The sequence below is a fragment of the Bradyrhizobium sp. WBOS08 genome, assembly GCF_024585125.1.
In the GTDB taxonomy this organism is placed as follows: domain Bacteria; phylum Pseudomonadota; class Alphaproteobacteria; order Rhizobiales; family Xanthobacteraceae; genus Bradyrhizobium; species Bradyrhizobium japonicum_B.
In genome coordinates, this window is the sequence record NZ_CP028988.1 from 1,137,815 (window position 1) to 1,193,056 (window position 55,242).

At 65.3% G+C, this 55,242-nt stretch carries 59 protein-coding genes (1 of these 59 running past the window's edge); 23 read left to right on the plus strand and 36 right to left on the minus strand.

All coding sequences use genetic code 11. The annotated features are described in order from the left end of the window. Positions 1–87: 87 nt before the first annotated feature. Positions 88–375 (minus strand): usg protein, encoded by a 288-nt coding sequence (locus tag DCM80_RS05515; RefSeq protein ID WP_049820194.1) that lies wholly within the window; start codon positions 373–375, stop codon positions 88–90. A 379-nt stretch (positions 376–754) separates the two neighbouring features. Between DCM80_RS05515 and DCM80_RS05520 the strand changes: the two genes are divergently transcribed. Together DCM80_RS05520 and groL are read left to right on the plus strand one after the other, a co-directional pair. Then, on the plus strand, positions 755–1,069 hold the full coding sequence (locus tag DCM80_RS05520) for a co-chaperone GroES (RefSeq protein ID WP_025037205.1): 315 nt from the start codon (positions 755–757) through the stop codon (positions 1,067–1,069). 45 nt (positions 1,070–1,114) lie between these two features. Beyond that, a complete protein-coding gene (gene groL, locus DCM80_RS05525) occupies positions 1,115–2,755 on the plus strand; it encodes a chaperonin GroEL (RefSeq protein WP_257196077.1) in 1,641 nt (546 codons plus the stop codon). A 342-nt stretch (positions 2,756–3,097) separates the two neighbouring features. On the opposite strand, the gene lepB is transcribed toward groL, so the two are convergent. Further along, positions 3,098–3,844, minus strand: a complete 747-nt coding sequence (gene lepB / locus DCM80_RS05530; RefSeq protein ID WP_257196078.1) for a signal peptidase I — start codon at positions 3,842–3,844, stop codon at positions 3,098–3,100. A 128-nt stretch (positions 3,845–3,972) separates the two neighbouring features. Then, positions 3,973–4,812: a LysR family transcriptional regulator gene (locus tag DCM80_RS05535; RefSeq protein ID WP_257197874.1), complete on the minus strand. Its 840-nt coding sequence runs from the start codon at positions 4,810–4,812 to the stop codon at positions 3,973–3,975. Between the two features lie 130 nt (positions 4,813–4,942). Here DCM80_RS05535 and DCM80_RS05540 point away from each other — a divergent pair, with 130 nt between their 5' ends. The 3 genes from DCM80_RS05540 to DCM80_RS05550 all read left to right on the plus strand — a co-directional run bounded on the left by DCM80_RS05540 (position 4,943) and on the right by DCM80_RS05550 (position 7,650). Continuing rightward, positions 4,943–5,536, plus strand: coding sequence for a cysteine hydrolase family protein (locus tag DCM80_RS05540; protein ID WP_257196079.1), 594 nt, complete (start codon positions 4,943–4,945; stop codon positions 5,534–5,536). Positions 5,537–5,547: 11 nt separating this feature from the next. Beyond that, positions 5,548–6,186 carry a glutathione binding-like protein gene (locus DCM80_RS05545; RefSeq protein ID WP_257196081.1) on the plus strand — a complete coding sequence of 213 codons (639 nt, stop codon included), beginning with the start codon at positions 5,548–5,550 and terminating at the stop codon, positions 6,184–6,186. Between the two features lie 108 nt (positions 6,187–6,294). Continuing rightward, positions 6,295–7,650 (plus strand): caspase family protein, encoded by a 1,356-nt coding sequence (locus tag DCM80_RS05550; RefSeq protein ID WP_257196082.1) that lies wholly within the window; start codon positions 6,295–6,297, stop codon positions 7,648–7,650. A gap of 6 nt (positions 7,651–7,656) precedes the next feature. Here the strand turns inward: DCM80_RS05550 and DCM80_RS05555 are convergent, their stop codons facing one another. The 7 genes from DCM80_RS05555 to DCM80_RS05585 form a co-directional block, all read right to left on the minus strand. Then, positions 7,657–9,093 (minus strand): NAD-dependent succinate-semialdehyde dehydrogenase, encoded by a 1,437-nt coding sequence (locus DCM80_RS05555; RefSeq protein WP_257196083.1) that lies wholly within the window; start codon positions 9,091–9,093, stop codon positions 7,657–7,659. 11 nt (positions 9,094–9,104) lie between these two features. Beyond that, positions 9,105–9,752 (minus strand): ATP-binding cassette domain-containing protein, encoded by a 648-nt coding sequence (locus tag DCM80_RS05560; RefSeq protein WP_257196084.1) that lies wholly within the window; start codon positions 9,750–9,752, stop codon positions 9,105–9,107. Next, positions 9,753–10,454, minus strand: coding sequence for an ABC transporter ATP-binding protein (locus DCM80_RS05565; RefSeq protein ID WP_257196085.1), 702 nt, complete (start codon positions 10,452–10,454; stop codon positions 9,753–9,755). After that, positions 10,451–11,194 (minus strand): ABC transporter ATP-binding protein, encoded by a 744-nt coding sequence (locus DCM80_RS05570; RefSeq protein ID WP_257196086.1) that lies wholly within the window; start codon positions 11,192–11,194, stop codon positions 10,451–10,453. The genes DCM80_RS05565 and DCM80_RS05570 overlap by 4 nt, the downstream gene beginning before the upstream one ends. After that, entirely contained in the window at positions 11,191–12,234 is a 1,044-nt protein-coding gene (locus DCM80_RS05575; protein WP_257196087.1) for a branched-chain amino acid ABC transporter permease, read from the minus strand. The genes DCM80_RS05570 and DCM80_RS05575 overlap by 4 nt, the downstream gene beginning before the upstream one ends. 5 nt (positions 12,235–12,239) lie before the next feature. Then, complete coding sequence (locus DCM80_RS05580; RefSeq protein ID WP_257196088.1) at positions 12,240–13,160, minus strand: branched-chain amino acid ABC transporter permease; 921 nt, start codon at positions 13,158–13,160, stop codon at positions 12,240–12,242. 85 nt (positions 13,161–13,245) lie between these two features. After that, complete coding sequence (locus tag DCM80_RS05585) at positions 13,246–14,490, minus strand: ABC transporter substrate-binding protein (protein ID WP_257196089.1); 1,245 nt, start codon at positions 14,488–14,490, stop codon at positions 13,246–13,248. 184 nt (positions 14,491–14,674) lie between these two features. Here DCM80_RS05585 and DCM80_RS05590 point away from each other — a divergent pair, with 184 nt between their 5' ends. Both DCM80_RS05590 and DCM80_RS05595 read left to right on the plus strand, forming a co-directional pair. Continuing rightward, positions 14,675–15,508, plus strand: a complete 834-nt coding sequence (locus DCM80_RS05590; RefSeq protein ID WP_257196090.1) for a MurR/RpiR family transcriptional regulator — start codon at positions 14,675–14,677, stop codon at positions 15,506–15,508. A gap of 21 nt (positions 15,509–15,529) precedes the next feature. Beyond that, positions 15,530–16,351: an SDR family NAD(P)-dependent oxidoreductase gene (locus DCM80_RS05595; RefSeq protein ID WP_257196091.1), complete on the plus strand. Its 822-nt coding sequence runs from the start codon at positions 15,530–15,532 to the stop codon at positions 16,349–16,351. A gap of 71 nt (positions 16,352–16,422) precedes the next feature. On the opposite strand, the gene DCM80_RS05600 is transcribed toward DCM80_RS05595, so the two are convergent. Beyond that, positions 16,423–17,514 (minus strand): DUF2778 domain-containing protein, encoded by a 1,092-nt coding sequence (locus DCM80_RS05600; RefSeq protein WP_257196092.1) that lies wholly within the window; start codon positions 17,512–17,514, stop codon positions 16,423–16,425. A gap of 677 nt (positions 17,515–18,191) precedes the next feature. Here DCM80_RS05600 and DCM80_RS05605 point away from each other — a divergent pair. Next, on the plus strand, positions 18,192–18,716 hold the full coding sequence (locus DCM80_RS05605; RefSeq protein ID WP_257196093.1) for a FecR domain-containing protein: 525 nt from the start codon (positions 18,192–18,194) through the stop codon (positions 18,714–18,716). 47 nt (positions 18,717–18,763) lie between these two features. Further along, a complete protein-coding gene (locus tag DCM80_RS05610; protein WP_257196094.1) occupies positions 18,764–20,653 on the plus strand; it encodes a CHASE2 domain-containing protein in 1,890 nt (629 codons plus the stop codon). 2 nt (positions 20,654–20,655) lie between these two features. On the opposite strand, the gene DCM80_RS05615 is transcribed toward DCM80_RS05610, so the two are convergent. From DCM80_RS05615 to DCM80_RS05630, 4 genes are all read right to left on the minus strand, one after another. Then, positions 20,656–22,158: a glycosyltransferase family 39 protein gene (locus DCM80_RS05615; RefSeq protein WP_257196096.1), complete on the minus strand. Its 1,503-nt coding sequence runs from the start codon at positions 22,156–22,158 to the stop codon at positions 20,656–20,658. Between the two features lie 6 nt (positions 22,159–22,164). Beyond that, positions 22,165–23,298, minus strand: coding sequence for a glycosyltransferase family 2 protein (locus DCM80_RS05620; protein ID WP_257196097.1), 1,134 nt, complete (start codon positions 23,296–23,298; stop codon positions 22,165–22,167). Positions 23,299–23,539: 241 nt separating this feature from the next. Next, positions 23,540–23,743, minus strand: a complete 204-nt coding sequence (locus DCM80_RS05625; RefSeq protein ID WP_257196098.1) for a hypothetical protein — start codon at positions 23,741–23,743, stop codon at positions 23,540–23,542. Between the two features lie 71 nt (positions 23,744–23,814). Further along, positions 23,815–24,195: a hypothetical protein gene (locus tag DCM80_RS05630; protein ID WP_257196099.1), complete on the minus strand. Its 381-nt coding sequence runs from the start codon at positions 24,193–24,195 to the stop codon at positions 23,815–23,817. A 117-nt stretch (positions 24,196–24,312) separates the two neighbouring features. Here DCM80_RS05630 and DCM80_RS05635 point away from each other — a divergent pair, with 117 nt between their 5' ends. Beyond that, complete coding sequence (locus DCM80_RS05635; RefSeq protein WP_257196100.1) at positions 24,313–25,134, plus strand: DUF72 domain-containing protein; 822 nt, start codon at positions 24,313–24,315, stop codon at positions 25,132–25,134. Positions 25,135–25,141: 7 nt separating this feature from the next. Next, on the plus strand, positions 25,142–25,603 hold the full coding sequence (locus DCM80_RS05640) for a DUF488 family protein (protein WP_257196101.1): 462 nt from the start codon (positions 25,142–25,144) through the stop codon (positions 25,601–25,603). A 52-nt stretch (positions 25,604–25,655) separates the two neighbouring features. Here DCM80_RS05640 and DCM80_RS05645 read toward each other — a convergent pair whose 3' ends face one another. From DCM80_RS05645 to DCM80_RS05670, 6 genes are all read right to left on the minus strand, one after another. After that, entirely contained in the window at positions 25,656–26,570 is a 915-nt protein-coding gene (locus DCM80_RS05645) for a PhzF family phenazine biosynthesis protein (RefSeq protein ID WP_257196102.1), read from the minus strand. A 143-nt stretch (positions 26,571–26,713) separates the two neighbouring features. Beyond that, positions 26,714–28,021 carry an adenylate/guanylate cyclase domain-containing protein gene (locus DCM80_RS05650; RefSeq protein ID WP_257196103.1) on the minus strand — a complete coding sequence of 436 codons (1,308 nt, stop codon included), beginning with the start codon at positions 28,019–28,021 and terminating at the stop codon, positions 26,714–26,716. 129 nt (positions 28,022–28,150) lie between these two features. Beyond that, positions 28,151–29,314 carry an ABC transporter permease gene (locus tag DCM80_RS05655; RefSeq protein WP_257196104.1) on the minus strand — a complete coding sequence of 388 codons (1,164 nt, stop codon included), beginning with the start codon at positions 29,312–29,314 and terminating at the stop codon, positions 28,151–28,153. Further along, positions 29,311–30,243, minus strand: a complete 933-nt coding sequence (locus tag DCM80_RS05660; protein WP_257196105.1) for an ABC transporter ATP-binding protein — start codon at positions 30,241–30,243, stop codon at positions 29,311–29,313. The genes DCM80_RS05655 and DCM80_RS05660 overlap by 4 nt, the downstream gene beginning before the upstream one ends. After that, complete coding sequence (locus DCM80_RS05665; RefSeq protein WP_257196106.1) at positions 30,240–31,028, minus strand: HlyD family secretion protein; 789 nt, start codon at positions 31,026–31,028, stop codon at positions 30,240–30,242. The genes DCM80_RS05660 and DCM80_RS05665 overlap by 4 nt, the downstream gene beginning before the upstream one ends. Beyond that, positions 31,025–31,711, minus strand: coding sequence for a TetR/AcrR family transcriptional regulator (locus DCM80_RS05670; RefSeq protein WP_257196107.1), 687 nt, complete (start codon positions 31,709–31,711; stop codon positions 31,025–31,027). Before DCM80_RS05670 ends, DCM80_RS05665 begins: the two co-directional genes overlap by 4 nt. Positions 31,712–31,817: 106 nt before the next feature. Between DCM80_RS05670 and DCM80_RS05675 the strand changes: the two genes are divergently transcribed. Genes DCM80_RS05675 through DCM80_RS05685 form a run of 3 tightly spaced genes read left to right on the plus strand, consistent with a single transcriptional unit; the run spans position 31,818 to position 33,040 of the window. Next, positions 31,818–32,153, plus strand: coding sequence for a helix-turn-helix transcriptional regulator (locus tag DCM80_RS05675; RefSeq protein WP_257196109.1), 336 nt, complete (start codon positions 31,818–31,820; stop codon positions 32,151–32,153). Then, positions 32,150–32,614 carry an SRPBCC domain-containing protein gene (locus DCM80_RS05680; protein WP_257196110.1) on the plus strand — a complete coding sequence of 155 codons (465 nt, stop codon included), beginning with the start codon at positions 32,150–32,152 and terminating at the stop codon, positions 32,612–32,614. Before DCM80_RS05675 ends, DCM80_RS05680 begins: the two co-directional genes overlap by 4 nt. Positions 32,615–32,626: 12 nt before the next feature. Then, a complete protein-coding gene (locus tag DCM80_RS05685) occupies positions 32,627–33,040 on the plus strand; it encodes a GFA family protein (protein ID WP_257196111.1) in 414 nt (137 codons plus the stop codon). A 29-nt stretch (positions 33,041–33,069) separates the two neighbouring features. Here the strand turns inward: DCM80_RS05685 and DCM80_RS05690 are convergent, their stop codons facing one another. The 12 genes from DCM80_RS05690 to DCM80_RS05745 form a co-directional block, all read right to left on the minus strand. Next, a complete protein-coding gene (locus tag DCM80_RS05690; protein WP_257196112.1) occupies positions 33,070–34,350 on the minus strand; it encodes an alpha-glucosidase/alpha-galactosidase in 1,281 nt (426 codons plus the stop codon). Positions 34,351–34,367: 17 nt separating this feature from the next. Beyond that, positions 34,368–35,393 (minus strand): alcohol dehydrogenase AdhP, encoded by a 1,026-nt coding sequence (gene adhP / locus DCM80_RS05695; protein WP_257196113.1) that lies wholly within the window; start codon positions 35,391–35,393, stop codon positions 34,368–34,370. 139 nt (positions 35,394–35,532) lie between these two features. After that, positions 35,533–35,943: a DUF2000 family protein gene (locus tag DCM80_RS05700; RefSeq protein ID WP_257196114.1), complete on the minus strand. Its 411-nt coding sequence runs from the start codon at positions 35,941–35,943 to the stop codon at positions 35,533–35,535. Between the two features lie 138 nt (positions 35,944–36,081). Beyond that, a complete protein-coding gene (locus tag DCM80_RS05705; protein ID WP_257196115.1) occupies positions 36,082–36,471 on the minus strand; it encodes a DUF4189 domain-containing protein in 390 nt (129 codons plus the stop codon). A 202-nt stretch (positions 36,472–36,673) separates the two neighbouring features. Beyond that, positions 36,674–38,278 carry a molybdopterin-binding/glycosyltransferase family 2 protein gene (locus tag DCM80_RS05710; protein ID WP_257196116.1) on the minus strand — a complete coding sequence of 535 codons (1,605 nt, stop codon included), beginning with the start codon at positions 38,276–38,278 and terminating at the stop codon, positions 36,674–36,676. Beyond that, complete coding sequence (locus DCM80_RS05715) at positions 38,275–38,976, minus strand: XdhC family protein (protein ID WP_257196117.1); 702 nt, start codon at positions 38,974–38,976, stop codon at positions 38,275–38,277. Before DCM80_RS05715 ends, DCM80_RS05710 begins: the two co-directional genes overlap by 4 nt. 2 nt (positions 38,977–38,978) lie before the next feature. Further along, entirely contained in the window at positions 38,979–39,302 is a 324-nt protein-coding gene (locus tag DCM80_RS05720) for an XdhC family protein (protein WP_140480375.1), read from the minus strand. A gap of 10 nt (positions 39,303–39,312) precedes the next feature. Further along, positions 39,313–40,515, minus strand: a complete 1,203-nt coding sequence (locus DCM80_RS05725; RefSeq protein ID WP_257196118.1) for a VWA domain-containing protein — start codon at positions 40,513–40,515, stop codon at positions 39,313–39,315. A gap of 146 nt (positions 40,516–40,661) precedes the next feature. Continuing rightward, positions 40,662–41,600: a MoxR family ATPase gene (locus DCM80_RS05730; RefSeq protein ID WP_257196119.1), complete on the minus strand. Its 939-nt coding sequence runs from the start codon at positions 41,598–41,600 to the stop codon at positions 40,662–40,664. Positions 41,601–41,660: 60 nt separating this feature from the next. Next, complete coding sequence (locus DCM80_RS05735) at positions 41,661–42,467, minus strand: xanthine dehydrogenase family protein subunit M (RefSeq protein ID WP_257196120.1); 807 nt, start codon at positions 42,465–42,467, stop codon at positions 41,661–41,663. A 27-nt stretch (positions 42,468–42,494) separates the two neighbouring features. Then, positions 42,495–42,980 (minus strand): (2Fe-2S)-binding protein, encoded by a 486-nt coding sequence (locus DCM80_RS05740; protein WP_028137319.1) that lies wholly within the window; start codon positions 42,978–42,980, stop codon positions 42,495–42,497. A gap of 165 nt (positions 42,981–43,145) precedes the next feature. After that, positions 43,146–43,592 carry a carbon monoxide dehydrogenase subunit G gene (locus DCM80_RS05745; RefSeq protein ID WP_028137320.1) on the minus strand — a complete coding sequence of 149 codons (447 nt, stop codon included), beginning with the start codon at positions 43,590–43,592 and terminating at the stop codon, positions 43,146–43,148. 172 nt (positions 43,593–43,764) lie between these two features. Between DCM80_RS05745 and DCM80_RS05750 the strand changes: the two genes are divergently transcribed. The 3 genes from DCM80_RS05750 (at position 43,765) to DCM80_RS05760 (ending at position 46,432) form a co-directional block, all read left to right on the plus strand. Beyond that, entirely contained in the window at positions 43,765–45,120 is a 1,356-nt protein-coding gene (locus tag DCM80_RS05750) for a 3-carboxy-cis,cis-muconate cycloisomerase (protein ID WP_257196121.1), read from the plus strand. A gap of 28 nt (positions 45,121–45,148) precedes the next feature. Beyond that, positions 45,149–45,931: a 3-oxoadipate enol-lactonase gene (gene pcaD / locus DCM80_RS05755; RefSeq protein ID WP_257196122.1), complete on the plus strand. Its 783-nt coding sequence runs from the start codon at positions 45,149–45,151 to the stop codon at positions 45,929–45,931. 108 nt (positions 45,932–46,039) lie between these two features. Continuing rightward, positions 46,040–46,432: a carboxymuconolactone decarboxylase family protein gene (locus DCM80_RS05760; protein ID WP_124162311.1), complete on the plus strand. Its 393-nt coding sequence runs from the start codon at positions 46,040–46,042 to the stop codon at positions 46,430–46,432. Here DCM80_RS05760 and DCM80_RS05765 read toward each other — a convergent pair. Continuing rightward, on the minus strand, positions 46,394–46,930 hold the full coding sequence (locus DCM80_RS05765) for a hypothetical protein (RefSeq protein ID WP_257196123.1): 537 nt from the start codon (positions 46,928–46,930) through the stop codon (positions 46,394–46,396). The genes DCM80_RS05760 and DCM80_RS05765 overlap by 39 nt on opposite strands. A 273-nt stretch (positions 46,931–47,203) precedes the next feature. Beyond that, positions 47,204–47,389: a hypothetical protein gene (locus tag DCM80_RS05770; RefSeq protein WP_257196124.1), complete on the minus strand. Its 186-nt coding sequence runs from the start codon at positions 47,387–47,389 to the stop codon at positions 47,204–47,206. A 280-nt stretch (positions 47,390–47,669) separates the two neighbouring features. Between DCM80_RS05770 and DCM80_RS05775 the strand changes: the two genes are divergently transcribed. From DCM80_RS05775 to DCM80_RS05795, 5 genes are all read left to right on the plus strand, one after another. After that, positions 47,670–48,587 (plus strand): branched-chain amino acid ABC transporter permease, encoded by a 918-nt coding sequence (locus DCM80_RS05775; protein ID WP_028137325.1) that lies wholly within the window; start codon positions 47,670–47,672, stop codon positions 48,585–48,587. Between the two features lie 27 nt (positions 48,588–48,614). After that, entirely contained in the window at positions 48,615–49,916 is a 1,302-nt protein-coding gene (gene livM, locus DCM80_RS05780; protein ID WP_257196125.1) for a high-affinity branched-chain amino acid ABC transporter permease LivM, read from the plus strand. Then, positions 49,913–50,746, plus strand: coding sequence for an ABC transporter ATP-binding protein (locus DCM80_RS05785; RefSeq protein WP_257196126.1), 834 nt, complete (start codon positions 49,913–49,915; stop codon positions 50,744–50,746). The genes livM and DCM80_RS05785 overlap by 4 nt, the downstream gene beginning before the upstream one ends. Further along, positions 50,743–51,486 (plus strand): ABC transporter ATP-binding protein, encoded by a 744-nt coding sequence (locus DCM80_RS05790; protein ID WP_257196127.1) that lies wholly within the window; start codon positions 50,743–50,745, stop codon positions 51,484–51,486. The genes DCM80_RS05785 and DCM80_RS05790 overlap by 4 nt, the downstream gene beginning before the upstream one ends. Positions 51,487–51,647: 161 nt before the next feature. After that, entirely contained in the window at positions 51,648–52,766 is a 1,119-nt protein-coding gene (locus tag DCM80_RS05795) for a branched-chain amino acid ABC transporter substrate-binding protein (RefSeq protein WP_028137329.1), read from the plus strand. Positions 52,767–52,848: 82 nt separating this feature from the next. Here the strand turns inward: DCM80_RS05795 and DCM80_RS05800 are convergent, their stop codons facing one another. After that, a complete protein-coding gene (locus tag DCM80_RS05800; RefSeq protein ID WP_257196128.1) occupies positions 52,849–53,235 on the minus strand; it encodes a response regulator in 387 nt (128 codons plus the stop codon). 236 nt (positions 53,236–53,471) lie between these two features. Here DCM80_RS05800 and DCM80_RS05805 point away from each other — a divergent pair, with 236 nt between their 5' ends. Then, a protein-coding gene (locus DCM80_RS05805) for a PAS domain S-box protein (RefSeq protein ID WP_257196129.1) crosses the window boundary here: on the plus strand, positions 53,472–55,242 show its 5' portion. 1,037 nt of this gene lie beyond the right edge of the window; 1,771 of the gene's 2,808 nt are visible here — the first part of the coding sequence; its start codon is at positions 53,472–53,474; the stop codon falls past the right edge of the window.

Genomic DNA, 55,242 nt, shown 5'->3' on the forward strand with positions numbered 1-55,242 from the left:
AGCGAGGCGTACCCACCGTTGAGGATCGCGAGAGATCGCGGGCACGGCGCGCACGCGCCTTTGCCCGCTCTCTGCACCGTCTCCGTCTCAATGCAGCCGGAACACGCCGTCCACGGCGCGCAGTTCGGCCGGCTTGATCAGCTTGGAATGCGCCACGGTGACCGAATGGAGGGGGCCGTCGAGCTTCTCCTGCCAGAACGCCAGGAAATCCTTCAGCGCCGGGAATTTCGGAAACATGTCGTAGTTCTGCCAGACGTAGGTCTGAAGCAGCGAGGGATGATCCGGCATCCGATAGAGGATTTGTGCCGTCGTCAGCCCGTAGCCCAGCATCTGTTTCCGGAAATCCTCGGAAACGGCCCCATTCCGCAGTCCCATGCCAAACCTCCTTTGCAGGAGCGCATTCAAGGGGCGGCCTGGTCGGTGTGCGCCTTACGAGCCACCCGGTACTGATGCGCTCACATGAGAGAAATGTGACGCAAACTGACAATTCATCTCAAGCCCAAAAGTTTAACAAGCTGTTGAAATTCAACGCGTTAGCAGCAGAGAACGCTCCGTGCTAATACGGGCGCGAGGCTCGGTTAACGATGGCGAGAGAAGCTGGCAATCCGTGCTTCCGAGTGCTGATTTTTTTGCTACAAACCCTTGCTCCCGCAAAATTCCTGTCCTATTTCAGCTCCGCGTGTGCTAGCACTCACGGGCACCGACTGCTAACAATCTCAAAACCTCAACCCGAGCAAATGCTTAGGAGGACTGCATGAAATTCCGTCCGCTTCACGACCGCGTCGTGGTCAAGCGCATCGACGCAGAAGAGAAGACCGCTGGCGGCATCATCATTCCCGACACTGCCAAGGAAAAGCCCTCCCAGGGCGAAGTCGTCGCCGTTGGTCCTGGTGGCCGCGACGAAGCCGGCAAGCTGATCCCGATCGACCTGAAGGTCGGCGACCGCGTGCTGTTCGGCAAGTGGTCCGGCACCGAGGTCAAGATCGACGGCCAGGACCTGCTGATCATGAAGGAGAGCGACGTGATGGGCGTTCTCGAAGTCAGCGAGTCCAAGAAGAAGGCGGCTTAAGAGCCCCTCTCCTCCCTCCAGTCAAACATCCAAGGAAAAATCCAGATGGCAGCCAAAGAAGTCAAATTCTCGGTTGATGCGCGCGACAAGATGCTGCGCGGCGTCGACATCCTCGCCAACGCGGTGAAGGTCACGCTCGGCCCGAAGGGCCGCAACGTCGTGCTCGACAAGTCGTTCGGCGCTCCCCGCATCACCAAGGACGGCGTCACCGTCGCCAAGGAGATCGAGCTCGAGGACAAGTTCGAGAACATGGGCGCGCAGATGGTGCGTGAAGTCGCCTCCAAGTCCGCTGACGCGGCCGGCGACGGCACCACCACCGCCACCGTGCTGGCCCAGGCCATCGTGCGCGAAGGCGCCAAGTCGGTCGCCGCCGGCATGAACCCGATGGACCTCAAGCGCGGTATCGACCTCGCGGTCGAGGCCGTGGTTGCGGACCTGCAGAAGAACTCCAAGAAGGTCACCTCGAACGATGAGATCGCCCAGGTCGGCACCATCTCGGCCAACGGCGACCAGGAGATCGGCAAGTTCCTCTCCGACGCCATGAAGAAGGTCGGCAACGAGGGTGTCATCACCGTCGAGGAAGCCAAGTCGCTCGAGACCGAGCTCGACGTCGTCGAGGGCATGCAGTTCGACCGCGGCTACATCTCGCCCTACTTCGTCACCAACGCCGACAAGATGCGCGTTGAGATGGACGACGCCTACATCCTCATCAACGAGAAGAAGCTCTCCTCGCTGAACGAGCTGCTGCCGCTGCTCGAGGCCGTGGTGCAGACCGGCAAGCCGCTGGTCATCGTCGCCGAGGACGTCGAAGGCGAAGCGCTCGCGACCCTGGTCGTGAACCGTCTGCGAGGCGGCCTCAAGGTCGCGGCCGTCAAGGCTCCGGGCTTCGGCGATCGCCGCAAGGCCATGCTGCAGGACATCGCGATCCTGACCGGCGGCCAGGCGATCTCGGAAGATCTCGGCATCAAGCTCGAGAACGTCACCCTCAACATGCTCGGTCGCGCCAAGAAGGTGATGATCGACAAGGAGAACACCACGATCGTCAACGGCGCCGGCAAGAAGGCCGACATCGAGGCGCGTGTGGCGCAGATCAAGGCGCAGATCGAGGAGACCACCTCGGACTACGACCGCGAGAAGCTCCAGGAGCGTCTGGCCAAGCTCGCTGGCGGCGTCGCGGTGATCCGCGTCGGCGGCGCGACCGAGGTCGAGGTGAAGGAGCGCAAGGACCGCGTTGATGACGCGATGCATGCGACCCGCGCGGCTGTCGAGGAAGGCATCGTCCCGGGCGGCGGCGTCGCCCTGCTCCGTGCCTCCGAGCAGCTCAAGGGCCTGCGCACCAAGAACGACGACCAGAAGACCGGCGTCGAGATCGTGCGCAAGGCGCTGTCGGCTCCCGCCCGCCAGATCGCGATCAACGCCGGTGAAGACGGCTCGGTGATCGTCGGCAAGATCCTGGAGAACAAGGCCTACAATTACGGCTTCGACTCCCAGACCGGCGAATATGCCGACCTCGTCAAGAAGGGCATCATCGACCCGACCAAGGTGGTCCGTACCGCGATCCAGAACGCAGCCTCGGTTGCGGCTCTGCTGATCACCACGGAAGCCATGGTTGCCGAGCTGCCCAAGAAGGCCGGCGCCGGCCCGGCAATGCCCCCCGGCGGCGGCATGGGCGGCATGGACTTCTAAGGTCCAACCACCTCAAGAACGACGAAACCCCGGCAGCGATGCCGGGGTTTTGTTTGTGGTCGTCATTCCGGGGCGCGCCCTCTTGGGCGCGAACCCGGAATCCATAACCACGAACCTGGTGGTTGTCCCGGGCTGGAAAGCAGCCCGGTTCGGATCCCTGATCCTCTAGTCCTCCAATCCTACCATCACTGCCCGCCCCCCTTCTTACGGACGACAGGCATAGGAGCCATTCCATCCGCCTGTGGTTATGGATTCCGGGCTCGCGCTTCGCGCGCCCCGGAATGACTGGCGGATAGAGCACAGCGCAATTGTCCGCGCCGCCCCGGAATGACGGAGCAAGCCTCACTCCACCTTGCCCATCCGCTCGAAGCGCGGCTCGTCGTCTTCGTCGAGTGACCAGATGATCCGCGTGACCTTGCCGATCAAATTGTCCATCGGCACGAAACCGAACGTCGACATGCGGCTGTCGGTGGAATTGTCGCGGTTGTCGCCGAGCACGAAGAAGTGGCCCGGCGGCACCGTGAAGACGGCGGTATTGTCCAGGAAACCGTCGTCGTCGCAATCGATGGTGACATAGAACGCTCCGCTCGGCAGCGTCTCGCGCCAGCGCTTGACCTTCGCCTCGTCGTCGCCGCCACAGGCTGAGCCGGCGGGCTTCGCCTCCAGGGCGACGCGCGTCACCGGACGGTCGTTGAGGACGAGGCGGCCCTGCCGCATCTGGATGCGGTCGCCGGGCAGCCCGACCACGCGCTTGACGTAGTCGACCGAATTGTCCTTCGCCGTCCGGAACACGACGATGTCGCCGTATTCCGGGTCGGCGGCAAGAATGCGGCCCGAGATCCAGGATGGCGCGAACGGGAGGGAATAGCGGCCGTAGCCATAGGCATATTTCGCGGCGAAGACGTAGTCGCCGACCAGCAGCGTCGGCGCCATCGAACCCGAGGGGATGCTGAACGGCTGGTACAGGACGAAGCGAAACAGGAGCAGCGGCGACCACAGCACCGGGACCAGCAGGATCAGGATGAGAATCGCCTTCCATTCCCGCGACTGGGCTCGCGAGGGGCGGATGGTTTGCGAAAGACTGGTCATGTGCTTGCCCCGGTCAGGTCTCCTCACGAGATTACGCAACCTTGGCGCGCACGCAATCCCTGCTCCGTGATCTTGGTCGCGCCTCGCCCGCACCGCGTTCAATGCGAAGGCCTTGAACGTCGCCGCCGTCAGAGCTGCGGGACGTCCTTGAAGCAGTGCCTGACCCAGTCGATCGTCACGCGGGTCGCTGCGTCGCGCTTGAGATGGTTCTGCACCAGGAGCCAGACGTCGCGCCGTTTCGACAACAGCGTGGCACGCAGGCCGCGGTCGGCGAGCAGCGCGGTGCAGCTGTGCTCGGGCAGCACGCCGACGGCCTGGTGGGACTGGATCATGGTCCGGATGATCCGGACATTGTCGGTGACGCAGCGGACGTTCGTCAGCCGCTTCGCGCGCAGGAATTGCGCCTCCGGAATGCTGTCGAGCTCGTCCGGATAGACGCAGGCGATCGGCTCGCCGCCGGAGCGGTCGGCGGGCTCGAAGAAATACAGCCTGACATCGCCGAGCTTGGAGATGGTGAAGTCGCCCTTTTCCGGCTTGCGCAGGCGGATGGCGAGGTCGGCCTGCCAGCGCGAGAACTTGACGTTGCCGCTGGAGGTGAGGAATTGCAGGGTCAGGCCGGGATGATCGCGCAGGAAGCTGCTGGCCCGCGGCGCCAGCAGCTCTTCGGCGACTGCGTTGGTCGAGGCGATGCGCAGGCGCCCGACAGGGCCCGGCTGGCTCTCCTTGATGCGATCGATCGCCGCGGCGTGGAGGGCCATCGCCCCGACATGCTCGAGCACCGCCTCGCAATGGCGCGTCGGCCGCCGCAGCCCGTCTACCGCATCGAACAGCGGCACGCCGAGATCGCGCTGGATCCGCGCCAGCCGGCGGCCGACCGTGGTCTCGTCGATCCGCAGCCGCGCGCTGGCGCCGGCATAAGTGCCCTCGTCCCTCACCGCAGCAATGATGCGCAGATCGTCCCAGTTCATTGCGGCGAGCCTAGCAGGCCATGCCATGCCCTGCAAATCTGCAGCCATAAGCTGCAATAGTCCTGCACAATGGCAGGCCGGCGCCGCGCTAATGTCGCGCCATCCGCTGTCCCCTTGAGGCCTGACCCGCATGACCGCTCCCAAGACCCTGCTCGAGCTCGCCGGCGCCGATCTCGATCCGCCGAAGCTCCACGAGGCCTGCCTCGTGCTGATCGACATCCAGAACGAATATTGCGCCGGTCCGCTGGCCCTGCCCGATGCGCAACCCGCGATCGCCGCGGCGGCGCGCCTGCTGGCGCGGGCACGGGAGCGCGGCGCCGCGATCTTCCATGTCGCGCACAAGGGCCGCGCCGGCGGCCTGTTCGACCGCGAGGCCGCGCGCGGCGCGATCGTCGAGCGCCTGACACCGCTTGCGAGCGAGCCGGTGATCGAGAAGGCGCTGCCGAACTCGTTCGCCGGCACCGACCTGCAAGCACGCCTTGCCGCAACCGGGCGCAAGAACATCGTGCTGGCCGGCTTCATGACCCACATGTGCGTCTCCTCGACCGCCCGCGCCGCGCTCGATCTCGGCCTGCGCACGACGATCGCTGCCGATGCCTGCGCCACCCGCGACCTGCCGGACGGCCGCGGCGGCACGCTGGACGCCCGGACCATTCACGAGGTCGCGCTGGCCGAGCTCGCCGACCGCTTCGCGATCATCGCGCAGAGCGATGCGCTGACCTGACGGAGCCGGCCATGCTGCAACTCTATTTCTTTCCGATGGCCTGCTCGCTCTCGAGCCGCATCGCGCTGATGGAGGCCGGCATCGAGGTGCGATATCACCTCGCCCACATCTGGACCAAGCGGGTCGCCGACGACGACAGCGATTTCCGCGACCTGTCGCCGAAGGGCGCGGTGCCGGTTCTGGTGCTGGAGAACGGCGAAAGGCTGACCGAGAGCGCGGCGGTGCTGCAATACATCGCCGACGTGAAACCGGAGGCCGGCCTTGCGCCTGCCAACGGCAATCCCGATCGCTATCGCCTCCAGGAATGGCTGAGCTTCGTCGGCGCCGAAATCCACAAGGCGTTCCTGTTTCCGACCTTCTGGTACAAGGACGACGGCTCGCTTGCCAAGCCGCGCGCAAGGATTACGCAGACCTTGTCGGTGCCATCTGCGCATCTGGCGGAGCGCGAATTCCTCGTCGGCAACAGCTTCACGGTGGCGGATGCGCACCTCACCTGGGCCTTGCTGCTGCTGCGTCCCGCGGGAATCGACATCGCGCAATGGCCGGCCCTGTCGGCCTATCTCGCGCGCATGCAGGCGCGCCCGGCCGTGCGGGAGGCGATTGCGACCGAGATGGCGCTGCGCAAGACCATGGCGGCCGGCGCCGAGTGACAGGATGCCACGTCCGGCCGATCCGATCGCCCCATCGCAAGGGCATTGATGCCGGCGCGGCATGCGCTAATCTGGGAGATATTTTTCGATATTTCCCGGACGGCTTTGATGCGCGCTGCTTCAAATCTTCACCTGCCCGGCTTCGCTCTGGCCCTCCTCGGCTGCTGGCTTGGCCTTGGTCCCGCTTCTGCCGAGACGCGGGTCGCGCTCGTCATCGGCAACGGCGCGTATGCCTCGACGGCGCGACTTCCCAATCCGTCGCACGATGCTGAGGATGTTTCGGCTTCGCTCAGGCGCAGCGGCTTCGAGGTGATCCAAGGCGTCGATCTGCGCCAGGCCGACATGCAGGACCTGACCATCCGCTTCGCGCGCGCAGCGAGCAGGGCCGACGTCGCCCTGTTCTACTACAGCGGCCATGCGATGCAGTACAACGGCGTGAACTATCTGATGCCCGTCGACGCCACGCTGACCGACGAAGCGGACCTCAAGCGCTTCGTCCGGGTCGACGAAATCGTGAATGATCTGCAGCAGGCCAAGAACCTGCGCATCCTGGTGCTCGATTCCTGCCGCGACAATCCACTGGCGGAAACGCTCAAACGCTCCGCCGGCACGACGCGAGCCGCCTCGATCGGGCGCGGCCTGTCGAAGGTCGAGGCGCCGCGCGGCACCATCGTGTCGTTCTCGACGCAATCCGGCCAGGTCGCTGCCGACGGCGTCGGCCGCAACAGCCCCTACACGACGGCGTTCCTGAAACACATCGAGCAGCCGCAGGAGATCGGCGACGTCTTTCGCGACATCAGCAGCGACGTCTACGACGCCAGCGGCAAGACCCAGCTGCCGGAGCTGTCCCTGTCGATCATCGGCAAGTTCTATCTGAACGGCCCGGCCGCGGTCGCAGTCGCCCCCGCGGCGCCGCCGGCCGCGCCGCGGCCCGACCCTTGCGCGGCCGCGGAGGCCCACTGGAAGGCCGCGGAAGGCATCGGCACCGTCAGCGTCTTCGAGGACCATCTGGCGCGATTTTCGAGTTGCAGCTTCGCCGGCCTCGCCAAGGCGCGGATCGACAGCCTGAAGCAGAAGGTGGCGGTCGCACCGAGCGGCAATGCCAGAACCACCGGCAGCAATGATTTCGACGGCAACTGGGACGTGACCCTGAACTGCGCGCCGACCGGCAAAGCGCAGGGTTTCACCAGGCCCCTGGCCGGCACCGTCACCAACGGCGTGTTTCACGCCGAGGCTCAGGGCAAGGACGGCCTCAACCGCCTCGAGATCGACGGCCAGATCCCGGCCGACGGCAAGACGACGTTGAGCGCGCGCGGAACGACCGGAGCGAGCGCGTACGCGCTCAACAACATCCCGCCGGGCTCGCCTTACGCCTTCACGATCGATGCGCAGTTCGATCGCACCCGCGGCAGCGGCAAGCGCAACGAGGCGCGCGCCTGCAATCTCGTCTTCGTCAGGCGATAGCCGCGGTCAGACACCGGTCTGGCTGATGAATTTGGTGTTGAAATAGCCTTCCATGGCTTCGGTGCCGCCTTCCGAGCCGTAGCCGGAATCCTTGATGCCACCGAACGGCACCTCGGGCAGCGCGAGACCGAAGCTGTTGATCGACATCATGCCGGCCTCGACAGCGGCGCCGACCGCGGCCGCTGTCTTGGCCGAGCTGGTGAAGGCGTAGGACGCCAGACCAAACGGCAGGCGGTTGGCTTCCTCGACTGCGTCGTCGAACGACGAGAAGCGCGAGATGAGCGCAAGCGGGCCGAACGGCTCCTCGTTCATGGCGCGCGCATCCTTCGGCACGTCGCTGACTACCGTCGGCTCGAAGAAATACCCCTTGTTGCCGATGCGTTTGCCCCCGGTTTCGAGCCTGGCGCCCTTGCCGACGGCATCCTGCACCATGCCTTCGATGGCGTTGACGCGACGCGGATTGGCGAGCGGACCCATCTTGGATTCGGGATTGAGGCCGTTGCCGACCTTGAACGCCTTCGCGCCGTCCACGAACTTATCGACGAACTCCCTGAACACCTCGTCGTGCACCAGCATGCGGGTCGGCGAGATGCAGACCTGGCCGGCGTTGCGATATTTCGCGGCCGCGAGAATCTTCGCGGCCGACGTGACATCGGCGTCCTTGAACACGATCGCCGGCGCGTGGCCGCCGAGTTCCATGGTTGCGCGCTTCATGTGCAGGCCCGCCAGCGCGTTGAGCTGCTTGCCGACGCTGGTCGAACCCGTGAACGAGATCTTGCGGATCACCGGATGCGGGATGAGATATTCGGAGATCTCGGCCGGTACGCCATAGACGAGGTTGATCACGCCGTCGGGCACGCCAGCGTCGGCAAAGGCACGGATGAGCTGGGCGGGTGAGGCCGGCGTCTCCTCCGGCGCCTTGACGATAATCGAGCAGCCGGCCGCGAGCGCGGCGGAGAGCTTGCGGACCACCTGGTTGATCGGAAAATTCCAGGGCGTGAACGCGGCGACCGGACCGACCGGTTCCTTGATTGCGAGCTGGTAGATGCCAGGCCCGCGCGCAGGGATCAGCCGGCCATAAGCGCGCTTGGCCTCCTCCGCGAACCACTCGATCACGTCGGCCGCGGCCATCGCCTCCATCTTCGCCTCGCCGAGCGTCTTGCCCTGCTCCATCGTCAGCAGCGGCGCAATCTCGTCATTGCGCTCGCGCATGATGGCGGCGGCCTTGCGCATGATGCGGCAGCGCTCGAACGGGGCGACGTTGCGCCAGATCTTGAAGCCCGCAGCGGCGGCAGTCAGCGCCTCGTCGAGGTCGGCCTTGCCGGCATGCGCGACGGTGCCGATCACCTCTTCGGTGGCGGGATTAAGGATTTCAATGACCTTGCCCGATTGAGCCGGGCGCCAGGTGCCGCCAATGAAGAGCTGGGTGGTCGAATAAGCCAAGGGAATCTCCTCTAGATCGATCTGCGGCAGATGGCATCCGCCGCATGCGTCATCTCGGGTCCGAGATAAGCGCGGAAGCGCGGCTCGGCGGCGAGGCCGCGGAAGTCCGCCATCCGCGTCACCCCACCGCCGGCCACGAACAGGAATTCCTCGGCGATCTCGGCGAGGATCTCGAGGTGCCAGCCCGCCGTCGGGTGCATGCAAAGAATGACCAGCCGGCCCTCGTCGCGCAGCTTGCGGAAGAAATCCAGCATGAAGCCGATATAGCCGTCCTGCAGGTTGAACTGCGGCTCGTCGAACAGGTGAACCAAAGGCGTCCGGGTCGGCGACGGCGCGAGGAGGGCCGAGGGTATCCGTTTGCGGAAGCGCCTAACCTGGTAGGATTGGTGATAATGAATCGCGAGACGATCGCGCTCGCGATACTTGACCCCATGAATGTCCGTGCCCGCGACCAGAACGCGTCCCGAGGTCGGCGCATTGGAGCCGGTCATCATCTCGAACAGGGTCGTCTTGCCGGCACCGTTCGGCCCGATGACGCCGACAATGCCGGGCTCATCCAGCGACAGGTTTGCCCGAAGCGTAAACGTCGGACGGCGGACGATGCGGCCCGTCGTATAGACCTTGCTGACTTCATCGAGCACGAGCAGTGGTGCGGCCACCTATTGTACTCCCAGCAAGCGCTGCCGAAGGGAACGATCATCGCGCAACACAGCGGCCTCCCCGGTCCAGACGATCCGGCCGCGATCGATCACGGCGGCATGGTCCGCGACCGAGAGCGCGATCTCGGCGTTCTGCTCCACGACCAGCGAGGCGATGCCCTCGTCCTTCATGCGCAAGATGGTGGCAAGCACGTCGCCGACGATCTTTGGCGCCAGGCCCTGGCTGGGCTCGTCGAACAGCACCAGCCCGGGCGAGCCGATCAGCGCACGCGCGATGGCCACCATCTGCATCTCACCGCCAGAGAGATTCTCACAATCCCGCTCCAGCAAATGTTCGAGCGGCGAGAAGATCGCGCAGGTCTCCTTGACGCTCCATTGACGGAATCGCGTGCGCTTCTGCGCAATCGACAGATTGCGCGCCACCGACAGGGTCGGGCACAGTCGACGGTCGTCCGGCACCCAGCCGATTCCGGCACGCGCGACCTCATGGGTCGGGTTCTGCGTGACGTCGCGCCCGTCAAAGCGCACGGAACCGCGCCGCGGCCGCGTCAGCCCGAGTATCGAGCGGAGCATGGTGGTCTTGCCGGCACCATTGGGCCCAAGCAGCGCAAAGACCTTCGCCTGCTCGATCGCGAGCGAGGCGCCGAACAGCGCCTGGGTTTCGCCGTAGAACGTATCGACACCGTCGACTTCGAGGATCATGCGAACTTCCCGAGATTGGAGCGCCGGACCCAGTCGTTCTGCTGCAATTCGTGCGGCGTGCCGCGGGCCAATACCTGGCCCCAATGAATGACCGAGATGCGGTCGGCGAGCGAGAACAGGAACTCCATGTCGTGTTCGATCGCGACGATGGTGAGCTTGCCCTTGAGGCGCGCGATCAGGCTCGCGAGCCGCTGCACGCCGTCCGAGCCGAGGCCGGAAGTCGGCTCGTCCAGGCACAGCACGCGCGGCGCCTGCGCCAGCGCGACCGCGATCTCCAGCGCGCGGCGGTCGCCATAGGCCAGGTCCCTGGCGCGAACATCGCCCTTGTCCGCAAGCCCGACTGCCGCGAGCGCTTCCAAGGCCTGCTCGCCAAACTTGCGATCGCCGGCCGCAGTGCGGGCGACATCGAGGCCGCGCGCGCGAAACGCGGGTAAACCCATCACGACGTTGTCGCGCGCGGAAAATTCGTCGAACAGCGTCATGATCTGAAACGAGCGAGCGATACCCTTGGCGGCGATGCGGTGCGGGCTCAGGCCCGTGACATCCTCGCCGCCGAGGCGGATTTTACCGCGGCTCGGCTTCACCCTCCCGGTAAGAACGTTGAAGAAAGTGGTCTTGCCGGCACCGTTCGGGCCCATCACGCCATGGAACTCGCCCTCGCCGACCGCGAGATCGACGCTTTCCAGCACGACACGATCGCCGAAGCGGACATGCACACCTGCGGCCTCGATCATGCTCATCGCCCGCTCCCGACCAGCAACCGCATCGCGGACGTTCCGCGCCGTCTCAAGGCGCCGAGAGAATGCTGTTTCACCAGGGCCGAGAGCGCGCCTGCGATGCCTTCTGGACGGAACAGCACGATCGCCATGAAGAGAAGACCGAAATAGAGCATCCAGGCGTTGGTCAGCGCACCGATCACGTCGCGTGCAGTGAGGAAAAGGAGAACACCGATCACCGGACCCCAGAAGCTCACGAGCCCGCCGCCGACCAGCGTCATCATCACGACGTAGCCCGATTGATGCAGGCTCATGACATCAGGAAATGCGGCGAGCTGCGCCATCGCGAACAGGCCGCCGGCAAAGCCCGACAGCGCGGCCGAGAGGGTGAAGACCGAGACCTTGTAGAGCCAAACGTTGTAGCCGAGATGGGCAGCACGGACCTCGCTCTGCCTGATCGCGGCGACGACGCGGCCATACGGCGAATTCACCAGCCGCCAGAGGGCGGCGACGCCAATTGCGAACATTGCGAGCACGAAATAGTAGAACGCTACATTGTCGGTGAGGTCGAACGATACCAGACCGAAATCCGCCGGCAGCCGCCTGATCTTGAGCAGGCCATCCTCGCCGCCGGTGATGCCGTGCGACTTGATCGCAAGCGTCCAGAATATCTGGCCGAACGCGATCGTCATAAAGGCGTAGTAGATGCCGCGCCGGTGCGAGATGAAGAGCGCCACCAGCGCGCCGGCGAGGCCGGCCGCAAGCGTCGCCAGGGCAAGGCAGATCCAGAGATTGGCGGCGATGTCGAACTGGCAGAGTCCGAAGGCATAGGCACCGATGCCGAAATAGGCGCCGTGGCCGAACGACGGCAGGCCGGCGGTGCCCAGCACAAGATTGAAGGCCAGGGCATAGAGCGACCAGATCAGGATCTCGATCCCGAGATAGGGATAGAGCCCGACCCGCGTGATCCAGAGCGGCACTGTCGCAAGCACCAGCCAGAGCATCAGCATGGTCGGCGTGACAAGTCGCGAAGCGTCGGATGAGGTCGTCGAACCCACGATCATATTCCCTAGACCTCGAGCACGCTCTTCTTGCCCCAGAGGCCGCGGGCGCGGAACGTCACCACGGCAACGAGCAGGATGTACATGGACAGCAGGGACCATTCGGACGCGTAGGCACCGGCGAGGCCTACGCAGAGACCGACCAGCAGGCTGGCGACGACCGCGCCCCAGAAGCTTCCGACGCCGCCGAGCACGATCACGAGGAACGCCGGGATGACGGCATCGACGCCCATGTGCGGGCGGATGCCCCAGATCGGCGCGACGATGATGCCGGCGATCGCCGCCAGCATGGTGCCGAACACGAACACCAGCAGCCGCAGCCGCGACAGGTTGATGCCGAGCGCACGGACGATCTCGCTGTCATGGGCGCCGGCCTTCACGGTTGCACCGAACGAGGTCTTTTCGATCAAGAGCCAGACGACGCCGATGATCCCGGCGGCGATGCCGGCTGCGTAGAAGCGATAGCTCGACCAGATCAGGTCGCCGAACAGGAATCCGCCATTGATTGCCGACGGCAGCTGCAGCACGTAGTCGCGCGTGCCCCAGACCAGGCGGATCAACTCCTCGATCACCATCGCCGCGCCGAAGGTCAGCAGCAGGCCGTAGAGCGGATCCTTGCCGTAAGTCCGCCGCATGCAGAATTCGATCAGCATGCCGACCAGGCTCACGATTGCGGGCGCGATGACCAGCGTCGCGGCGTAGCGCCAGCCGAGCGGCAGCACGAGCCACAGCTTGGCAAGATCGGCCGGCAGTGGCGGCCGCGGTCCGGTCAGCTGCATGGCGACATAGGCGCCGAGCGCAAACAGCGAGCCGTGCGCCAGATTGATCTGCTCCATCAGCCCGACGATGAGCATGAAGCCGAGCGCGATCAGCGCGAACAACAGACCGAGCGTCAGGCCATTCACAAGATGAGGAAGGATGTCGAACAAGGGCTAGGTCTCGCAACTGGCATTCCGGAAGCAGGCTGACGGCGCGACGAGCGCGCCGCCGGTACCGCGATGTGACGAACCGTCGTCAGGAGTCGACGGTCGGCACCTGCTCGTAGGGGGCGAGCTTGCACTTGGCCGGAGCGGCATCGTCGGCCGCCGATTTCGGCTCAGTCCAGCTGATGATCTCGAACAGGTCGGTATTGTCCGTCGGCTTGGCGTTGCGGCGCGCCAGATAGATCGTCTGCTGCATCTGATGCGTCATCGGATCCATATGGGCGTCGAAATGCTGCATGCGGTCGGTTGCCGAGACCTTGAGATTCTCGAGCTCCTTGATGATCTTGACGTTGTTGGTCGACCCTGCCCGCTCGATCGCGCGGAGCAATTCACGCGTCGACATGTAGCCGTTGTAGGAGACGTTGCCCGGCACCGGGATCGGGCCATCCTTGTTGGCGGCCTGCCATTTCTTGACGAAGTCGGCGACCCCAGGCAGTTGCAGCTTGTGATACCAGGTCGTGCCGAACACGCCGAACAGACTCTCGGGCGCGCCCCAGACGTCGGGCCAGTCCTGCTGGTTGTTGATCCAGGCGGGCTTGCCGTCCAGCTTGAGCTGCGCCACCTGCTCGCGCAACGCCTTGATGTCGTCACCGCCGATCGCAGTCGCGACCACGTCGGGTTTTGCCTGCTGGATCTTCAGCAGATACGCGGTGAAGTCGCGGGTGTTCTGCGGCACCAGGAGATTGTCGACGATCTTGCCGCCCGCGGCCTCGACCTCCGCCTTGGTCGCGGCGGACGTCGTGTGGCCCCAGACATAGTCGTTGGTCAGCAACATCCAGTTCTTGCCAATGGAATCGACGGCATTCCTGACCGACGCCTTGGAGAAATTGGTGCCGTTACCGTCCCAGACGAATTTTACGCGCGAGCAGTTCTCTCCAGCTTCGCTCGGTGCGGAGGAATTGGTGTTCATGTAGATCACGCCGTATTTGCTGGCGACCTGGGTGATGGCGTTGGCGACACCGGAATGCAGCGCGCCGATCAGGATCGTGCAGTCCTCGCGGGTGATGAAGCGTTCGGCGACGCGGCTGCCCGTGGCCGGCGTCGTTTCGGTATCGGCGGTGATGAAGGTGATCTGGCGTCCAAGCACGCCGCCTTTGGCATTGAACTCCTCGATCGCCATCTTGATGCCGCGGAAATCATCCTGGCCGCTGTTGCCGTATTGGCCGCTGGCATCGCAGGTCAGGCCGAGCTTGATCGGCTTTGCGCCCTGCGCCCACGCGTGATTCTCCTTCCACGGCCCAAAGAAGCTACCGGTGCCGCCGATGACGCTCGCCATCAAGCTGCCCTTCAAAACGCTTCGCCGTGAGATCTGACGCCCTCTCATCGTTTCCTCCCGTTTTCGAAGTCTTTTGCTTTTTTGTGCGATTAGAATATTCATTCCATTTGTTATGTAAAGTAGAATATTTGATCCAAACGGTGAAATGCCGTTAAACAGGCGGCCGATCCGGAGACCCGAGACGATGAACAAGTCACAAGGCGCCATGAGCTACGACGAGCTGCGCGGCGCCATCGCGCAGCGGCACCGCGCGCTGTCGGGCCGGCTGCAGCAGATCGCCGAATTCGTGCTCGATCACCCGACGGATGTCGCACTGGGCACGGTCGCGGAGGTGGCGCAGCGTTCCGGCGTGCCGCCCTCGGCGATCGTTCGCTTCGCTCACGCGCTTGGTTTCGGCGGCTTCACCGAGATGCAACAGGTGTTCCGCTCACGCCTCGTCGCCGGCGTGGCGCCGAGCTACAAGGCGCGGCTCGCTCGTATGAAGAGCGAGGAGAAATCGGTGCTCGGCCGCCAGCCGGCCGCGGTGCTGTCGCGCTTCGTCTCGGAAGCTCAATCGTCGCTGGTCACGCTGAGCCAGTCCGTACATGCGCGTGAGCTCGACGCCGCGACCGCGATCCTTGCGAAAGCGCGCGACATCTATCTGCTCGGCCTCGGCGGCTCGTTTCCGGTCGCGACCCACCTCGCCTACGTGCTGCGCAAGCTCGGACGGCGCGTCGTCCTGCTCGATGGCACGGGTGGCAGCATCCACGAGCAGTCGCATGCTGCAACCGCGGAGGACGCGCTGGTCGCGATCAGCTTCCGGAATTACTATCCGGACACAGCGAGGCTGTTTCCCGAACTCGTCGCGCGCGGCGTCCCCACGATCTCCATCACCGACAGCCTGTTGAGCCCGATCGTCGAGGGCGCACACGTCGTGTTCGAGATCCAGGACATGCCGGAGCCGGCGTTGCGCACGCTGGTCGCACCGATGTGTCTCGTGCAGGCGATGGCGATCGGCCTCGACCTCGCCGCCGACTAGGTTTCAAGACAGGAGAAGATCATGGCGGCACATGACGGGAACATATTGGCAGGCCAAGTGGCGCTCGTGACGGGCGCGGGACGAGGGCTCGGCCGCGCCTTTGCGGAGAAGCTCGCGGCCCTCGGTGCCGACGTCGCCGTGCACGGCATGCGCGAGAACGGCCCGGCGGAATATGGCGAGGGCACCACCCTCACCGCCGTCGCCGCCGAGATCGGCCGGCAATTCGGCGTGCGCACCACGCGCGTGCTCGGCGACCTCACCAAGGGCGAGGACATCGCGCGCGTGATTGCCGAGACGGAAAGCGCGCTCGGCCCGATCGACATTCTCGTGCACAACGCCGGAGGCGATATCGCGGCCGCCGGCGGCAAGCCGGATCCGAATGACGCGGTCCACATCAAGGAGGCCGATGTGCGCGCGGTGCTGGAGCGCAACCTGCTCTCGACCATCCTGACCTGCCAGGCGGTCGCCAAGGGCATGATGGAGCGGCGGCGCGGCCGTATCGTCACGCTCGGCTCAGTCGCTGCGTTCAAGGGACGCACCCAGGGCTCGATCTACGCCGTGGCGAAAGCGGGCGTGACGCATTACACGCGCTGCCTCGCCGACCAGCTCCGCCCCTACGACATCGCCGTCAACTGCATCGCGCCGGGCGACACCCGCACCGGCCGCTTCCTCGGCACACGGGCGGTGGCCCCCGAGAGGATGGTCGAGACCGGCACGCTCGACCGCATCGCCACCGTCGACGAGGTCGCGCGTGTCGTCGCCTTCTTCGCAGGGCCCATGGGCGCGTTCGTCTCAGGCCAGGTGCTGAGGATCGACGGCGGCGGACAGTGCTGGCCGGCTTGAGTGCATCCGGCAAGCCGCAACGAAAAAGGGCCGCTGCGAAGCGGCCCTTTGTTATCCGGACTGAGACGCGCTCACTCGACCCGCGCCAGCACCGCGAGCTTGCGGATGCCCTTGTTGCGGTAGGCGTCGAGGAACGCGTAATAGTCCTTGAACGACACGCAGCCGTTGGAATCGCCGCCCGGCCCGAGCATGAAGGTGTGTGCGAGCAGGCCATCGCGGCCGTAGATCGCGCTCTCGCCGCCGATCGGGGTCAGGCGCAGTGCCGGCACGCCGTGGAACAGGGCCTCGCGCGGCTTCAGCGTGTAGATGTGGGGCGGAGTCACGCCGCGCATGCGCAGGCGACGCGAGCTCGGATCGTCGCGGTTGGCGCCAAGGCCGGAATGCGCCTCGAGCCTGGTGCCGTCGGGCAGATACACCGTCTTGGCCATGATGTCGTAGACCGCGGTGTCGCGCTCATAGGGCGGCGCGCCGCCGAGCATCGGATTCTGCTCCTTCGGCGCGATGGCAGCGGTGATGCTGGCGTCGGCCGAGGCATAGGCGAGCAGCCCGCCGGACGGCTCACGCTTGCCCCAGAGCTTTTCCACCATCGACTGGCGCGGCCCGGTGATCGACATCACCGCAGCCTTGGCGCGGTCCGCGAACGATGTCTTCGCTTCAGGCGCCGGCACGATCTGGGCCGGATCGGCCGAGGCGAGCTGGATCTGGGCATCCGGAGCACGCTTGGCCTTGTCAGTTGTCTTGTCAGTGGCCTTATCAGTGGTTTTGGCCGGAGCCGCCGGCTTCAGCGCTTCGGCGACCTTCGCGATCACGCTCTGCTTCGGCGCGTCCTTGGCCACCGCGACCTGGGTGGACGGCGCGGCGCTCGCTGCATTCGAGGGCACGCCTTGCGTCGCGGCCGCAGCGAACCGCTCGTTGAACATCTCCCGCGAGATCGGGGCGGTGACCTGCAATCGGTCGGGCAGCAGCGCGAAGGCTTCCTTGATGGCATCGCCTGCCTCGCGCAGCACGACCTTGGGGGCGCGCTTGATCACCGGCTCGTCGTAGCCGATGCCGCCCATGGTCGGATAGACGCTCGCGCCGAAGACGTTGCTGTAGATGGTCCAGCCGGCGCCCATCACGAGGCAGCCGATCGCTGCGGCGCCGAGCCAATTGGTCGTGGTCATTTGCCGGGAAGATTTCCGCGAATGGCTTTGCGAGAAATTTTTCGACTTCCGTGCCGCGTTACTCGGCGCAGCGATACTCGTACTCATTCGCCTTGCGTCCAGGACGGTGTCACTCAGTCCCCCTTCAAAGTGCCGCTGGTCACGATCCGGGAACAGCATCTCGCAGAGGGTCGGAGCGTCATTAAGGCGACTTTTAGTTAAATGCGGATTAAGTTCGGGCGGATGTAGGGCGGCTCGTCAACGCTGTCTCATTCTGGGAAAAAGCCCCGCAGAATTACGGACTTAGGCGCGTCTGTTAACCATCATTCTCGGCCGGATCGGCGTATTCTGCGAACCTCTCCGGCCGCCCCCTTAGGCGCATCCAACCAAGTCCTTTTCGTGGTCTTCAATGCCCGGAAGATGACGGGGAAAGCATTTGCGCGAGGCCGGCGAGCATGCGCCTCTTCACGCGCTCTTGCCTGACTCGCTTGGCGTCCGCGTTGGGCCGCCCACGCCATCACGCTTCGTACAGCGCGACGTGGCACCGGTCTTCCCTGACCGAAAGTTGATCGGGCCGGACTGGAAAATGCCGCAGCGGGGAAATAGCTGGCAGAGCGGCACTTTTCAGCAGCCTCTGCGTGGGATACGGTACCGTATCAACGCCTTGAACTGTGCCAAGCACGCAAACGGAGGCTGGCATGAGAGGGTTCGCGCGGGCCGGATTTTTCGCCCTGGCGTGGTCGTTTCTGTTGATTGGTTCTGCAATTGCACAGCCTGCCGCCAATGCGGGCTGCACGGCAACGCCATCCACCGCAGGCACACAAGTCTGGCGCTGCGGCAGCGGCATCACCATCGTCGCAGAAAACGGCGCCCGATTTGAACTAAAGGACGCCAACCGCGACGGACATATAGACTCCGTCGAATTGAGCAGCAAAGCGCTGCTGGTCGAGGTGCCCAGGAAGCCCCGGGGCAATGCCTTCAAGGTGCTGACGCCGCAGGCGATCGCCGCGGTGCGCGGCACCAGATGGGCGGTCGATGTCGCCGAGGCCAAAACCTCCGTCTTCGTCGCTGACGGCCGTGTCGGCGTCAACCGCAGGCCCCGGGGGCGCGGCGTCGTTCTGGGCCCCGGCGAAGGCGTCGACGTGGAAGCGACCGGCCCGTTGACCGTCAAGACCTGGGGCCAGCCGCGCGTCGACGCGCTGATGGCAAGGCTCGGCCAGTAGGACTTATAGGCCGACGGGACCCACAACAAGGAAGATTGCAGTTCACAGTGACTAGACGCGTTCAGATCCTGGTGGCACTCGTCCTCACCGCGCTGTGGGGTGCGGGCATCTATGCCGCGCACGCCTACGGGCATCTGCGTTTTCTCGACCGCCTCGAAGCCACGCTGACCGATTGGCGGACCCAGGTCCGCGGCGTGCAGCGGCCGCCCGATCTCGTCACCATCGTCGCGATCGACGATACCGTGGTGAAACGCGGCGGCAGCTATCCGTTGCCGCGCGCCGACCTCGCCCGCGTCGTCGATACCATCGTGCAGTTCAAGCCGAAGGTGGTCGCGATCGATCTCCTGCTGGTCGATCGCAGCGCCGCGATCGGCGACGCCACACTGGCCAACACGCTTGCCACCGGCCCCATGGTGCTTGCCGCCGCGGCGATCTTCCCCTCCGACAGCGAAACCGTGACGCCCAGCAGTGAGGACGGTCCCCTCGCCGTGCTGCCGCAGGCCGAGCGCTTCCTGCAGCCCCTGCCCGCATTCGCCGATCACGCCGAGGTCGGTGTGGTCAATGTCGCGACAGGACAGTCCGGCTCGCCGCTCTCGGTGCCGATGCTGTTCCGGACACGCGACAAGGTCGAGTTGTCGTTCCCGTTGCGCGTCGCCGCCCGCGCGCTCGACGAGCCGCTGACGGTCGCGCCGGACCATCTGAGGCTGGGTGAGCGCGTGGTGCCGACCGACAGCGACTTCGCGCTGCCGATCACCTATTACGGCCCGCGTCGCACGATCCGCACCGTCAGCGCACAGAGCATCTTCGACGGCACGCTCGACCGCGCCGCGATCGAGAACCGGATCGTCGTGATCGGCGCCTCGGTCGCCGGCGGCGGCGATTTCTTTCCGACGCCGTTCGACTCCCTGATGCCCGGCGTCGAGGTGATCTCGACGGCGATCACGCATCTCGTCGCCGGCGACGGCATCGTGCGCGACCGCAGGGTCCGCATCGCTGAAGCGCTCACTGCGATCCTGCTGCCGATGCTGCTGGTCGGCCTGCTCGCCTGGCGCCGTAGCGCGCTCGGTATCGCGGCGGCCGCCGCTTTGATGATCGCCTGGGCCGGCATCAATGCGTTCGCGTTCACTCATGGCGTCTGGTTGAATGCGGCAACCACACTTGCCGCCGCAGTGCCGCCGGTTGCGATCTTTGCCGGTGTGCAGCTGTGGGCCGGAGGCCGCCGCACGCAATATCTCGCCGCCAAGAGCAGGTCGCTTGCCCGGTTGCAGTCGCCTGCAGTGCAGGAATGGCTGGCGCGCGACCCGAACTTCCTGTCGAAGCCGGTTCGGCAAAACGCAGCCGTGGTCTTCATCGATCTCTCCGGTTTCACGGGTTTGAGCGAGCGGATTGATCCGGACGAAGTCAGGAATCTTCTGAAGGCGTTTCACGCGCTGATCGACAGGATCGCGGTCGATTGCGGCGGCACGATCACGGGCTTTCTCGGCGACGGCGCCATGATCCTGTTCGGACTTCCGGGTGCGATGCCCGATGATTCGGCGCGCGCGCTGAAATGCGCAATCGATCTGCATCGCAGCGTCGAACGCTGGATCGCCTCACTGCCATCGGCCATCGGCAATCGGCTTGGCTTCAAGATCGGCGCGCATTTCGGCGAGATCGTCGCCTCGCGCCTTGGCGAAAGCCACCAGCACATCACCGCGACCGGCGACACCGTCAATGTCGCGAGTCGGCTGATGGAGGTTGCCGCCCGGAACGGAGCGCGGCTCGCGCTGAGCGATACGCTGCTGGATGCGGCCGACTTCCACGGCGCTCCGGACGGCGTTCTGTCGGGCCCCCTGCTCGCGCAGGTCCGCGGCCGTTCAGCCGTCGTGACGGTGTGGTTCTGGCGCGATCAGAGCGGCCCGGGCCAGGCTGCGGCCAGGGCCGAGATGATCGACTGAACTTATCGCGCTTCCGGCGGCGGCGAGCGGTCGAGCACATCGCCCTTCGCGCCCTCCAGCAGGTCGATGCTGTAGGTCTCGACCACGAGCGGCCCGCGCTTGCGCTGCAATTGCGCAACCTGCGTGACCTTCGCGAAGCGGTCGTTGAGGAATGGGTGGCCGCCGGAGCGCAGCTCGTCGACATAGAGCAACTTGGCCGCGAGCAGCTTTGGATCGGGCTCGGCCATGTTGACCCAGCGGATGCGCTGGGTCTGCTGCAGCACGCACGTGCCTCGCGGCAAATAGAAAGCGAGCCAGCCCGTGGTGCCGTAGTCCTGCGCGAGCACGCAGCTCGCGCCATGGCGCGCGCGCACCTCTTCGATTCCCGCGGCGAGCTCGCGCCAGCCGACACCGACGCTGCGCACGGTGGCGTCGCGGCGATAGCCCGACAGCCAGCCGGTATTGGCCTGCACGATCAACGCGGCAAACATCACGATGCCGGTGGGCGCGGCCCAGCGCAGGCAGAAATCCGCCAGACGCCGCGCCCGCGGCTTCCACTGCACGAGGTTGGCGGCCGCCGCGGCGGCGATGACAAAGGGCGGATAGACCGGCGCGAACCAGTTGGCCTCGACACGGGCATGCAGCGAATGCCAAACGAAATAGGCGACGATGGTCCAGAACATCGTCTCGATCAGCACGCGCGAGGCCAGCGCGCCGGCGCGCTGCCAGGTCAGCGCGTGCAGGCCCATCGCGCCGAGGATGAAGACCAGCGGGGTCGCGAACGCGATCTGGGTCGGGATCAGCTCGGCGATGAAGACCGGGCGGAAGTCCTCGATCCTGGCACGGCCGAGCTGCTTCGCGAATGAGACCCATTGATGGTCCGCATTCCAGAGGATCACCGGCGCGAACAACGCCAGCGCAACGAGGCCGCCGAGATAGGGCCAGGGCGAGAGAAACCAGCGCCGCAGCTTCGGCACGAAAGCGAGCCAGATCAGGATGCCAGCGCCAAAGAACATCGCGGTATATTTCGACAGCAGCGCCGCGCCGACGGCCGCGCCGACCGCGAGCCACCAGACGCCGCGGCCGGTCTCCAGCACCTTGGCGAGGAAGAACAGCACGAAGCTGGATGCGACCAGCAGCGGCGCATCCGGCGTCACGATCAGCGTCCCGACGGAGGCCAGCAGCGTCACGTTGAGCAGGATGGCGCTGGTCGCCGCGACGCGCACCCCGCCGAACAGGATCGCCGCGGAGCGGTAGACCGCATAGCTCATCGGCAGCGCCAGCAGGATCGAGACGAGGCGGACGCCGAGCTCGGTATCGCCGGCGATCATGGTGCCGGCCCGGATCACGTAGGCGACCATTGGCGGGTGGTCGTAATAGCCCCCGGCCAGGTTCTTCGACCACATCCAGTAATAGGCTTCGTCGAAGGTGACCGGCGTGAACGCGGCCGCGACGAGCCGTAAGCCGACCAGCGCGAGAATCAGCAGCGCGCCGTTGCGGACGATCCGCGCGTCAGCCCCGCCCATATCGCGCTATTTCTTGCGCCAGACGAACAGTCCGGACATCGCGTAATTCCACACCACGCCCATCAGCGCCCCGGCCATGCCGGCCAGCCACCAGATCGGCTCCTGGTCGTACACCGAGAAGGCGACGCCGACATTGGCGAGCAGACCGACGCTGCAGACGATATAGAAGGCGATCAGGCCGCGCAGCAGCGCAAATCCCTTCAGCCGCTGGTCGCGATAGGTCAGGAAATTGTTGAGGATGAAATTGCTGGTCATGGCGACGACGGCGCCGGCGGCCTGCGCCTCCGCGAATGGCGCGTTGAACAGGCGAAGCGCGATGAACAGCGTGGCGAGATGCACCACGAGGCCGATGCCGCCGACCATCGCGAACAGGATGAAGCGCAGCGAGACGACGTCGTTGGTCAGCTTGGCGAAGACGAGGCCGAGGAAGTCGAGCGCGACCATGGAATCGAGCTTGCTCTCGCCGTGCTGGCGGGCGCCGAAAGTGTAGGGAATCTCGATTGCCCGCAAGCTGCCATGCGCGGTCGCCACGATGTCGAGCAGGATCTTGAAGCCGTGCACGGACAGTTTTGGCGCGAGCTGCTCGAAGCGGTCGCGGCGGATCATGAAGAAGCCGCTCATGGGATCGGCGATCTCGACCCGCAGCATCTTCCTTGCGACCTCGGTCGCCAGCGCGCTGGCGCCGGCGCGCTGCTTGTTGAAGCCTTCGCTCTTGTAGCCCTCGATGTAGCGGCTGCCGACCACGAGGTCGGCCTGGTCGCTCGCGAGCAAGAGCAGCATCTTCGGCAGCTGCGTCTCGTCGTGCTGGAGGTCGGCATCGATCACGGCGACAAAGGGCGCGCTGGAGGCCAGGATGCCCTCGATACAGGCGCCCGACAGACCCCGGCGGCCGATGCGGCGGATACAGCGGACGCGGCTGTCCTGCTGCGCCAGCGCGCGCACGACGTCCCAGGTGCCGTCGGGCGAGTTGTCGTCGACGAACACGACCTCCCAGGCGACGTTGGCGAGCGTCGCCTCCAGGCGCCGGTACAGCACCGTGACGTTGTCACGCTCGTTGAAGGTCGGGACAATGACCGACAGTTCCGGGCCCTCGTGAGCCTTCTGCGGAATGTCGGAGCCCGGTCTGATCGCTTCGTTCATGACGGCAGCGTATATCTGCCGCATCCTGCGCTGCCAAGCCGGGAGGTCTGTGGGAACGGCCCCAAAAAGGGGCCTAAAATGCCAACGACCCCGGAACGGCGGGCCGCGCGTACATCCGGCGCAAGCCCAAGCTATTCCAAGGTCGTCCCAGCGCCGGAGTTTTCGCTCAACGTCGCCGTTAGAAGCAAGATAGGAAGGACAGGCCTGCTCCGCAAGGGGCCGGAAACCGGAATTTCGGGCCTTATTGGTTCGGCACTTCCCGGATGATCGGGCCGCGCGGAGCGGGCGCGGCGGGAGCTGCGGGTGCCGCGATCGGGGCCGGCTCGGCTTTCGCCGGTTTGGGCGGCTTGCCGTACTGGCCGATCGGCCCGAACACGACGGCGACCGCAAGCACGATAGCGGCAACGATCGCGCCCAAAATGCCCCCCAACGATTCAGACGCCATGGACACCCATCCCTGTTCCAGATGCGGCCTGTGATATCACGGATGCGCGCGGAGCCGGAAGGGCCACGGCCCTACTTCGCCGGTGGCCTGTGCTTGACGAAGGCCGTCACGATGTCCTTCTGCGCGGATTCCACCGCCCTGTTCGCGGTCGCGAGATGGGCGCCGGCATCGATGTCAGGATATTGCGTGGTGAGATAATCGAGCAGCGCCACCCGGTAATATTGCCGCTCCGACCGACAGGCGCCCGCGACCGAGCGGCCAAAATCCTGCTCCGTCATGCCCTGATTGCTGTCGCGCGAATATTCCCGCGCCAGGCAATGCCAGTAATCGTCGCGGCCCTGCTGGGCGAGCTTCTGCGCGCCCTTGGCATCGTCGTCATCCGCCATGACCGGGGACATCATGGCGGCAGATGTCATCATGATGAGCGCCGCTCCCAGCATTGGCATCCGCATCTTGTTCTCCTTGTTCGCAGATCGCACTGCCGAGCTTAGACCGGTGGCGAGAACTGGCCAATCACATCTCGTTTGACTAGGATGACGTCTTCCCTCCCCGTCGGTGCGAGATCCTCCGTGGCCAAAGCAAAAACCGCGTCCAAAAAATCCGGCAACATCTTCATCGGCATCGGCGGCTGGACTTTCGAGCCGTGGCGCGGCGTGTTCTATCCGGAGAAGCTGGCGCAGGCGAAGGAGCTGTCTTATGCCGCCTCGAAGCTGACCTCGATCGAGATCAACGGCACCTATTACGGCTCGCAGAAGCCGGAGAGCTTTCGCAAATGGGCGAGCGAGGTGCCCGAGGGTTTCGTGTTCTCGGTGAAGGGTCCGCGCTTTGCCACCAATCGCCGCGTGCTGGCGGAAGCGGGCGATTCCATCAAGCGATTCTACGATTCCGGCGTGCTGGAACTCGGCGACCATCTCGGGCCGGCGCTATGGCAGTTCGCGCCGACCAAGAAATTCGACGGCGCCGATTTCGGCAAGTTCCTGGAGCTGCTGCCGCGCAAGCTCGAGGGGCGCGCACTGCGCCACGTCGTCGAGGTCCGCCACGACAGTTTCTGCACGCCGGATTTCGTGGCGCTGATCCGCGAGTTCGGGACGCCCGTCGTGTTCGCCGAGCACGGCAAATATCCCGCCATCGCCGATGTTGCCGGCGATTTCGTCTATGCCCGGCTTCAGAAAGGCAATGACGAGATCAAGACCTGCTACCCGCCGAAGCAGCTCGATGCCTGGGCCGAACGCTTGCAGGCCTGGGCGTCGGGCGGTGAACCGGACGATTTGCCGAAAGTCGACAAAGCCAAGCCGAAGAAGGAACCGCGCGACGTGTTCGCCTACGTCATCCACGAGGGCAAGGTGCGCGCACCGGCCGGCGCCATGGAATTGATCGCGCGGGTGAGCTGAGGAGCCCATGGCAAAGGCGAAAAAGCTGTTCACCATCGGCTATGAGCAGACGCCGCCCAAGGCGGTGCTGGACGAGCTGGAAGAGGCCGGCGTGAAGCTCGTGGTCGACGTGCGCGCGGTGACGTCGTCGCGCCGTCCGGGCTTTTCCAAGAAGCAGCTTGCGGCAGGGCTGGACGAACGCGGCATCGCCTATGTCCACCTCGCCGCGCTCGGCACGCCCAGGGAAGGCCGCCTCGCCGCGCGCAGCGGACAGTACGACGTGCTCGAGAAGATCTTCTCGAAGCACCTGAAGGCACCCGAAGCCAAGGAAGCCATGGACGAGCTCTCGGCGCTGGTGAAGAAGGCGGGCCCGGTGTGCCTGCTCTGCTACGAGCGCGACCATACCCATTGCCACCGCCAGATGATCGCGGAGATCATCGAGGAACGCGATGGGGTGACGGTAAAGAATCTGGCGGGACGGCAGGTGTAGCCACACCCGTCATTCCGGGGCGCGCGCAGCGCGAGCCCGGACTGACGACGACCTACCCCTCCCCCGCGAGCCTGAACGTTCCTTCCATCATCTGCACGGATTGTCCGCCGACATGCGCGGAGACGATCTTGCCGTCCTGCTTGCGCACGCGCGTCAGCAGCAGGCTCGGCCGGCCCATGTCGAAACCCTGGCCGACGGTGAGCTTGAGCTCGCCGTCGCGCACGGGATCGAGATCGGCGAACAGCGCGGCGGCGGCGACGGTCGCGCTGCCGGTGGCGGGGTCTTCGACGAGGCCGCTGGCGCCGCGCATGAACATCCGCGCCTGACGATCGCAGGGTGCCTCCGCCGCGGGCACGTCGCGCGTATAGAACCAGACCGAGCGGGCGCCATCGCGCGGCAACAGCTTGCCGTAGGCTGCCGCATCGGGCCGCGCGCGCTTCAGCGCCTCGCGCGAATGCAGCTCCATCACCAGAAACGCGTTTCCGACCGTGACGATCTGAGGCTCGTGATTGTCCGTCCTGATGTCGTCCGCGCCGAGCGAGATGCAGCTCGCGGCCTCGGCAGCCGACAGCCGTGAAAGCCGCTCCAGCGGCTGCGGCGCGGTCAGCTCGGTTCTGGTCACCCGCCCCTGCTCTCTCACGACGTCGACGGGCACGAGCCCGGCCTTCTCCTCGAACAACAGGCGCGGCTTCGGCTCCTGCGCCATCGAGGCCAGCACGAAGGCGGTGCCGACATTGGGATGGCCCGCAAAGGCGATCTCCTGCACCGGCGTGAAGATGCGCACCTGCGCATCATTGGCCTTGTCGCGCGGCGGCAGCACGAAGGTGGTCTCGGAATAGTTGAACTCAGTGGCAATCGCCTGCATCTGCGCCGTCGTCAGCCCGCCGGCGTCGAGCACCACGGCGAGCTGGTTGCCGCCGAAGGCGCGGTCGGTGAACACGTCGACGGTGATGTAGCGGCGCTGCATCGTCACTTCCCCATGCAAGTCGCGGCCAATAGCCGGCCGCATCGCCGGCAGTCTACAAGCCGGCGATATCGCTCGTCATGCCCCAAAATTCGGTGCAATCGGAGCAATCGCAATGATGTGTCGGACGTCAGTCAGAAGCAGCGCTAGCCCAGCTGAAACACCGGCACCTTCTGCGCGTAGCCGCGCACCTCGACCTCGCCGAGCGCGACGGCATCGCTGCCGGCATCGCCCACCGCCTCGCGCACGGTCGCGGAGATCAACAGCTGCGAGCCGAACTCCTTGTTGAGCGCCTCCAGCCGCGAGGCGAAGTTCACGGTGTCGCCGATGACTGTATACTCCTTGCGGCGGGGCGAGCCGATATTGCCGGCAACGACCTCGCCGAAATGAATGCCGATGCCGATGCGCAGCGGCCAGCTGGTCTGCGCGTTGATGAGAGCCATCGCCTGCAGCATCTCGCGGCCGGCGGCAACCGCCCGCTGCGCGGCGTCGGAGGCCTCCAGCGGCGCGCCGAACAAAGCGAGGAAGCCGTCGCCCAGGAACTTGTTCACGATGCCGCCGTGACGGTCGAGGATGTCGACCAACACCGCAAAGGCGCCGTCGAGCCGGTCGACCACCTCCTGCGGGCTGCGCGATTGCGCGCCGGCGGTGAAGCCGCGGAAATCGACGAACATCACGGCGACGCGGCGGACGTCGCCGCCGCCGCCGGTGCCCGCCGCCATCAGCCTCTCCACCACCTGCGGAGAGACGTGCTGGCCGAACAGGTTCGTCACCCGGTCGCGCGCGGTCGCCGCCGCAATGCTGGCGGCGAACTGACGGCGCAGCTGGGCGCCGACGGCGCCCGCCAGCACGCCGCAGATCAGGATGACGATGCTGCGCACGGCGTGGAAATAGACCAGCGGTTCGCCGGTCTCGTCGGCCGCGTTGTAGAGCAGCGCGACGGAGAAAAGCCCGGCCGCAGCGACGAAACCCGTGAACGCCGAGAGCCAGAAGTCGAGCCGCAGGGTCGAGAGGATGACGAAGATGAAGTACATCAGCGGCACGGCGAAGCCGATCGCCTGGCTGGCGCCCATGGTCCTGGTCTGCAGGACCAGGATCACCGTGGGCAGCGAAGTCTCGATCAGCGTGCCGATATAGCGCCTGACCACCGGCAGGTCGCGATCGAGCCGGAGGTTCTTCCTGATCTGGGTATGGACCCAGACCTCGAACAGGATGAAGCCGGCCAGCAGACCGTAGACCTCGAAGATGCCTCTCGTTCCACGCCAGACCCGATTCACCACGCCGGGGTCGATCAGATAGATCGCGGTGAGCAGCAGCAGCATGACGCAGCCCGTCGCAATCAGCGCCCGCACCCGCAATAGCTCGGTGCGCAGCACCTCCCGCGTCAGCTCGCGCTCGAAATCCTCCGATAGCACGGCGTGGTGCCGTGTCCTCCTGCTCGCAAACCTGACCATTCCACCCCCTTGTCATTCCGGCGCGCGGCAAAGCCCCGAACCCGGAATCTCGAGATTCTCAGGTGCGCAATTGCGTACCATAGTTCGATGCCAGCGCATCGCCCCGGAATGACGTCGAGACAGTTTGCCTCAATCCAGCGTGCGGCGGAAGCGGGTCACGGCGATGGTCATGGCGAGCAGCATCAAAGCCGCCAGCGCCAGCGTATCGAAGTGCAGATTCTGCATGGTCGCGCCCTTCAGCATGATGGCGCGGACGATGCGCAGATAGTGGGTCAAGGGCAGGCATTCGCCGACATATTGCGCCCAGGCCGGCATGCCCGCGAACGGGAACATGAAGCCGGACAGCAATATGCTCGGCAGAAAGAACATCATCGACATCTGCATGGCCTGGAGCTGGTTCTGCACCACGGTCGAAATGGTGTAGCCGATCGACAGATTGGTGGTGATGAACAGCGTCGAGAGCAGCGCCAGCAGGAACAGATTGCCGAGCACGGGGACGCCGAACAGGCCGACGCCTATACCGATGATGAGGAAGGCCTGAAGGAAGCCGACCAGCACATAGGGCACGATCTTGCCGAACATCACCTCGACCGGCTTGATCGGCATCGACAACAGGCTCTCCATGGTGCCGCGCTCGACCTCACGCGTCACCGACAGCGCGGTGAAGATCAGCATGGTCATCGTGAGGATGGTGCCGACGAGCCCCGGCACGATGTTGAGGCTGGAGGCCGCTGCCGGATTGTAGCGGGCATGCGCGCGGATCTCGAACGGCATCTCCGGGGGATCGCCGATATAGAGATCATGCTTGAGCGCGGTCTGCACGATCATGCCGAGCGAGCCGATCGCCGCGCTCGCCGCCACGGGATCGGTGGCGTCGGCCGCCACCAGCAGCGCCGGCCTGTCGCCGCGCCGCACCGCGCGCTCGAAGCCGCGCGGGATCTCGACGCCGAACAGCACCTTGCCGGATTTGAGGAGATTGTCGAAATCCTCGACGTCGTGCACCTCATAGAGAAAGCGGAAGTAGGCCGTGTTCTCCAGCGCCTTCAGGATCGAGCGGGCGAGATCGGAATCCTCCTGGAGCAGCACTGCGCTCGGCAGATGATGCGGCGTGGTATTAATGGCATAGCCGAACAACATCAGCTGCATCACCGGCAGCATCACGATCATCGCGAACGACACCCGGTCACGCTTGAGCTGGATAAACTCCTTGATCAGCATCGCATAGGAGCGCCGCAGGAAACCGAAGCGCTCGCGGATGTCGTGCCGTGGTGCCGGATGGTCGACGGCGCTCATTGGAAATTGTCCTTGGAGCGTCCCATCAGCTCGATGAACACGTCCTCCAGCGAGGGTGACGACTCTTGCCAGTGCAGGCCGCTCCTTTCGCGCCACGGCCCAATGCTGGCTTCAAGCGCGGCGACGTCGCGCCCCGAAACGTGCAGCGAGGTGCCGAACGGCGCCACCATGTCTATCCCGGACTTGCCGGTGAGCTCGGCCGCAAGCGCGTTGAGGTCCTCGCCCGTTACGGTGTAGGTCGTCAGCGCGGACTTCGCGATCACCTCCTCCACCGTGCCGCGGGCCAGCAGGTGGCCGTAGGCGATGTAGGCGATCTCGTGGCAGCGCTCGGCCTCGTCCATGTAATGGGTCGAGACCAGCACGGTGAGGCCCTCGGCAGCGAGTGCATGGATCTCGTTCCAGAAATCGCGCCGCGCCTTGGGATCGACGCCGGCGGTGGGCTCGTCGAGCAGCAGCAATTGCGGATTGGGCAGCGTGCAGGCTCCGAGCGCCAGCCGCTGTTTCCAGCCGCCGGAGAGCTCGCCGGCGAGTTGCTCCTCGCGTCCGGACAGCCCAAGCCGCTTGATCATGTCGCGCGCCGCGGCTCGCGCATCGGCGAGACCATAGAGCCGCGCCACGAATTCCAGGTTCTCGCGCACCGACAGATCCTGGTACAGGCTGAATCGCTGGGTCATGTAGCCGACCTGGCGCTTGATCTTCTCGGAATCGCGGCGGATATTGTAGCCGAGGCAGGTGCCCTCGCCGCTGTCGGGCGTGAGCAGCCCGCAGAGGATGCGGATGGTCGTGGTCTTGCCCGAGCCGTTCGGCCCGAGGAATCCGTAAATCGAGCCGCGCCTCACCTGCATCGACAGATCGTGCACGACCTCGCGGCCGCCGAACGATTTGCTCAGGCCCTTGACGTCGATCGCGATGCCGTTGCCGCCGTTCATCGCTTGTCCGCCACCGGAGTCCTGGGATTGAGATAGACGTCGATCGGCTGGCCGACCCGCAGCGCGTCGGGGCGCGAGGGCCGCGCCTGGATCAGATAAACCAGCTTGCTGCGCTCATCGAGGCTGTAGATGACAGGCGGGGTGTATTCGGCCGAGGTCGCGATGAAATAGATCTTTGCGGTGAGATCGGCCGCGCAATTGTCGCAGGAGACGCGCACCGTATCGCCGATCGCAAGCTTCGGAAGCGCCGTCTCCGGCACGAAGAAGCGCAGCTTCATGTTGCCGGGCGGCATGATCGACAGCACCGGCCGCTGCGCCGCCACCATCTCCCCCTCGCGGAAATAGATCTGCTGGATGGTGCCGGCAACGGGCGCAAAGCCCTTGCGCCGCGCCATCCGCGTTTCCGACGTCGCCACCCGCGCTTCGGCGACACGCAATGCGGACACGGCGGAGTCGAGATTGGCCTGCGTGCCCGACCCGGTCTTGCTCAGCGAGGCCGCGCGATCATAGGTCTGCTGCGCGTTCGCCAGCGTCGCCTTTTGCTGGTTGAGATCGGCGCGCTGGAGATCGTCATCGACGGAATAGAGGGCGTCGCCGACCTTGACCTCGTCGCCCTCGCGGACATCGAGCTTCGTCACCCGCCCCGCTTCGTCCGGACTGACGAAGATCATGTCGGCCTCGACCCAACCCTGGAAGCCGGGATCGCGCTTCTCGTTGCACCCGGCGAGCGCGGTTGCGAGCACAATAGCCAATGCAATACTGAAAAGTGCGTGCGACGACCTCATGTCGTCCTCCGTTCGCCAAAGATCAAATCGAGATGGACGCGCAGCATGTCCTGCGCGTCGAGCGGCGCATGCCGCGCAAACAGGCTCTGCCAGATCACCGCGATCATCGCCGGCGCGACCAGGATCTGCGGATAGCGCGCGAGATCCTGCTGGCGGATCTCGCCGCGGGCGATGCCGAGCTCGATCAGCCCGCGCATGGCGGCGATGCCGCGCGAGACGACCTCGCGGTAATAGAAGTCGGCGACGGCTGGAAAGCGCGGCCCCTCCGCCACGATCAGCCGCACCAGATCGCCGCGCCTGGTGCCGATGACCTCTTTCAGAAAGTTGCCGGCAAAGGCCTCGATGAGGTCGCGCACCGAGCCCGTCGGCGGCGGCAGCGCAGTCAGCCGCGCCACGACCGGCACGATCACGACGCGCACCAGCTCCTCGAACATCGATTCCTTGTCCTTGAAGTGCAAATAGATCGTGCCCTTGGCGACACCGGCGCGCTTGGCGATGTCGTCGAGCCGCGTCGCGGCAAAGCCGCGGGCGATGAATTCCTCCATCGCCGCCTCGACGATCGCCGCGCGCCGCTCAGCCGCGCGCGTGGCACGGTTCGAGGCGGGGATCTCTCCGCGGGTGGGGGGCGGACGGTCGCCATCGTTTGCAGACGGTTTGGCGAGCTCGGTCGACTTCTTAGACATCAGCAATTTATGACTGACTAGTCAGTCATCGTCAAGACACCAGCACCCTAGAATGGATCCTCAAATTAGTATTGACTAATGCATTAGCGGATACTAATTTAACTTCATGACCGAAGCCGCCCCAAACGCTGTCACCACCGTGATGCGCGCCCTCGCCGATCCGACGCGGCGGGCCGTGTTCGAGCGCGTGTGCGAAAGCAAGGAGATCAGCGTCGCGGAGCTGACGCGCGGCAGCGGCGTGACCCAGGGCGCGATCTCGCAGCACCTGAAGTCGCTGAAGCAGGCGGGCCTCGTCGCCGAGCGCGCCGAGGGCCGCAACGTCTATTACCGCGCCGCGCCGCAAGGCCTCGAGCCCCTGGTCACCTGGATGGACCATTACGGCGTGTTCTGGCGCGAGCGTTTCCAGAACCTGCGTGACCTGTTGAAGGAGATCGATCCGTGAGTGCAGTTGCTTCCAAGGTCCAAACCCAAGACATCGTCATCGACGAGGTCTTCCCTCACGCCGTCGCGACGATCTGGAAGGCCCTGACCAGCGCCCAGTTGATTGCACGCTGGCTGATGCCGCCGACAGGTTTCGAGGCGGTCGTGGGCAACACCTTCACCTTCAAGACCAATCCGGCCGGTGCGTGGGACGGCACGATCCATTGCTGCGTCCTGGAGGTCGTGCCGAACCAGCGCCTGGCCTACGCCTGGACGGGCGGCGACGAGAGCAATACCGGCTACGGCTCGGCGCTCGACACCGTCGTCACCTGGTCGCTCACACCGGTCGAGGCAGGCACGCGCGTGCGCGTGGTGCATTCGGGCTTCGTGACGCCGAAGAACGATACCGCTTATCGCAACATGAGCGACGGCTGGGTCAAGGTGCTGCAGCGGCTCGACGCCATCTCCGGCGAAGACGAGTAAGGACACATCATCATGGACAAGCCCTATACAGGCGGCTGCGCCTGCGGCGCGATCCGCTATTCCATTCCGGGTGAGCCCCTGTTCAGCAATCATTGTCAGTGCCGGGACTGCCAGCGGGAAAGTGGCAGCGGCCACGGCTCCTACGCAACGTTCGCGCGCGCCGGCGTCACGCTCACGGGCGAAGCCGGGCATTGGGACATGGTCGCCGACAACGGCAATGTGAAGAGGCGCGGCTTCTGCCCGCAATGCGGCGTGGCCGTCTATATGACCTTCGCAGCACAGCCCGATGTCTTCACGATCCGCGCCGGAAGCCTCGACGAGCCCGCCCGCTACAAGCCGCAGGTGGTCACTTTCGCCGCGCGCGGTCACGGCTGGGATTGTCTTGACTCCGATCTGGCGAAATTTGCCGGCATGCCGCTGGCGTGAGATTGGGCGCGCCGAGACTGGTCGGCGGCTCAAATGCACGCCCGGATATAAGGCCGGTTGATCTCCCACAGCTCATCAAGCAGGCCCAGCGCCGCCTCCTCGGATTGGATGGCCGGGTCAAGCAGCAACGCCTGCAGCGCGATCTCCTTCGAGGCATGCATCGCCGCTTCCACGGCCATCTGCTGAACCTGAACCTGGACCGTCATCAGCTTGGCCACGGCGTCGGGCAACGGCCCGAGCGAGACCGGGTGGATGCCTGCGATATCTGCCACCACCGGCACCTCGACCGCGGCATCGGCCGGCAGGTTCGGGATCACCTGTCGATTGTAGATGACGGCGGACTCGATGACTTGCCTCCGGTTGTGAACGATGGCGGCGATGATGCTGGTCGCACGCTCCCCCGACGGCACGGACCACCAGTCCGGCGCGCCGGCACGACCGGCGAGCACGTCGTCGATCAGTCGTGTCAGTTTCGCGCGTTCGCTCTCGTCCCAGTCGTAATTGTAGCCGCCCTCGCCGGCCTCCCAGCCGAACGAGAGATACTCGCCAACATGACTGTCGCCGCAGCCGAGCCAGTAGCCGAAGGCATGCAACAACTTGCGCGTCAGGGGTGAGAAGGTCGGATCGAAATCCCGCTCCCTCTCGCGCAGAAGCGGATAGAGGTCCTCACCCGTCTCGCGATCCCGAATTTCGGTCAGGCACTGGAAATGATTGAGGCCTGCACCCCACACGTCCACCTGGTCTTTTCGAATCCCCAAAATTCGGGCGACATTCTCGCGGGCAAGAAATATTCCGTGGCAGAGGCCGAGGCTGCGAATCTTGCTGTACCGGCCCAGCGCCAGGATGATGCGGCTTTCCGGATTGGAGAAGTTGATGAAGGTCGCGCGCGGACAGCGGCGCTCCATCTCGCGCACGAAGTCGAACACCACCGGCAAGGTCCGCAACGTGAAGAACAGACCGCCGGGCCCACCGTTCTCACCCAGCGTATGGCGGATGCCGAACTTGCGCGGAATCTCGAAATCGAGCCGCCACAGCCGGTTGCGATCGATCGCGGTGGAATGCACGACGAACTCAGCACCGTCGAGCGCCGCGCGCCAATCCGTCGTGGCCTCGATGGCATAGCCGGCGCCGGATTTCTCGTTCAGCAGTTTCGCAAGCCGTGTCGACCGACCGAGCCGGTCGAGGTTTCGTCCGACCAGAGTCAGTGTTGAACCTGAGAGATCGCGGGTCGAGAACAGGTCCCGGAACATGCTCATCCCGAAGGATGCGCTGCTGGCGCCGAGAAAGACGATCTTCGTTGGCCGGGTCACGCTCTGCTCGCCGCGCGTTAGCCGAAATCGAGCACCATGCGGCCGTCGATCTTGCCGGCCTTCATCCGCTCGAAGACGTCGTTGATCTGCGCAAGCGGCACCTTGGTCACTTCGGCCTTGACCTTGCCGTCCGCTGCGAATGCGACGGCCTCATCCAAGTCCCGCCGCGTGCCGACGATCGAGCCGCGCACCGTGATGCGCTTGAGCACGACGTCGAAGATCGGCGTCGGGAATTCACCCGGCGGCAGGCCGACGAGACTGACGGTGCCCTTCCTCCGCACCATCTTCAGCGCCTGGCCAAACGCGGCGGTCGAGACCGCCGTCACCAGCACGCCGTGCGCCCCGCCGCCGGTCGCCGTCAGCACCTTGTCCACCGCGCCGTCCGCGAGCGTATTGACCGCGAGATCGGCGCCGGTCTCGCGCGCCAGCGCGAGCTTGTCCTCGGCGATGTCGACGGCGGCGACCTTGAGCCCCATTGCCTTGGCGTACTGGATCGCGACATGACCGAGCCCGCCGACGCCTGAGATCACCACCCACTCTCCGGGCCTGGCCTCGGTCTCCTTCAAGCCCTTGTAGGTGGTGACGCCGGCGCACAGGATCGGCGCGATGGCGGCGAAATCGACGTTCGCCGGCAGCTTTGCCGCAAAGGCAGCCGAGGCGATGACATATTCGGCGAATCCGCCGTTGACGCTGTAGCCGGTGTTGTGCTGGTGCTCGCACAGGGTCTCCCAGCCGGTCTCGCAATATTCGCACGACATGCATGCATCGTGCAGCCAGGCAACGCCCACGGCGTCCCCCACCTTCAGATTTTTCACGCCGGCCCCGAGCGCGGTGACGATGCCGGCAGCCTCGTGGCCGGGAATGAAGGGGGGAACCGGCTTCACGGGCCAGTCCCCGGAGGCCGCATGCAGATCGGTGTGACAGACGCCGCAGGCCTTGACCTTGACCAGAACCTCGCCGGGACCGGGCTGCGGCACCGGCACATCCTCGATCACCAGCGGCTTGCCGAATTGCTTGACGATTGCAGCTTTCATGGTCGGCATCGGTCTGCTCCTCTGCAGGTTGTGATGCAGACTAGCAATGCCGTTCCACGCCCCTTTGACCGGGGTCAAACGGCGCAAAGTTTGCGCAAGGCAGCCCCGATCATGACACCACGTTGACGCTGCGCGGAATCTCGACCTGTTAGCTATGGAACTTGAGGCCATCGACGATCTTGTCGATCACCTTGCGCTCGGCCCGCATGGCGATGCCGACGAGATTGAGCTCGGTGCGCGCCACCACCCTCACCGCCTCGCGGTTGGCGGCATCGTGCGTGGTTTTGAACATGTCCTCGGTATAGACCGCCGGCGTGACGTTCCGAGTGAGCGCGCGGTCCAGCGCACGCGACAACGCCGGACCGTCGGCGCCGTAGATCAGGATCGGCTGGCCGATCAGCGCGTGATATTTCGTGCCTGAGGCGTCTTCATAGGCTTCGCCGATGCATTCGGGAAAGGCTGCGGCGATGCCGCTGGTGAGGAAAGAGGCGACGTTGAGCTTCTGCCAGACCTGAAGATCGGTGCGGATCACGACGGCGATCTTGGTGTCGAACTGCATGCAATTCCTCGATTGTCATTCCGGACGCGCCACCTGGCGCGAGCGGAACCCATCGTCAACCTACTCCGTAGCACGATGGATTCCGGGCTTCGATGCTATGCATCGCCCCGGAATGACGGCAAGATAAATCAACCCTCATCAACCCTTGGCGTCGCAGGCCCAGGCGCGGATCACGCATTCCTTGCCGCCGTATTTGTAGCATTCGCGCGTGGCGGCGTTGAGCGAGGCGGAAATCTTCGGCTTGACGGCGTAGCCGTAGGCGCCGCAGGGGTTGGCGAGGTCGATCGACATGGCCGCGCAGGCGTGCTTCATCGTCACGGTGGTGCAATCGCCCTTGCACTGCTTCTGCGCCGCAGCGCGCGCCTCGTGCTCGTGACCGTAATCGAAGGCCTGGCCATAAGCGCCGCATTTGCCGACCGCAAAGGCGCCCGCGGCATGGGCTTCACTGATATAGCGGGCGCCCGTGACGGCAACCGACAAGACAAAGCAAAACATCGCGCAACGGCGCGCGACGACGTTCGAAGCCATGGAAATCCCCTCCCCCCAAGGCAGGTGCGGCTGACTCTAAGCCGCGGTCGTTTCCAGATGGTGAACGGGTGGTTGAATTCGGCAGGCTTGGAGGATGCCGTAGTCCCGCAGGGCGGATTAGCGAAGCGTAATCGGCCTCTTTTGTTTCCGCGGAGAAACACAGCGGCGGATTACGCCTTCGGCTAATCCGCCCTACGCATCCTCATCCCCGTCTTGCCGCTTCCAGCGCCTGCGGCGTGTCGATGTCGAGGAAGGCGCTCTCGCCGTCGACTGGCACTTCGGCCACCGCCTCGACATGCTTGGCGATCAGATGGCGCGCGCCGACGTCGCCGTCGAGCGTCATCAGCTCCTTGAAGAAGCGGCGCGACCACAGCACGGGATTGCCGCGGCGGCCTTCGCTGACGGGCACGACGATGAGGTTGCCGCGGTCGGGCGCGAAACTGTCGATGAGACGGTCGATCAGGCCGGCATCGATCAGCGGCATGTCGCCGAGACACACCACGGCGCCGTCGCAGGCCTCCGGCACGGCGGCGATGCCGGCCTTGACTGAGCTGGCGATGCCGCCTGCGAATTCCGCATTGCGGACGAACCGCACCTTCAAGCCTTGCAGGGCCTGCTCGACCAGTTCGGCTTGATGTCCGGTGACGACGATCACCTCGGAGGCTTTCGAGGCCAGCGCCTGCTCGGTCGCGAGGCGCACCAGCTTTTTGCCGTCGAGTTCGGCGAGCAGCTTGTTTGGCCCGCCCATGCGGGTGGAGCGGCCCGCCGCGAGCACGATGGCGGCGACCTGGCTGTTGCCCTCGATCTCGGGTTTTGCGCGCGGCTGCGGCCGCGTGACGATCTCCATCAGCAGGCCGCCGACGCCCATGCCCATCAATTCGGACCGCGTCACCTCGATGCCGGCGAGGAGCCGCATCAAGACCCAGTCGAACCCGTTCTCGACCGGCGAGCGCGCACAGCCCGGCGCGCCCAGCACCGGCACGCCGCCGGCGCGCGCGATCAGCAGGAGATTGCCGGGATCGACCGGCATGCCGAAATGCTCGATCTCGCCGCCGATGCCGGTGACGGCCGCGGGGATGACGTCGCGGCGATCGGCGATCGCGGACGCCCCGAACACGATGACGAGCTCGGCCCCGAGCCCGAGCAATTCCTTGATCGCCGCCGACAGCTCGCGTTCCTCGTGTTGGACACGGCGCTCGGCGATGATGCTGGCACCCGCGGGCGCGAGCCGCTCGGCGGTGACCCGCAGCGTCTTGTCGATCACTTTGGAGGACAGGCCCGGCAGCTGCGTCGAGACCACGCCGACGCGCTGGATCACGTAAGGCGCGATCTTCAGCACGTCCTTGCCCGCCGCCTTCACCGCGGCATCGCGCAAGCCTCCCTCGACGCCGAACGGGATGATCTTGACGGTGCCGACCATCTCGCCCTCGACCACCGGCTTGTAGGCGGAGAGCGTCGCAAAGGTGATGGCCTCGTCGATATTGTTGATGCGGTCGACTGCGGCACGGTCGATCACCAGCACGCCTGGACGCGCGGCGAACAGGTTGGCGCGGCCGGTGAAGGCGCGCTCGACATGAATGCCCTCGCCGCCGACGGCGAGCGCGATGCTGGCGGCCGCGACGTCCTCGGAGACGTCGCCTGCCTCCATGCGCACCACGACGATGTCCTTGATGCCGGCGCGCTCCAGCGCTTCGACCTCGGCGGGGCCAATCGTCGTGCCCTTCTTCAGCACCAGCGGCCCCTGGCGCAAGGTGTGAACGGTCACCCCGCCGATCGCATCCCTGGGGCTCGCCGGGCCGAACTTCATGCCGCTTCTTCTTTTTCTTTCGGAGGCAGCCGAAGCACTGCCGTGATCTCCGCCATGATCGCGACCGCGATCTCGGAGGGAGAGACCGCGCCGATCGCAAGCCCGATGGGCGCGTGGATCCGCGCGATGTCGCTTTCCTTCGCGCCCTGCGCCCGCAGCCGGTCGGCCCGCTTGGCGTGCGTCTTCCGCGAGCCGAGCGCACCGATATAGAAGCAGCCGCGCTCGAAGGCATGCAGCAGCGCGGGATCGTCGATCTTGGGATCGTGCGTCACCGCGACGAAAGCGGTATAGGCATCGACATTGAGCGGCGGCAGCGCGGTATCAGGCCATTCGGCCACCAGCGGAATATCGGGGAAGCGCTCGGGGCTGGCAAAGGCCGTGCGCGGATCCACCACCGTGACGTCGTAGCCGAGCGAGCGCGCCAGCGGCGCCAGGGCCTGGCTGATGTGCACCGCGCCGACGATCACGAGCTTTGCGGTCGGTGCGTAGACGTTGAGGAACAGCTTCTTGCCGCCGACTTCGACGCTGGCACTCTTGCCCATGCGAAGCTGCTTCTCCAGCTCGGTGCGCAGCGAATCCCTGGCAAAATCCTTCGCCTTCACCAGGCGCTGCTCGCCGCTCTCGGTGTCCGTCACCAGGATCGCCGGCCGGCGCGCGGCCCGCTCGGCATTGAGTTCGTGCAGGATCTCGAGCTTCACGGCTAGCCGACCTTCTCGACGAAGACGCGGATGGTTCCGCCGCAGGACAGCCCGACATTCCAGGCGGTCTCGTCGGCGACGCCAAACTCCAGCATCCTGGGCTTGCCGCTCTGGATCACATCCATGGCCTCGGTGACCACGGCGCCCTCGACGCAGCCGCCGGAGACCGAGCCCAGGAACGTGCCCTCGTCGTTGATGACGAGGCTCGAGCCCGCCGGGCGCGGCGCTGAGCCCCAGGTCTCGACGACCGTCGCCAGCGCGACGCCACGGCCGGCCCTCTGCCAGTCCTCCGCCGCCTTCAGGATATCCTCGTCGCGATCGAGCATGGCTGGCCTCTCAAGCTGCGGAGCGGATCAGGCTGCGGTGATGCGGCGGCAGCGGCCGGGAGAGCGTCGTGATCAGCTCCTGGATCGAACTCAAATTATGTACCGGACGGAATTCGTCAACGTGCGGGAGCATCATTTTGATGCCCTGCGCCTTGGCCTCGAAGCCGCCGAACCGGAGCAGCGGATTGAGCCAGATCAGCCGCCGGCAGGAGCGGTGCAGCCGGTCCATCTCGAAGGCCAGCTTGGAATCGGCCTCCCGCTCCAGCCCGTCGGAGATCAACAGCACGATGGCGCCCTGGCTCAGCACGCGGCGCGCCCACAATTTGTTGAAGTTGTGCAGCGAGGCCGAGATCCGGGTGCCGCCGGCCCAGTCCTCGACCGAAGCCGAGCAGCTCGCCAGCGCCTCGTCGGGATCGCGCTGACGCAGCGCGCGGCTGACATTGGTGAGACGGGTGCCGAACAGGAATACCGAGACGCGCTTGCGGGCATCGGTGATGGCATGCAGGAAATGCAGGAACAGGCGGGTGTACTCGCTCATCGAGCCCGAAATATCGAGCAGCGCCACGATCGGCGCCGGCTTCTCGATCCGTCCCAGGCGATGGATGTCGATGATGTCGCCGCCGGTGCGCAAGGATGCGCGCAGCGTGCGGCGGAGGTCGAGGCGAAGCCCGCGCGGGTCGGACCGGTGTCGGCGCGTCAAAAGCTGGGCCTGCGGCAGGTGCATGCGATCGATGGCGCGCAACGCCTCGGCGATCTCCGCCGCGCTCATTTGCGCAAAATCCTTCTTCTGGAGGATTTCCGTGTCGGAGACCGACAGGCGCAGATCCTGCTCCTGGTGCTGCGGCGTCTCGGTCATGCGCGGCTGCGACATCGCCTCCTGCACGCGGCGCGAGCCGGCCTTCGGCTTCTTCTTGGCCTCGTCCGGCAACGGCACCGAATCCAGCATGTGCTTCCACTCCTCGGAGGCGCGAAAGAACAGGTTGAAAGCCTGGCTGAAGATCAGCGCATGTTCGTGGCGCTTGACGAAGATCGACTCCAGCGTGGTGAAGACGTCGGCGCGGTTGCCGATCTCGATCACCTGCAGCGCGCTCATGGCGTCGATGACGGCGCCCGGCCCCACCGGCATGCCCGTCGCGCGCAGCGCGCGGGCGAAGCCGACGATGTTGTCGGCGAACTGCTCGGTTTGCTCCGGGGCAAGGTGGTTGATGGCCATGGATCCACACTCTCAGCCGTCATTCCGGGGCGCGCCCTCTTGGGCGCGAGCCCGGAATCCATTTACCCGCAATCCCCGCGGCCCGATGGATTCCGGGCTCGCGCCTTTGTCGCGCCCCGGAATGACGAGCTCAATCTAACGCGGGGCTAATTCTCGCTCGTCGCTTCCTTAAGCACCTTCTGCAAGGCATCGCCCTGCATCCGGGTGATGTCGTCCTGATATTTGAGCAGCGCGCCCAGCGTGTCGCCGACCACCTGCGGGGTCAGCGAGCGGGCATCGAGCTCGGACAAAGCGGTGGCCCAGTCGATGGTCTCGGCAACGCCCGGCGATTTGTAGAAGTCCTGGTTGCGCAGCGCCTGCACGAAGCGCACCACCTGCTGCGACAGCTTGGCGGAGATGCCGGGCACGCGCGACTTGACGATCGCGAGCTCGCGCTCGGCGGCGGGATAATCGACCCAGTGATAGAGGCAGCGCCGCTTCAGCGCGTCGTGGATCTCGCGGGTCCGGTTGGAGGTGATGATCACGATCGGCGGGTGCGGCGCCTTCACGGTGCCGAACTCGGGGATCGTCACCTGGAAGTCGCTGAGGATTTCGAGCAGGTAAGCCTCGAATGCCTCGTCGGCGCGGTCGAGCTCGTCGATCAGCAGCACCGGCGGGCCGGCGACGTCGGGCTCCAGTGCCTGGAGCAGCGGCCGCTTGATCATGTAGCGGTCGGCGAAGATGTCACTCGAGAGCTGGTCGCGATCGGTGTCGCCGGCGGCTTCCGCCATCCGGATCGCGATCATCTGCGCCGCGCTGTTCCACTCGTAGACCGCCGAGGAGACGTCGAGGCCTTCGTAGCATTGCAGGCGGATCAGCTTCCGCCCCAGCGCCGCCGAGAGCACCTTGGCGATCTCGGTCTTGCCGACGCCGGCTTCGCCTTCCAGGAACAGCGGCCGCCCCATCCGCAGCGATAGGTACGTCACCGTCGCCAGCGATCGCTCGGCGAGATAGCCGCGCGAGGTCAGGAGTTCGAGCATCGCATCGACCGATGCCGGCATTCCAACTGAAGTACCGGCACCGGAAGTATTGGCCACTGAAGTCATGAAACGCCAGTCTCGGTTACGCCCTCATGGGGGCAGGCATCGGGCCCGTCGGTCGCCCGCTCATTCCTTGGCGTTGGCTGCATCGACGGCGCGCCGTGTCAGCACGCCGATGAGATGCGCGCGGTATTCGGCGCTGCCGTGGATGTCGCTGTTGAGGCCTTCCGCCGGCACGTTGATGCCGTCGAGCACCTTGGACGAGAAGCGCTTCTTGAGGGCTTCCTCGAACGCCTCGACGCGGAATACGCCCTCGGAGCCGGCGCCGGTCACGGCGACCCGCACGTCCGACGGACGCCGCGCCACGAACACGCCGACCAGCGCATAGCGCGAGGCCTGGTTGCGGAACTTGATGTAGGCCGCCTTCTTCGGCAGCGGGAACATCACCTTGGTGATGATCTCGTCGGCTTCGAGCGCGGTCGTGAACAGGCCCTGGAAATACTCTTCGGCCTTGAGGCGGCGCTTGTTGGTGACGATGGTCGCGCCCAGCGCGAGCACTGCGGCCGGATAGTCCGCGGTCGGATCGTTGTTGGCGAGCGAGCCGCCGATCGTGCCCTTGTGGCGCACGGCCGGATCGCCGATCTGGCTGGCGAGATTGGCCAGCGCCGGGATCGTCTCACCGACGATCGCGGAGGCCGCGACCTCGGCGTGCTTGGCGGTGGCGCCGATCACCAGCGAGCGGCCCTTCATCTCGATCGTGTTGAGCCCCTCGATATGGGAGAGGTCGACCAGATGCGGCGGGCTCGCCAGACGTTGCTTCATGACGGGAATCAGCGTGTGGCCGCCGGCGATCACCTTGGCGTCTTCGTTCTTCACCAGGAGGTTGGCGGCTTGCCGAACGGTCCCGGGGCGATGATATTTGAATTCGTACATCTGAATGTCCTGATCGCGGGATGCGCGTTACGCGAGGTCGGATTTCGCCATCGCCTTGGCGCCGGCGGAGATCGAGGCGACGATGTTCTGGTAGCCGGTGCAGCGGCAGAGATTGCCTTCCAGTTCTTCCCGGATCGTATGGTCGTCGAGCTCGTGGCCCTTGCGGTGCACGATGTCGATCGCGGTCATGATCATGCCCGGCGTGCAGAAGCCGCACTGCAGGCCATGGTGCTCGCGGAAGGCTTCCTGCATTGGATGCAGCGGCGCGCCGTCGGCGGCCAGCCCCTCGATTGTCTTGACCTCGTGGCCGTCGGCCATCACCGCAAGCGTGGTGCAGGACTTCACGGCCTTGCCGTCGAGATGCACGACGCAGGCGCCGCATTGCGAGGTGTCGCAGCCGACATGGGTACCCGTCAGCTTCAGATTTTCGCGCAGGAACTGCACCAGAAGCGTGCGGGGATCGACATTGGCCGTGACTGGATTGCCGTTCACGATGAGGGAGATTTTTGCCATAAGCACTCTCTATCAGCGCCCCGACGGGTCCCATCGAAGCGGTTCTTATAATTATTCCAACCCATCATATGGGCCATTATGCCCGGGGGCAACATCACCCCGGGCGCAAGGCGCCATGCCGAAGGCGCTACCCTAAAGATATTGGACCTTCAGCTCTGTACGGCCTTAGCTTTGTACAGCCTTGGCGAAGTTCGCGAAAAACTCGTCGGCAAGCTTCTTGGCAGCACCGTTGATGAGGCGCTGGCCGAGCTGCGCCAACTTGCCGCCGATCTGCGCCTCGACGTCGTAGGAAAGCAGCGTGCCGCCGTCCTTCTCCGCCAGCCTGACCGCAGCGCCGCCCTTGGCGAAGCCGGCGACCCCGCCCTCGCCCTCACCCGAGATCTTGTAGCCGTTCGGCGGGTCGAGATCGGACAGCGTGACCTTGCCCTTGAAGCGCGCCGACACCGGGCCGACCTTCATTTTCGCCGTTGCACGAAAGCCGCCGTCGTCGGTCTTCTCGAGCTCCTCGCAGCCGGGGATGCAGGCCTTCAGCACCTCGGGATCGTTGAGCTTGGCCCAAACGGCCTCGCGCGGCGCCGCAAGCTGGACTTCGCCGTTCATCGTCATGGCCATGAGGGTGCCTCCCGGATCGCGTAACTATAGTGCTGATCAAGTAACGCAGGGACGCGGCAAAGGAAAGGGCGGCGCTCGGTCAAGTGCAATGCATATTCGCAACTGCAAAAAGGCCCGTGCGGGTGGTTGGGGATTGGCATGGCCGGGCCATGATGATTAGGTCGCGCGCAACATGAACACATCCCTCTCCCCCCTGCTCGCACCGATGCTGTCGAGTGCTGCCATGCGCGCGGTCTGCGACGACCGGTCGACGCTGCAGAACATGCTTGATTTCGAGGCAGCCCTGGCACGCGCCGAGGCCGCCACGGATGTGATTCCGGCATCCGCCGTGGGGCCGATCGAGGCCGCCTGCAAGGCCGATTCCTTCGACATGGCCGCGCTGGCAGAGGCCGCGACACGGTCGGGCAATCTCGCGATCCCCCTGGTCAAGACCCTGACCGCCAATGTCGGCAAGGCCGACAAGGACGCCGCGCGCTACGTGCATTGGGGCGCCACCAGCCAGGATGTCATCGATACCGCCACCATGCTCACGCTGCGCGCCGGCATCGATACGCTCGACGCCGACCTCGGCCGCGCCATCAAGGGCTTTGCCGCACTGGCGCGCCACCATCGCAACACTGCGATGGTGGCACGGACCTGGCTCCAGCACGCGCTGCCGATGCCGTTCGGCCTCAAGGCCGCCGGCTATGCCTCAAGCCTCGCCCGCGCCCGCTGCCGCCTGCGGCGGCTCCGCCGCGAGGGCCTCGCGCTGCAATTCGGCGGCGCCGCCGGCACGCTCGCGGCCCTCGGCGACAAGGGCCTGGCCGTGGCGGAACGCCTTTCGCGCGAGCTCGGCCTGCCGCTGCCGGAAGCGCCCTGGCACACCCATCGTGACCGGATCGCGGAGGCCGCTTCCTGCTTCGCCATTCTGGCCGGAAGCTGCGGCAAGATCGCGCGCGACGTCGCGCTGCTGATGCAGACTGACGTCGCCGAAGCCTTCGAGCCGGCCGGCGAAGGCCGCGGCGGCTCCTCGACCATGCCGCACAAGCGCAACCCGGTCGCCGCCGCAAGCGCGCTCGGCGCCGCCACGATGGCCCCGCAGCTTGCCGCGACGATCTTCGCGGCTCAGGTGCAGGACCACGAGCGCAGCGCCGGTCCCTGGCATGCGGAATGGCCGACGCTGCCGCAATTGATGCTGGTCACCTCGGGCGCGCTGTCCGCCATCGTCGACATCGCGGAAGGTCTCGACGTCGACGCCGCGCGCATGCGCAGCAATCTCGATGCGACGCATGGGCTGATCATGGCGGAGGCGGTCACCTTCGCGCTGGCGGAGAAGATCGGCAAGAGCGAGGCGCATCACCTCGTCGAGGCCGCCAGCAAGCGCGCGGTGGCCGAAAAGAAGCATCTGCGCGAGGTGCTCTCGTCCGATTCGCAGGTCAATGCGCAGCTTTCGCCGGAAAAAATTGCGGCATTGTTCGAGCCGATGGCCTATCAAGGGGCTTCCCAAGCCCTGATCGACCGGCTGCTCGACGGCCTCGACCGCGAATAAGAACCGCAAGATACCACGGAGACGCCGCATGCCCATGATCGATGCCGACGGATGCCTGCTCAACGTCTCCGTCGAGGGCCGTGACGGCGGGCCGACCTTGATGCTGTCCAACTCGCTCGGCTGCACGCTTCAGATGTGGGAGCCGCAGATGAAGGCGCTGACGCAGCTGTTCCGCGTCATCCGCTACGACCGCCGCGGCCACGGCAAGTCGAGCGTGCCGCCCGGCCCCTATTCGATGGAGCGCTTCGGCCGCGACGTGCTGGCGATCCTCGACGATCTCAACATCGAGAAGGTGCATTGGTGCGGCCTGTCGATGGGCGGCATGGTCGGACAATGGCTGGGCGCCAACGCGCCGGAGCGTTTCGGCAAGCTCATCCTGGCCAACACCTCCTGCTACTATCCCGATCCAACTAATTGGCATAACCGCATCAAGGCGGTGAAGGAGGGTGGCATCGCCGCCGTCGCCGATGCCGTGATCGCGGGCTGGCTGACGCAGGATTTTCGCGAGCGCGAGCCTGACATCACCGCGAGGATGAAGTCGATGCTGCTCGCCTCGCCTGTCGAAGGTTATCTGGCCTGCTGCGAGGCGCTGTCGACGCTCGACCAGCGCGCGCTGCTTCCCAAGATCAAGAGCCCGACGCTGGTGATCGCCGGCCGCCACGACGTCGCAACACCGATCTCGGCCGCCGAACTGATCCGTTCGAACATTCCCGGCGCCAGCATGACCATCATCGACGCCGCGCACATTTCCAACGTCGAGCAGCCGCACGCGTTCACGGACGCGGTGGTGGGGTTTTTGACGCAGCGCTGACAGCAACCGTCATTGCGAGGAGCGCAGCGACGAAGCAATCCAGACTGCCTCAGCAGATGCTTTTCTGGATTGCTTCGCTGCGCTCGCAATGACGAAGGAGGGAAGAGCATGGACGACCAGAAGCGCCGCGATGCCGGCATGAACGTGCGCCGCAAGGTGCTGGGCAATGCCTGGGTCGACAAGTCGATCGCGAACCGCAACGCCTTCAACACCGATTTCCAGGACATGATCACGCGCTATGCCTGGGGCGAGATCTGGACGCGGCCGCATTTCGACGAGCGCACGCGGCGGGTGCTGGTGATCGGCACCATGGTCGCGCTCGGGCAATGGGACGAATTCCGCCTGCACGTGCGGGCGGCGCTTGCCGAAGGCGGCTTCACGCCCGACGACATCAAGGAGATCCTGCTGCAGCAGGCGATCTATTGCGGCGTGCCGGCCGTGAACCACGCCGTCAAGGAAGCCTCAGCGATTGTGCAGGAGCTCGGCCTGCTCAAGTCCTAGGGGCGCGGTGGTCTCGACCGTCTCTTGAACCGTCTTGGGCGCGGCCTCGGGCCGTTCGATCACCACCACGATGGCGGCGCCGAGAAGGAGCAGCAGCTCGGTGGCGTGCAGCCGGAGCGCCGCCATCTCGCCGACCTTCGAAGCCATGATCATGCTGGCAAACGAGATCAGGCTGCCGATCGCCAGGGCGATGCCGAGCGCCTCGTCGCTGCCGCCGTTCTTGCGGATGCGAGGAATGCAGAGCAGCACGAGATAGATCGCAAAGAACGTCACGACCGTCAGCCGGCCCAGCGCCAGCAGCCAGGCGGCGCGCACCGTGTCCATGCCGGCCATCTGGAGATGGTCGCTGAGGTACAGCGCAACCGCGACGCTCGGCCGCTCGTAGAGGCCGTGCACCGGTGCGACGAAGATATTGAAGACGACAAGGGCCCAGACCGGGATGAAATAGGCCGCCAGCAGCGCGCCGTTGACCGAGCCGATCCGCCAATTCCTGAACATGCCGCTTCCCGCTTCGCCTGCCGTTCGCCTTCGATCGAAGGCTTTGCGGGGAGCTAACTCGCATCAGACTGTGGCGGCAATTTAAACCCTTTGTTTACCTTAACTGGCCTCGCCGAGGCGGCCCTTCCGGGTGGTCGAAGCCGCAATCTCGAGATTCCGGGCTCGGCTCTGCGAGCCGTCCCGGAATGACGACGCTCGAAGGCCACAAAAAGGCCCCGCCTTTCGGCGGGGCCCTCGTCGCCCTCTTGTTATTCCTCGGCTCACCCAAGCGCACTATTCCTGGTCGCGCTGGCCGCCCTGCTGCTGGCCGGGACGATCGCCCTGCCGCATGGGATCGTTCTGCTGCTGCTGTCCGGGTTTCTGGCCGCCGCCCTGCTGCTGGCCCGGCTGTTGACCTGGGCGCTGCTGGCCGGGGTTCTGACTCTGCTGGCCCGGATTCTGGTTCTGCTGCTTCGTCATTCGGGGAACTCCCTTTGTTGGTCGTCAGAGACGAGACAACGGCCGCCGCCAAGTTAGGTTGCCGGCGGAACCCGGTTTCTCGCACCTGCGGAACCCATCGGAAGCCAAATGACCTCTGTACAAAACCTGCTGCCACCTCGTGAGCTGTTGCAGCCGTCAGTTCCCTCCTGTTACAAAACGTGCAGAATGCTAAGCGGCTGCCGGGGCCCAAGAAAACCATCTCCAACCCACTCTCCCAAGAGCTCGCTTTGAGCCCGCCTCAGGTTTGGTACGGCAGCCCATGGATTATTTCGCCCAACAGCTCATCAACGGTCTCGTCCTGGGCTCGATCTACGGCCTGATCGCCATCGGCTATACGATGGTGTACGGCATCGTCGGCATGATCAACTTCGCCCATGGCGACGTCTTCATGATCGGCGGCTTCATCGCGTTGATCACCTTCCTTCTTCTGGTCTCGACCGGCCTGACCGCGGTCCCGGTGATCCTGCTTGTCGTCATCCTGGTCTCGATGGCGATCACGGCCCTGTATGGTTGGACCATCGAGCGCATCGCTTACCGTCCGCTGCGCCACTCCTTCCGCCTTGCCCCGATGCTGTCGGCGATCGGCATGTCCTTCGTGCTGACCAATTATTCGCAGGTGGCGCAAGGCGCGCGGGTGAAGCCGGTGCCGCCGGTGATCACCGGCGGCTACACGCTGCATGAGAGCGCCGATGGCTTCGTAATCCAGCTCTCCAACATCCAGATCGTGGTGGTCATCACCACGATCGTGCTGCTGGCGATCTTCACCTGGCTGGTGTCGCGCACCCGGCTGGGGCGCGACATGCGCGCCTGCGAGCAGGACCAGACCATGGCGGCGCTGCTCGGCGTCGACGTCGACCGCACCATCTCCATGACCTTCGTGATCGGTGCCGCGCTCGCCGCCGTCGCGGGCCTGATGTACCTGCTCTATTACGGCCTCGTCGACTTCTTCATGGGCTTCGTCGCCGGCATCAAGGCGTTCACCGCCGCCGTGCTCGGCGGCATCGGCTCGCTGCCCGGCGCCATGCTCGGCGGCCTCGCGATCGGCCTGATCGAGACGTTCTGGTCGGCTTATTTCTCGGTCGAATACAAGGACGTCGCGGCGTTCTCGATCCTGATCGTGGTGCTGATCTTCATGCCGACCGGTCTGCTCGGTCGTCCCGAAGTCGAGAAAGTCTGACGGTCGCGCGTGGCAACTTCCTCACCCATGACTGCCAAACCTGCAACGGGCATCGCCTCCATCCTGAAGACGGCTTTCGTCAACGCTCTGATCGCGCTGGTGTTGTTCTCGTTGATGGTCGGCATCCGCACCGAGGCGGGCGCCTCCGGCCAGCTCACTTATTGGACTCGCTTCGGCGAGCTCGCTTCCCTCGTCGCCGCCGTGTTCGGCGGCTCGATCGTGATCGAGCTGCTGCGGCAATGGATCGGCCCGACCGGCGCCGAGAAGCTGGTGCCGCCGGCGGTGCAGAGCGGCATGTCTTTCATCGGCCGCTACCTCGCGCCGGCGCTGCTGATCTTCACGGTGCTGGTGCCGGTGATCTTCTATGACCAGCGCTATATCCTCGACCTCGCGATCCTCGTGCTCACCTATGTCATGCTGGGCTGGGGACTGAACGTCGTGGTCGGGCTCGCCGGCCTGCTCGATCTCGGCTATGTCGCCTTCTATGCGGTCGGCGCCTATTCCTACGCGCTGCTTGCGACCAATTTCGGCTGGTCGTTCTGGGTCTGCCTCCCGCTCGCCGGCATCCTCGCAGCGTTCTGGGGCGTGCTGCTCGGCTTTCCGGTGCTCCGCCTGCGTGGCGACTATCTCGCCATCGTGACGCTCGCCTTCGGCGAGATCATCCGCCTCGTCATCATCAACTGGCAGGAGCTCACAGGCGGGCCCAACGGCGTCAGCGGCATTCCGCGCCCGTCCTTCTTCGGCATCCCGCTCGACAGGAGCGATGAGGGGCTCGCCTTCAGGCTCGGCATCGAGTATTCGCCGACCCACCGCATCGTCTTCCTGTTCTACCTGATCCTGGCGCTCGCGCTGCTCACCAACTGGGCGACGATCCGCCTGCGCCGCCTGCCGATCGGGCGGGCCTGGGAAGCCTTGCGCGAGGACGAGGTCGCCTGCCGCGCGCTCGGCATCAACACCACGACCACCAAGCTGACGGCGTTCGCGACCGGCGCCATGTTCGGCGGCTTCGCCGGCGCGTTCTTCGCCACGCGCCAGGGCTTCATCAGCCCGGAATCCTTCACCTTCCAGGAATCGGCGCTGGTGCTGGCCATCGTCGTGCTTGGCGGCATGGGCTCGCAGCTCGGCGTCGCGCTCGCCGCGCTCGCCATGATCGGCGGCTTCGAATTGTTCCGCGGCCTCGAGACCTACCGCATGCTGGTGTTCGGCATGGCCATGGTGCTGATCATGATCTGGCGGCCGCGCGGCCTCGTCGGCCATCGCGCGCCCACCGTCTATCTGACCAAGGCGAAAGCGATCTCCTCCGACCTCGTCAAGGAAGGGCACGGATGAGCGGCGACAAGATTCTCTGCATCGACCGACTCGCCATGCGCTTCGGCGGCATCGTTGCCGTGCAGGACCTTTCTTTCGCCGCCGAGCGGAAGAAGATCACTGCGCTGATCGGGCCGAACGGCGCCGGCAAGACCACCGTGTTCAACTGCATCACCGGCTTCTACAAACCCAGCAGCGGGACCATCCGTCTCGCCCACGACGACGGCAGGACGATCGCGCTGGAGCGGCTGAGCGATTTTCGCATCGCCAAGCAGGCCAAGGTCGCACGCACCTTCCAGAACATCCGGCTGTTTCCCGGCATGACCGCGCTGGAGAACCTGATGGTGGCGCAGCACAACGCGCTGATGCGCGCCTCTGGATTCACCCTGCTCGGCCTGCTCGGCGTTCCCTCCTACCGTGACGCCGAACAGCGTGCCATCGACCTCGCCACCGACTGGCTCAAGCGGGTCAAGCTGATCGACCGCGCCGATGATGCCGCCGGCAATTTCGCCTATGGCGACCAGCGCCGGCTCGAGATCGCGCGCGCAATGTGCACCGAGCCCGCGCTCTTGTGCCTGGACGAGCCCGCCGCCGGCCTCAACGCGCGCGAGAGCGCGGCCTTGAGCGAGCTGCTGCTCTCGATCCGCGACGAACTCGGCACCTCGATCCTGCTGATCGAGCACGATATGTCGGTGGTGATGGAGATCTCCGACCACATCGTGGTGATGGACCACGGCGTCAAGATCGCGGAAGGCACGCCGCGCGAGATCCGCGACGATCCCAAGGTGATCGCGGCCTATCTCGGCGCCGACGAGGAAGAGGCGGCTGCCGTGATGGAGGCCGGATCGTGACGCCGGCGCCCTCTCCTCTGCTCGCGATCCGGGGCCTGCGCGCCGCCTACGGCAAGATCGAGGCGCTGAAGGGCGTCGACGTCGATATCGATGCCGGCGAGATCGTGGCGCTGATCGGCGCCAACGGCGCCGGCAAGTCGACGCTGATGATGACGATCTTCGGCAAGCCGCGCGCCCGGGCCGGCCAGATCCTGTATGAAGGCCGCGACATCACCGACGTCCCGACCCACGAGATCGCGCATCTGCGCATCGCGCAATCGCCGGAGGGCCGCCGCATCTTCCCGCGCATGAGCGTGGCGGAAAACCTCCAGATGGGGGCGGACGCCACCGAATGCACCGAGGCCGAACGCGAGGCGACGCTCCAGCGCGTTTTCACGCTGTTTCCACGGCTGAAGGAACGCTACGACCAGCGCGGCGGGACTCTCTCCGGCGGCGAGCAGCAGATGCTGGCGATCGGCCGCGCCCTGATGAGCCGTCCGCGCCTGCTCCTGCTCGACGAGCCCTCGCTCGGCCTCGCGCCGCTGATCGCGCGCCAGATCTTCGATGCGATCCGCACCCTGAACCGGCAGGACGGCCTCACCGTCCTGATCGTCGAGCAGAACGCCAACCATGCCCTCAAGCTCGCCCATCGCGGCTATGTCATGGTCAACGGCCTGATCACGCTGGCCGGCACCGGCGCCGAATTGTTGCAGCGCCCTGAGATTCGTGCCGCCTATCTGGAAGGCGGCCGGCACGGCTGACCGAGCCGCACGCGCTCCCGCGTGCGGCCGAATGTGGCGAGATATCTGCGCCAATGCCCGTATTTTGCCGGTGACTTCTCCGGAAATTCATTCAAGAATGGCGCCGGTTTGGACCGGGCCTGCCCGGCAACTTCCACAGGCGACCACCCGCGAGGTATCTCATGAAATCACTGAAGCTCATCGGTCTGGCATTCGGCGTATCGATCGCGCTGTCGAGCGCGGCGTTCGCGCAGGATGTCACCATCGCAGTCGCAGGTCCGATGACCGGCGGCGAGTCCGCCTTCGGCCGCCAGATGAAGAACGGCGCCGAAATGGCCGTGACCGATATCAACGCTGCCGGCGGCGTCAACGGCAAGAAGCTCGCGCTTTCCGTCGAGGACGACGCCTGCGACCCGAAGCAGGCGCGCTCGATCGCCGAAAAGATCGCCGGCGCGAAAATCCCGTTCGTGGCCGGACATTATTGCTCGTCGTCGTCGATCCCGGCCTCGGAGGCCTATGCCGACGGCAACGTGCTCCAGATCACGCCGGCCTCGACCAACCCTCTGTTCACCGAGCGCAAGCTCTGGAACGTGGCGCGCGTCTGCGGCCGTGACGATCAGCAGGGCCTGATCGCGGCGCAGTACATCGCCAAGAACTACAAGGGCAAGAACATCGCGATCCTCAACGACAAGACCACCTACGGCAAGGGTCTTGCCGACGAGACCAAGAAGGCGCTCAACAAGGCCGGCGTCACCGAGAAGATGTACGAGTCCTACAACAAGGGCGACAAGGACTTCAACGCGATCGTCTCGCGCTTGAAGCGCGACAACATCGACCTCGTCTATGTCGGCGGTTACCATCAGGAGAGCGGCCTGATCCTGCGTCAGATGCGCGACCAGGGGCTCAAGACCGTGCTGATGGCCGGCGACGCGCTCGCCGACAAGGAGTACGCCTCCATCACCGGCCCGGCCGGCGAAGGCACGCTGTTCACCTTCGGTCCCGATCCGCGCAACAAGCCGACCGCGAAGAAGATCGTCGAGGCTTTCAAGGCCAAGAACATCGATCCGGAGGGCTACACCCTCTACACCTATGCGGCGATGCAGGTGTGGTCGCAGGCGGCCAAGAAGGCCGGCACCACCGACGCCAAGAAGGTCATGGAAGCGATGAAGGCCGGCAAGTGGGACACCGTGATCGGCCCGATCGAGTATGACGCCAAGGGCGACATCAAGCAGATCGACTACGTCGTCTACAAGTGGGACGCCAAGGGCGGCTACGCCGAGATCAAAGGCAACGGCACCTGAACGCGGCTCCGGGGCTCAAACCTCGCATCCGACCTCATCAACGCCCCGGCTTGCCCGGGGCGTTGTTCTTTGTGCGGCAGGATCAGACGGCTGCGGGCAGCTCGCCGGCGGGCGCCGCCTGGGCCTTGCGAAGCGCTTGCAGGAGATCGTTCGGCCGAAACGGCTTTTGCAGGCAGATCACGTTGGCGAGGTGGGGCGCTTCTTCCATGAAGTCCAGCGCCGTCATTCCGGACACCGCTACGACGGGCAGCCCCGGCGCACGTTCGCGCAGGGCCGCGATGACGTCGACGCCGCTGATATCACCGAGAAAGATATCGACGATCGCCGCGTCGAACAGACCTTCAGCGAAGGCCTTCAGCCCGGCCGCGCCGCTGTCGGCCTCGGCAACCTCGTAATGGTTGACCCGAAGCACGATCGCGACCATCGCACGCACGTCCTTCTGGTCGTCGATGATGAGAACGCGAGACATGGGAACAACTCCCGCAGATCAATCAAACCGTATGTTTCAAGCCTGGAACCCGGGACCGTGGCGGGGCATTATGACACCACGCGGTAAAGCGCATCTTACCCGATCCCTATTCCGCGTTCCCACCCAAGTTAGGTAAGCTGTAACCCTCGGTTGAGTCGACGCTGCATCGGTTCACAACCCGGGCCCGGAACGGGCTACCGTGGAGGTCAAGGCTGCCAGATCTTGGAACTGCGGAGATGCTCAACACGGGTCTGCATGAGATGAACGCGTCTGCGATCGACCGAAGCACGTTTCTTTCCACTCTGCCGGCCACCTCAACCGACCGCAGCGCGGCTCTGTGGATCGTCGGTGTGTCCTCGATCCTGTTCGCGTTGGCCGTGCCGTTCGCCGGTATCCCGTTGCCGCCGGTTCCGGCCTTCGTCGCAAGTTATCAATCCGCCCTGGCCGTGAGCGACATCATCACGGCGGTGCTGCTATTGTCGCAGTTTTCGGTGCTGCGGACCCGCGCGCTGCTGTGGCTGTCGACCGGCTATCTCTTTACCGCCGCGGCAGCACTGGTCCATGCCCTCACCTTCCCCGGCCTGTTCACCCCGACCGGACTGTTCGGCGCGGGCAGCCAGACCACCGTCTGGCTCTACATGATCTGGCACGGCGTCTTCCCGCTGTTCGTGCTCGGCTATGCCTGGCAGAAGGAAAAGGACGGCGGCTCCACGATCAAGGGTCCGACCAGCAACGCGATCTGGGCCATTACGCTCGGCGTCGTCGCGGCCATGGCTGCCTTTACCTGGATCGTCACGGCCCTGCACGATCTGCTGCCGGTGCTGCTCCGCGACGGCCGTTACACGGCGACCATGATCGGGGTCGTGTCCTTCGTGTGGTCGCTGAGCTTCGCCGCGCTCGTTTCGCTGTGGTTCCGCCGCCCGCATTCCGTGATCGACGTCTGGCTCATGGTCGTGATGTGCGCATGGCTGTTCGACATCGCGCTGTCTGCGATCGTCAACGTCGCGCGCTTCGATCTCGGTTTCTACGCCGGCCGTCTCTACGGCTTATGCGCGTCGAGCTTCGTGCTCGCGGTGCTGCTGATCGAGAATGTCCGCCTTCAGGTGCACACCGTCGGCCTCGTCGGCAGGCTGCGCCAGCAATCGGCCTCTGAACGCGATTACTACGGTAAGCGCCTCGCGCTGTACGGCGCCGTCGTCGAATCCTCCAACGACGCCATCATCACGAAGACGCTCGACGGCATCATCACCGGCTGGAACAAGGCCGCCGAGCATCTGTTCGGCTATTCCGCGGCGGAGGCCGTCGGAAGGTCGATCGACATCATCGTGCCCCCGGACCGCAAGCACGAAATCAGGAGCATCCTCAACCGGATCGCCGACAACGAGTCGATCGCCCAGCACGAGACGGTGCGGATTCGGAAGGATGGCCGCGCGCTCGACGTCGTCCTGAACGTTTCGCCATTGCGGTCGGACAACGGAGAGATCATCGGGGCCTCCAAGATCGCCCATGACATCACGGAGGAGAAGGAGGCGCGCGAGAAGCTGCGCCGCGAGACCGAGGAGCGCCGGCGCATCTTCGAGACCTCGCAGGACCTGATCCTGGTCACCGACGGTTTCGGCAATTTCGTCCAGGTCAGCCCGAGCGTGAAGGACATCCTCGGCTTCACCCCCGAAGACATGATCGGGCACAGCGCGACCGAGTTCATCCATCCTGACGACCTCGAGAAGACGCGGGAGGAGATGCGGGCGGCGCGACGCGGCGCGGTCCAACGCAGCTTCGAGGCGCGCTACTATCACTACGACGGTCACGAGGTCACGTTGAACTGGATGGGCACCTGGTCCGAGCCCGTGAAGCGCCATTTCTTCATCGGCCGGGATCTCACGGAGAAGCAGGCCGCCGAAGCCCAGTTCCGGCACGTCCAGAAGATGGACTCGATCGGCCAGCTGACCGGCGGTGTCGCCCACGATTTCAACAACGTGCTGACCGTCATCACCGGCACGATCGGCA

Excerpts from the sequence above, each read along its gene's own strand:
- DCM80_RS05785 (WP_257196126.1), top strand. The coding sequence starts at position 49,913 with ATGAGCGGCGACAAGATTCTCTGCATCGACCGACTCGCCATGCGCTTC.
- lepB (WP_257196078.1), bottom strand. The coding sequence starts at position 3,844 with ATGACCAGTCTTTCGCAAACCATCCGCCCCTCGCGAGCCCAGTCGCGG.
- DCM80_RS05600 (WP_257196092.1), bottom strand. The coding sequence starts at position 17,514 with ATGACCACGACCAATTGGCTCGGCGCCGCAGCGATCGGCTGCCTCGTG.
- DCM80_RS05630 (WP_257196099.1), bottom strand. The coding sequence starts at position 24,195 with ATGCGGATGCCAATGCTGGGAGCGGCGCTCATCATGATGACATCTGCC.
- DCM80_RS05660 (WP_257196105.1), bottom strand. The coding sequence starts at position 30,243 with ATGAACGGCGGCAACGGCATCGCGATCGACGTCAAGGGCCTGAGCAAA.
- DCM80_RS05765 (WP_257196123.1), bottom strand. The coding sequence starts at position 46,930 with ATGTTCAGGAATTGGCGGATCGGCTCGGTCAACGGCGCGCTGCTGGCG.
- DCM80_RS05710 (WP_257196116.1), bottom strand. The coding sequence starts at position 38,278 with ATGAAGTTCGGCCCGGCGAGCCCCAGGGATGCGATCGGCGGGGTGACC.
- DCM80_RS05795 (WP_028137329.1), top strand. The coding sequence starts at position 51,648 with ATGAAATCACTGAAGCTCATCGGTCTGGCATTCGGCGTATCGATCGCG.
- DCM80_RS05585 (WP_257196089.1), bottom strand. The coding sequence starts at position 14,490 with ATGGCGAGCGTCATCGGCGGCACCGGTAGCTTCTTTGGGCCGTGGAAG.
- DCM80_RS05550 (WP_257196082.1), top strand. The coding sequence starts at position 6,295 with ATGCGCGCTGCTTCAAATCTTCACCTGCCCGGCTTCGCTCTGGCCCTC.
- DCM80_RS05705 (WP_257196115.1), bottom strand. The coding sequence starts at position 36,471 with ATGGCTTCGAACGTCGTCGCGCGCCGTTGCGCGATGTTTTGCTTTGTC.
- DCM80_RS05535 (WP_257197874.1), bottom strand. The coding sequence starts at position 4,812 with ATGAACTGGGACGATCTGCGCATCATTGCTGCGGTGAGGGACGAGGGC.
- DCM80_RS05650 (WP_257196103.1), bottom strand. The coding sequence starts at position 28,021 with ATGGTCAGGTTTGCGAGCAGGAGGACACGGCACCACGCCGTGCTATCG.
- DCM80_RS05605 (WP_257196093.1), top strand. The coding sequence starts at position 18,192 with ATGAGAGGGTTCGCGCGGGCCGGATTTTTCGCCCTGGCGTGGTCGTTT.
- DCM80_RS05725 (WP_257196118.1), bottom strand. The coding sequence starts at position 40,515 with ATGGCCATCAACCACCTTGCCCCGGAGCAAACCGAGCAGTTCGCCGAC.
- DCM80_RS05520 (WP_025037205.1), top strand. The coding sequence starts at position 755 with ATGAAATTCCGTCCGCTTCACGACCGCGTCGTGGTCAAGCGCATCGAC.
- DCM80_RS05570 (WP_257196086.1), bottom strand. The coding sequence starts at position 11,194 with ATGAGCATGATCGAGGCCGCAGGTGTGCATGTCCGCTTCGGCGATCGT.
- DCM80_RS05545 (WP_257196081.1), top strand. The coding sequence starts at position 5,548 with ATGCTGCAACTCTATTTCTTTCCGATGGCCTGCTCGCTCTCGAGCCGC.
- pcaD (WP_257196122.1), top strand. The coding sequence starts at position 45,149 with ATGCCCATGATCGATGCCGACGGATGCCTGCTCAACGTCTCCGTCGAG.
- DCM80_RS05665 (WP_257196106.1), bottom strand. The coding sequence starts at position 31,028 with ATGAGGTCGTCGCACGCACTTTTCAGTATTGCATTGGCTATTGTGCTC.
- DCM80_RS05685 (WP_257196111.1), top strand. The coding sequence starts at position 32,627 with ATGGACAAGCCCTATACAGGCGGCTGCGCCTGCGGCGCGATCCGCTAT.
- DCM80_RS05620 (WP_257196097.1), bottom strand. The coding sequence starts at position 23,298 with ATGAACGAAGCGATCAGACCGGGCTCCGACATTCCGCAGAAGGCTCAC.
- DCM80_RS05750 (WP_257196121.1), top strand. The coding sequence starts at position 43,765 with ATGAACACATCCCTCTCCCCCCTGCTCGCACCGATGCTGTCGAGTGCT.
- DCM80_RS05565 (WP_257196085.1), bottom strand. The coding sequence starts at position 10,454 with ATGATCCTCGAAGTCGACGGTGTCGATACGTTCTACGGCGAAACCCAG.
- DCM80_RS05575 (WP_257196087.1), bottom strand. The coding sequence starts at position 12,234 with ATGATCGTGGGTTCGACGACCTCATCCGACGCTTCGCGACTTGTCACG.
- livM (WP_257196125.1), top strand. The coding sequence starts at position 48,615 with ATGACTGCCAAACCTGCAACGGGCATCGCCTCCATCCTGAAGACGGCT.
- groL (WP_257196077.1), top strand. The coding sequence starts at position 1,115 with ATGGCAGCCAAAGAAGTCAAATTCTCGGTTGATGCGCGCGACAAGATG.
- DCM80_RS05745 (WP_028137320.1), bottom strand. The coding sequence starts at position 43,592 with ATGGCCATGACGATGAACGGCGAAGTCCAGCTTGCGGCGCCGCGCGAG.
- adhP (WP_257196113.1), bottom strand. The coding sequence starts at position 35,393 with ATGCCGACCATGAAAGCTGCAATCGTCAAGCAATTCGGCAAGCCGCTG.
- DCM80_RS05590 (WP_257196090.1), top strand. The coding sequence starts at position 14,675 with ATGAACAAGTCACAAGGCGCCATGAGCTACGACGAGCTGCGCGGCGCC.
- DCM80_RS05640 (WP_257196101.1), top strand. The coding sequence starts at position 25,142 with ATGGCAAAGGCGAAAAAGCTGTTCACCATCGGCTATGAGCAGACGCCG.
- DCM80_RS05740 (WP_028137319.1), bottom strand. The coding sequence starts at position 42,980 with ATGGCAAAAATCTCCCTCATCGTGAACGGCAATCCAGTCACGGCCAAT.
- DCM80_RS05595 (WP_257196091.1), top strand. The coding sequence starts at position 15,530 with ATGGCGGCACATGACGGGAACATATTGGCAGGCCAAGTGGCGCTCGTG.
- DCM80_RS05760 (WP_124162311.1), top strand. The coding sequence starts at position 46,040 with ATGGACGACCAGAAGCGCCGCGATGCCGGCATGAACGTGCGCCGCAAG.
- DCM80_RS05770 (WP_257196124.1), bottom strand. The coding sequence starts at position 47,389 with ATGACGAAGCAGCAGAACCAGAATCCGGGCCAGCAGAGTCAGAACCCC.
- DCM80_RS05800 (WP_257196128.1), bottom strand. The coding sequence starts at position 53,235 with ATGTCTCGCGTTCTCATCATCGACGACCAGAAGGACGTGCGTGCGATG.
- DCM80_RS05670 (WP_257196107.1), bottom strand. The coding sequence starts at position 31,711 with ATGTCTAAGAAGTCGACCGAGCTCGCCAAACCGTCTGCAAACGATGGC.
- DCM80_RS05645 (WP_257196102.1), bottom strand. The coding sequence starts at position 26,570 with ATGCAGCGCCGCTACATCACCGTCGACGTGTTCACCGACCGCGCCTTC.
- DCM80_RS05540 (WP_257196079.1), top strand. The coding sequence starts at position 4,943 with ATGACCGCTCCCAAGACCCTGCTCGAGCTCGCCGGCGCCGATCTCGAT.
- DCM80_RS05730 (WP_257196119.1), bottom strand. The coding sequence starts at position 41,600 with ATGACTTCAGTGGCCAATACTTCCGGTGCCGGTACTTCAGTTGGAATG.
- DCM80_RS05615 (WP_257196096.1), bottom strand. The coding sequence starts at position 22,158 with ATGGGCGGGGCTGACGCGCGGATCGTCCGCAACGGCGCGCTGCTGATT.
- DCM80_RS05775 (WP_028137325.1), top strand. The coding sequence starts at position 47,670 with ATGGATTATTTCGCCCAACAGCTCATCAACGGTCTCGTCCTGGGCTCG.
- DCM80_RS05735 (WP_257196120.1), bottom strand. The coding sequence starts at position 42,467 with ATGTACGAATTCAAATATCATCGCCCCGGGACCGTTCGGCAAGCCGCC.
- DCM80_RS05655 (WP_257196104.1), bottom strand. The coding sequence starts at position 29,314 with ATGAGCGCCGTCGACCATCCGGCACCACGGCACGACATCCGCGAGCGC.
- DCM80_RS05625 (WP_257196098.1), bottom strand. The coding sequence starts at position 23,743 with ATGGCGTCTGAATCGTTGGGGGGCATTTTGGGCGCGATCGTTGCCGCT.
- DCM80_RS05720 (WP_140480375.1), bottom strand. The coding sequence starts at position 39,302 with ATGCTCGATCGCGACGAGGATATCCTGAAGGCGGCGGAGGACTGGCAG.
- DCM80_RS05700 (WP_257196114.1), bottom strand. The coding sequence starts at position 35,943 with ATGCAGTTCGACACCAAGATCGCCGTCGTGATCCGCACCGATCTTCAG.
- DCM80_RS05515 (WP_049820194.1), bottom strand. The coding sequence starts at position 375 with ATGGGACTGCGGAATGGGGCCGTTTCCGAGGATTTCCGGAAACAGATG.
- DCM80_RS05675 (WP_257196109.1), top strand. The coding sequence starts at position 31,818 with ATGACCGAAGCCGCCCCAAACGCTGTCACCACCGTGATGCGCGCCCTC.